The 54285-nt window shown below is 62.3% G+C and carries 60 protein-coding genes, 2 tRNA genes and 1 pseudogene (1 of these 63 cut by a window edge); 28 read left to right on the top strand and 35 right to left on the bottom strand.

The features are described 5' to 3' along the window. From F3J44_RS11605 to F3J44_RS11555, 11 genes are all read right to left on the bottom strand, one after another. Positions 1-329: the 5' portion of a proline racemase family protein gene (locus F3J44_RS11605; RefSeq protein ID WP_167272449.1), read on the bottom strand. 691 nt of this gene lie to the left of the window's left edge; only the first 329 of its 1020 coding nucleotides appear in the window; it begins with the start codon at positions 327-329; its stop codon lies off the left edge, out of view. Positions 330-339: 10 nt separating this feature from the next. After that, positions 340-1821 carry an aldehyde dehydrogenase family protein gene (locus tag F3J44_RS11600; RefSeq protein ID WP_167272446.1) on the bottom strand — a complete coding sequence of 494 codons (1482 nt, stop codon included), beginning with the start codon at positions 1819-1821 and terminating at the stop codon, positions 340-342. After that, positions 1818-3098: an FAD-binding oxidoreductase gene (locus F3J44_RS11595; protein WP_167272444.1), complete on the bottom strand. Its 1281-nt coding sequence runs from the start codon at positions 3096-3098 to the stop codon at positions 1818-1820. Before F3J44_RS11595 ends, F3J44_RS11600 begins: the two co-directional genes overlap by 4 nt. A 57-nt stretch (positions 3099-3155) precedes the next feature. Beyond that, the gene (locus tag F3J44_RS11590) at positions 3156-4031 is read right to left on the bottom strand and encodes a dihydrodipicolinate synthase family protein (RefSeq protein ID WP_167065153.1); all 876 of its coding nucleotides are present in this window, start codon (positions 4029-4031) and stop codon (positions 3156-3158) included. A gap of 49 nt (positions 4032-4080) precedes the next feature. Then, positions 4081-4746, bottom strand: a complete 666-nt coding sequence (locus F3J44_RS11585) for an amino acid ABC transporter permease (protein WP_167272441.1) — start codon at positions 4744-4746, stop codon at positions 4081-4083. 10 nt (positions 4747-4756) lie between these two features. Beyond that, entirely contained in the window at positions 4757-5428 is a 672-nt protein-coding gene (locus tag F3J44_RS11580; RefSeq protein WP_167272439.1) for an amino acid ABC transporter permease, read from the bottom strand. Positions 5429-5438: 10 nt separating this feature from the next. Next, positions 5439-6137 carry an amino acid ABC transporter ATP-binding protein gene (locus tag F3J44_RS11575; RefSeq protein WP_240158339.1) on the bottom strand — a complete coding sequence of 233 codons (699 nt, stop codon included), beginning with the start codon at positions 6135-6137 and terminating at the stop codon, positions 5439-5441. 176 nt (positions 6138-6313) lie between these two features. Beyond that, positions 6314-7144, bottom strand: coding sequence for a transporter substrate-binding domain-containing protein (locus F3J44_RS11570; protein WP_167272433.1), 831 nt, complete (start codon positions 7142-7144; stop codon positions 6314-6316). 222 nt (positions 7145-7366) lie between these two features. After that, a complete protein-coding gene (locus F3J44_RS11565) occupies positions 7367-8275 on the bottom strand; it encodes a LysR family transcriptional regulator (protein WP_240158328.1) in 909 nt (302 codons plus the stop codon). A gap of 255 nt (positions 8276-8530) precedes the next feature. Then, positions 8531-9685, bottom strand: a complete 1155-nt coding sequence (locus tag F3J44_RS11560) for a cysteine desulfurase family protein (protein WP_167272431.1) — start codon at positions 9683-9685, stop codon at positions 8531-8533. A 165-nt stretch (positions 9686-9850) separates the two neighbouring features. Further along, positions 9851-10777 carry a LysR family transcriptional regulator gene (locus tag F3J44_RS11555; RefSeq protein WP_167272429.1) on the bottom strand — a complete coding sequence of 309 codons (927 nt, stop codon included), beginning with the start codon at positions 10775-10777 and terminating at the stop codon, positions 9851-9853. A 139-nt stretch (positions 10778-10916) separates the two neighbouring features. On the opposite strand from F3J44_RS11555, the gene F3J44_RS11550 reads away from it, so the two are divergent. Further along, positions 10917-12146: an acyl-CoA dehydrogenase gene (locus F3J44_RS11550; protein ID WP_167065129.1), complete on the top strand. Its 1230-nt coding sequence runs from the start codon at positions 10917-10919 to the stop codon at positions 12144-12146. 101 nt (positions 12147-12247) lie between these two features. On the opposite strand, the gene F3J44_RS11545 is transcribed toward F3J44_RS11550, so the two are convergent. The 3 genes from F3J44_RS11545 to F3J44_RS11535 all read right to left on the bottom strand — a co-directional run bounded on the left by F3J44_RS11545 (position 12248) and on the right by F3J44_RS11535 (position 14065). Beyond that, positions 12248-13249: a TerC family protein gene (locus F3J44_RS11545; RefSeq protein ID WP_167272427.1), complete on the bottom strand. Its 1002-nt coding sequence runs from the start codon at positions 13247-13249 to the stop codon at positions 12248-12250. A 209-nt stretch (positions 13250-13458) separates the two neighbouring features. After that, complete coding sequence (locus F3J44_RS11540; protein ID WP_167065123.1) at positions 13459-13851, bottom strand: glycine zipper domain-containing protein; 393 nt, start codon at positions 13849-13851, stop codon at positions 13459-13461. Between the two features lie 73 nt (positions 13852-13924). Next, complete coding sequence (locus F3J44_RS11535) at positions 13925-14065, bottom strand: hypothetical protein (RefSeq protein WP_240158327.1); 141 nt, start codon at positions 14063-14065, stop codon at positions 13925-13927. Between the two features lie 178 nt (positions 14066-14243). On the opposite strand from F3J44_RS11535, the gene F3J44_RS11530 reads away from it, so the two are divergent. Continuing rightward, positions 14244-14594, top strand: a complete 351-nt coding sequence (locus tag F3J44_RS11530) for a hypothetical protein (protein ID WP_167272423.1) — start codon at positions 14244-14246, stop codon at positions 14592-14594. Between the two features lie 152 nt (positions 14595-14746). Here the strand turns inward: F3J44_RS11530 and F3J44_RS11525 are convergent, their stop codons facing one another. The 4 genes from F3J44_RS11525 to F3J44_RS11510 all read right to left on the bottom strand — a co-directional run bounded on the left by F3J44_RS11525 (position 14747) and on the right by F3J44_RS11510 (position 17873). Continuing rightward, positions 14747-15514: an SDR family oxidoreductase gene (locus tag F3J44_RS11525; protein WP_167065117.1), complete on the bottom strand. Its 768-nt coding sequence runs from the start codon at positions 15512-15514 to the stop codon at positions 14747-14749. 23 nt (positions 15515-15537) lie between these two features. Next, positions 15538-16605, bottom strand: a complete 1068-nt coding sequence (locus F3J44_RS11520) for a phosphotransferase family protein (protein WP_167272421.1) — start codon at positions 16603-16605, stop codon at positions 15538-15540. Positions 16606-16788: 183 nt separating this feature from the next. Further along, positions 16789-17106, bottom strand: coding sequence for an SCP2 sterol-binding domain-containing protein (locus F3J44_RS11515; protein WP_167065111.1), 318 nt, complete (start codon positions 17104-17106; stop codon positions 16789-16791). A gap of 56 nt (positions 17107-17162) precedes the next feature. Beyond that, on the bottom strand, positions 17163-17873 hold the full coding sequence (locus F3J44_RS11510) for a histidine phosphatase family protein (protein ID WP_167272419.1): 711 nt from the start codon (positions 17871-17873) through the stop codon (positions 17163-17165). A gap of 195 nt (positions 17874-18068) precedes the next feature. Here F3J44_RS11510 and sohB point away from each other — a divergent pair, with 195 nt between their 5' ends. The 4 genes from sohB (at position 18069) to F3J44_RS11490 (ending at position 21194) form a co-directional block, all read left to right on the top strand. Further along, positions 18069-19088, top strand: a complete 1020-nt coding sequence (gene sohB / locus F3J44_RS11505) for a protease SohB (RefSeq protein ID WP_167065105.1) — start codon at positions 18069-18071, stop codon at positions 19086-19088. A 154-nt stretch (positions 19089-19242) separates the two neighbouring features. Continuing rightward, positions 19243-19316 (top strand) — tRNA-Cys (locus F3J44_RS11500). 390 nt (positions 19317-19706) lie between these two features. Continuing rightward, positions 19707-20549, top strand: a complete 843-nt coding sequence (locus F3J44_RS11495) for a S24 family peptidase (protein WP_167272417.1) — start codon at positions 19707-19709, stop codon at positions 20547-20549. Positions 20550-20648: 99 nt separating this feature from the next. Next, complete coding sequence (locus tag F3J44_RS11490; protein WP_167272416.1) at positions 20649-21194, top strand: DUF4410 domain-containing protein; 546 nt, start codon at positions 20649-20651, stop codon at positions 21192-21194. Between the two features lie 45 nt (positions 21195-21239). On the opposite strand, the gene F3J44_RS11485 is transcribed toward F3J44_RS11490, so the two are convergent. Further along, a complete protein-coding gene (locus F3J44_RS11485; RefSeq protein WP_167272414.1) occupies positions 21240-21563 on the bottom strand; it encodes a DUF1654 domain-containing protein in 324 nt (107 codons plus the stop codon). 802 nt (positions 21564-22365) lie between these two features. On the opposite strand from F3J44_RS11485, the gene F3J44_RS30360 reads away from it, so the two are divergent. The 3 genes from F3J44_RS30360 (at position 22366) to F3J44_RS11465 (ending at position 24990) form a co-directional block, all read left to right on the top strand. Continuing rightward, complete coding sequence (locus tag F3J44_RS30360) at positions 22366-22533, top strand: Com family DNA-binding transcriptional regulator (protein WP_167272412.1); 168 nt, start codon at positions 22366-22368, stop codon at positions 22531-22533. Between the two features lie 112 nt (positions 22534-22645). Next, positions 22646-23791: a hypothetical protein gene (locus tag F3J44_RS11475; RefSeq protein WP_167272411.1), complete on the top strand. Its 1146-nt coding sequence runs from the start codon at positions 22646-22648 to the stop codon at positions 23789-23791. Positions 23792-24519: 728 nt separating this feature from the next. Further along, positions 24520-24990 carry a lysozyme inhibitor LprI family protein gene (locus F3J44_RS11465; RefSeq protein ID WP_167272409.1) on the top strand — a complete coding sequence of 157 codons (471 nt, stop codon included), beginning with the start codon at positions 24520-24522 and terminating at the stop codon, positions 24988-24990. Here F3J44_RS11465 and F3J44_RS11460 read toward each other — a convergent pair. Next, positions 24987-25211, bottom strand: a pseudogene (locus F3J44_RS11460) (transposase); the annotation flags it as partial. The gene F3J44_RS11465 and the pseudogene F3J44_RS11460 overlap by 4 nt on opposite strands. Positions 25212-26002: 791 nt before the next feature. Between F3J44_RS11460 and F3J44_RS11455 the strand changes: the two are divergent. Then, entirely contained in the window at positions 26003-26197 is a 195-nt protein-coding gene (locus F3J44_RS11455) for a hypothetical protein (protein ID WP_167065102.1), read from the top strand. A gap of 1 nt (position 26198) precedes the next feature. Here the strand turns inward: F3J44_RS11455 and F3J44_RS11450 are convergent, their stop codons facing one another. Together F3J44_RS11450 and F3J44_RS11445 are read right to left on the bottom strand one after the other, a co-directional pair. Further along, entirely contained in the window at positions 26199-26639 is a 441-nt protein-coding gene (locus F3J44_RS11450; RefSeq protein ID WP_370526397.1) for a DoxX family protein, read from the bottom strand. A 112-nt stretch (positions 26640-26751) separates the two neighbouring features. Beyond that, a tRNA-Leu gene (locus F3J44_RS11445) sits at positions 26752-26836 on the bottom strand. A gap of 253 nt (positions 26837-27089) precedes the next feature. Between F3J44_RS11445 and F3J44_RS11440 the strand changes: the two genes are divergently transcribed. The 4 genes from F3J44_RS11440 (at position 27090) to F3J44_RS11425 (ending at position 30433) form a co-directional block, all read left to right on the top strand. Beyond that, complete coding sequence (locus tag F3J44_RS11440) at positions 27090-27377, top strand: hypothetical protein (protein WP_167272406.1); 288 nt, start codon at positions 27090-27092, stop codon at positions 27375-27377. 79 nt (positions 27378-27456) lie between these two features. Beyond that, on the top strand, positions 27457-28617 hold the full coding sequence (locus tag F3J44_RS11435) for a nitrogen regulation protein NR(II) (RefSeq protein WP_167272403.1): 1161 nt from the start codon (positions 27457-27459) through the stop codon (positions 28615-28617). A gap of 5 nt (positions 28618-28622) precedes the next feature. Next, entirely contained in the window at positions 28623-30068 is a 1446-nt protein-coding gene (locus F3J44_RS11430) for an ATPase domain-containing protein (RefSeq protein ID WP_167272401.1), read from the top strand. Positions 30069-30079: 11 nt separating this feature from the next. Next, positions 30080-30433 carry a response regulator gene (locus tag F3J44_RS11425; RefSeq protein WP_167272400.1) on the top strand — a complete coding sequence of 118 codons (354 nt, stop codon included), beginning with the start codon at positions 30080-30082 and terminating at the stop codon, positions 30431-30433. A 65-nt stretch (positions 30434-30498) separates the two neighbouring features. On the opposite strand, the gene csrA is transcribed toward F3J44_RS11425, so the two are convergent. The 8 genes from csrA to F3J44_RS11385 all read right to left on the bottom strand — a co-directional run bounded on the left by csrA (position 30499) and on the right by F3J44_RS11385 (position 36480). Next, positions 30499-30696 (bottom strand): carbon storage regulator CsrA, encoded by a 198-nt coding sequence (csrA, locus tag F3J44_RS11420; protein ID WP_012315047.1) that lies wholly within the window; start codon positions 30694-30696, stop codon positions 30499-30501. A 254-nt stretch (positions 30697-30950) separates the two neighbouring features. Further along, the gene (locus tag F3J44_RS11415; protein ID WP_167272398.1) at positions 30951-31973 is read right to left on the bottom strand and encodes a DNA topoisomerase IB; all 1023 of its coding nucleotides are present in this window, start codon (positions 31971-31973) and stop codon (positions 30951-30953) included. A gap of 57 nt (positions 31974-32030) precedes the next feature. Then, positions 32031-33122 carry a molybdenum ABC transporter ATP-binding protein gene (gene modC / locus F3J44_RS11410; RefSeq protein WP_167272396.1) on the bottom strand — a complete coding sequence of 364 codons (1092 nt, stop codon included), beginning with the start codon at positions 33120-33122 and terminating at the stop codon, positions 32031-32033. Position 33123: 1 nt separating this feature from the next. Continuing rightward, positions 33124-33804, bottom strand: a complete 681-nt coding sequence (gene modB / locus F3J44_RS11405) for a molybdate ABC transporter permease subunit (protein ID WP_167065082.1) — start codon at positions 33802-33804, stop codon at positions 33124-33126. Continuing rightward, on the bottom strand, positions 33804-34562 hold the full coding sequence (gene modA, locus F3J44_RS11400; protein ID WP_167065079.1) for a molybdate ABC transporter substrate-binding protein: 759 nt from the start codon (positions 34560-34562) through the stop codon (positions 33804-33806). Before modA ends, modB begins: the two co-directional genes overlap by 1 nt. Before the next feature lie 334 nt (positions 34563-34896). Further along, positions 34897-35973 carry a nitronate monooxygenase family protein gene (locus tag F3J44_RS11395; protein ID WP_167272394.1) on the bottom strand — a complete coding sequence of 359 codons (1077 nt, stop codon included), beginning with the start codon at positions 35971-35973 and terminating at the stop codon, positions 34897-34899. A gap of 25 nt (positions 35974-35998) precedes the next feature. Next, a complete protein-coding gene (locus F3J44_RS11390; protein WP_167065073.1) occupies positions 35999-36169 on the bottom strand; it encodes a hypothetical protein in 171 nt (56 codons plus the stop codon). 8 nt (positions 36170-36177) lie between these two features. Further along, the gene (locus F3J44_RS11385) at positions 36178-36480 is read right to left on the bottom strand and encodes a DUF1883 domain-containing protein (RefSeq protein WP_167065070.1); all 303 of its coding nucleotides are present in this window, start codon (positions 36478-36480) and stop codon (positions 36178-36180) included. Between the two features lie 160 nt (positions 36481-36640). Here F3J44_RS11385 and F3J44_RS11380 point away from each other — a divergent pair, with 160 nt between their 5' ends. The 8 genes from F3J44_RS11380 (at position 36641) to F3J44_RS11345 (ending at position 44070) form a co-directional block, all read left to right on the top strand. Next, a complete protein-coding gene (locus tag F3J44_RS11380; RefSeq protein ID WP_167065067.1) occupies positions 36641-37000 on the top strand; it encodes a hypothetical protein in 360 nt (119 codons plus the stop codon). A 145-nt stretch (positions 37001-37145) separates the two neighbouring features. Next, positions 37146-37796, top strand: coding sequence for a cytochrome c (locus F3J44_RS11375; RefSeq protein ID WP_167272392.1), 651 nt, complete (start codon positions 37146-37148; stop codon positions 37794-37796). Continuing rightward, entirely contained in the window at positions 37793-38707 is a 915-nt protein-coding gene (locus tag F3J44_RS11370) for a c-type cytochrome (RefSeq protein ID WP_167065061.1), read from the top strand. Before F3J44_RS11375 ends, F3J44_RS11370 begins: the two co-directional genes overlap by 4 nt. Positions 38708-38902: 195 nt before the next feature. After that, positions 38903-39742: a UTP--glucose-1-phosphate uridylyltransferase GalU gene (gene galU / locus F3J44_RS11365; protein ID WP_167065058.1), complete on the top strand. Its 840-nt coding sequence runs from the start codon at positions 38903-38905 to the stop codon at positions 39740-39742. Positions 39743-39922: 180 nt separating this feature from the next. Beyond that, the gene (gene gorA / locus F3J44_RS11360; RefSeq protein WP_167272390.1) at positions 39923-41278 is read left to right on the top strand and encodes a glutathione-disulfide reductase; all 1356 of its coding nucleotides are present in this window, start codon (positions 39923-39925) and stop codon (positions 41276-41278) included. Between the two features lie 198 nt (positions 41279-41476). Next, the gene (gene ahpC, locus F3J44_RS11355) at positions 41477-42040 is read left to right on the top strand and encodes an alkyl hydroperoxide reductase subunit C (RefSeq protein ID WP_054884952.1); all 564 of its coding nucleotides are present in this window, start codon (positions 41477-41479) and stop codon (positions 42038-42040) included. Positions 42041-42165: 125 nt separating this feature from the next. After that, a complete protein-coding gene (gene ahpF, locus F3J44_RS11350; RefSeq protein WP_167272388.1) occupies positions 42166-43728 on the top strand; it encodes an alkyl hydroperoxide reductase subunit F in 1563 nt (520 codons plus the stop codon). A 153-nt stretch (positions 43729-43881) separates the two neighbouring features. Further along, positions 43882-44070: a hypothetical protein gene (locus F3J44_RS11345; protein WP_167065049.1), complete on the top strand. Its 189-nt coding sequence runs from the start codon at positions 43882-43884 to the stop codon at positions 44068-44070. Positions 44071-44075: 5 nt separating this feature from the next. Here the strand turns inward: F3J44_RS11345 and F3J44_RS11340 are convergent, their stop codons facing one another. Both F3J44_RS11340 and F3J44_RS30355 read right to left on the bottom strand, forming a co-directional pair. Beyond that, entirely contained in the window at positions 44076-44723 is a 648-nt protein-coding gene (locus F3J44_RS11340) for a YceH family protein (protein ID WP_167272386.1), read from the bottom strand. A 77-nt stretch (positions 44724-44800) separates the two neighbouring features. Then, the gene (locus tag F3J44_RS30355) at positions 44801-45343 is read right to left on the bottom strand and encodes a WYL domain-containing protein (protein WP_167272385.1); all 543 of its coding nucleotides are present in this window, start codon (positions 45341-45343) and stop codon (positions 44801-44803) included. A gap of 169 nt (positions 45344-45512) precedes the next feature. On the opposite strand from F3J44_RS30355, the gene F3J44_RS11330 reads away from it, so the two are divergent. Further along, on the top strand, positions 45513-45758 hold the full coding sequence (locus F3J44_RS11330; protein WP_167065041.1) for a type II toxin-antitoxin system Phd/YefM family antitoxin: 246 nt from the start codon (positions 45513-45515) through the stop codon (positions 45756-45758). A gap of 77 nt (positions 45759-45835) precedes the next feature. Here F3J44_RS11330 and F3J44_RS11325 read toward each other — a convergent pair whose 3' ends face one another. Continuing rightward, positions 45836-46744 (bottom strand): LysR family transcriptional regulator, encoded by a 909-nt coding sequence (locus F3J44_RS11325; protein WP_167065035.1) that lies wholly within the window; start codon positions 46742-46744, stop codon positions 45836-45838. Positions 46745-47018: 274 nt separating this feature from the next. Here F3J44_RS11325 and F3J44_RS11320 point away from each other — a divergent pair, with 274 nt between their 5' ends. Together F3J44_RS11320 and F3J44_RS11315 are read left to right on the top strand one after the other, a co-directional pair. Continuing rightward, positions 47019-48323 carry an MFS transporter gene (locus F3J44_RS11320; protein ID WP_167065032.1) on the top strand — a complete coding sequence of 435 codons (1305 nt, stop codon included), beginning with the start codon at positions 47019-47021 and terminating at the stop codon, positions 48321-48323. A gap of 30 nt (positions 48324-48353) precedes the next feature. Then, positions 48354-49574 carry a Zn-dependent hydrolase gene (locus F3J44_RS11315; RefSeq protein ID WP_167272384.1) on the top strand — a complete coding sequence of 407 codons (1221 nt, stop codon included), beginning with the start codon at positions 48354-48356 and terminating at the stop codon, positions 49572-49574. A gap of 289 nt (positions 49575-49863) precedes the next feature. Here F3J44_RS11315 and F3J44_RS11310 read toward each other — a convergent pair whose 3' ends face one another. Further along, on the bottom strand, positions 49864-51288 hold the full coding sequence (locus F3J44_RS11310; RefSeq protein WP_167272383.1) for a PLP-dependent aminotransferase family protein: 1425 nt from the start codon (positions 51286-51288) through the stop codon (positions 49864-49866). A 327-nt stretch (positions 51289-51615) separates the two neighbouring features. On the opposite strand from F3J44_RS11310, the gene F3J44_RS11305 reads away from it, so the two are divergent. Further along, complete coding sequence (locus tag F3J44_RS11305; RefSeq protein ID WP_167065023.1) at positions 51616-53028, top strand: amino acid permease; 1413 nt, start codon at positions 51616-51618, stop codon at positions 53026-53028. Positions 53029-53031: 3 nt separating this feature from the next. Here F3J44_RS11305 and F3J44_RS11300 read toward each other — a convergent pair whose 3' ends face one another. Next, entirely contained in the window at positions 53032-53199 is a 168-nt protein-coding gene (locus F3J44_RS11300) for a hypothetical protein (RefSeq protein ID WP_205299832.1), read from the bottom strand. Between the two features lie 118 nt (positions 53200-53317). On the opposite strand from F3J44_RS11300, the gene F3J44_RS11295 reads away from it, so the two are divergent. Both F3J44_RS11295 and F3J44_RS11290 read left to right on the top strand, forming a co-directional pair. Next, entirely contained in the window at positions 53318-53869 is a 552-nt protein-coding gene (locus tag F3J44_RS11295) for an RNA polymerase sigma factor (RefSeq protein WP_240158326.1), read from the top strand. Continuing rightward, a complete protein-coding gene (locus tag F3J44_RS11290) occupies positions 53760-54260 on the top strand; it encodes a FecR domain-containing protein (RefSeq protein ID WP_167272381.1) in 501 nt (166 codons plus the stop codon). The genes F3J44_RS11295 and F3J44_RS11290 overlap by 110 nt, the downstream gene beginning before the upstream one ends. Positions 54261-54285: the final 25 nt, after the last annotated feature.

Here is a 54285-nt window from a genome sequence, read left to right as displayed (position 1 = left end):
ATCGGCACCATGCCCAACTCCAGCAGCGCGGTGACCACGCAGATGCAGTTGCTGCCGGACATTGGGTGGGCCTTGTCGGCCTGCAGTACGATGAAACCGGCATGGGCTTCAGGGCGGGTTGGCGGCAGCAACAGGTTGACCGACATCTGCAGGCAGCCGCGCGGCTCCAGGGTCACCAGGCGACGCAGGCTGTCGTCGACCTCGTTGATGTAGTTCATCTTGTCGAGCATGGTGGCACCGGGAACGCCAAGAACGCCCCCGGTGATGACCTTGCCGATCTCGCCTTCGCAGTGCACTTCAGCCAGCTGAAGCGTCTGTTTCCAACGCATGGGTATTACCTCACTTGATGTACCAGCCCCAAGGCTGTTCGCTGTCGTAGCGGGTGATCTGCTTGGTTTCCAGGTAGTTGTTCAGGCCCCATTCGCCCAGCTCGCGGCCAATGCCGCTGGTTTTGTAGCCGCCCCACGGCGCTTCGGTGAAGGTTGGCTGGGAGCAGTTGATCCAGACGATACCCGCGCGGAACTTGCGCGCGACGCGCTCGCAGCGTTCCAGGTCCCTGGACATGACCGCTGCGCCCAGGCCGAAGCGCGAGTTGTTGGCGGACTTGATGGCCTCTTCCTCGGTATCGAACGGGCGGATGCACACCACTGGGCCGAAGATTTCCTCGTTCCAGATCCAGCTGTCTTCGGGTACGTCGGCGAACACGGTGGGTTGCAGGTAGAAGCCTTTGTCCAGGTGCGCCGGGCGCTCGCCGCCGCACACCAGCCGTGCGCCGGCTTCCAGGCCACGGGAGATGGCCTGCAGGGTGCCGTCGTACTGGCTGCGGTTGACCAGCGGGCCGAGCAGCACGCCTTCTTCCATGCCGTTGCCGATCTTGATCTTACGGGTTTCCTCGGCCAGGCGCTTGAGCAGCGGCTCATAGGCCGAACGCTCGACCAGCACGCGGGAGGTGGCCGAGCACACTTCACCTTTGTTCCAGAAGATGCCGAACATGATCCACTCGACGGCCTGCTCGATGTCGCTGTCGGCGAAGATCACGAAGGGCGACTTGCCGCCCAGCTCCAGCGTGACGTTCTTGATGTCCTGGGCGGCGGCTTGCATGATGCGGCTGCCCACCGGCACGCTGCCGGTGAAGGCCAGCTTGTCCACGCCAGGGTGCGCGGTCAGCGCTGCGCCGACCTTGGAGCCTGGGCCGGTGACGATGTTCAGCACCCCGGCAGGCAGGCCGGCTTCGTCGGCAATGCGTGCCAGTTCCAGGGCGGTCAGCGAGGTTTGCTCGGCGGGCTTGAGGATGATGCTGCAACCTGCCGCCAATGCCGGGGCGATCTTCCACGAAGCCATCAGCATCGGGAAGTTCCACGGCACGATGGCCCCGGCAACGCCAATCGGCTCCTTGCGGGCGATGGAGCTGAAACGGTCATCGGACAGGGTTACATCCTTCTCGCGATTGCGGTCCAGTTCCTCGGCCAGGTAGGCGTAGTATTCGAAGCAGCCAGCGGTATCACCGATGTCCCACATGGCTTCCGGGAACGGCTTGCCATTGTCGCGCACTTCAATCTCAGCCAGTTCTTCCTGGCGGGCACGGATGCCGTCGGCAATCTTGCGCAGGTAGGCGCCACGTTCAGCGCCACTCAGGCGTGGCCAAGGGCCCTCGTCGAAGGCGGCGCGGGCCGCTTTGACTGCTACGTCGACGTCTTCGGCGCAACCTGATGCCACTGTGGCAATCAGGCGCTCGTCGCTGGGGTCGAAGGACTCGAAGCTGCCGCCATTGATCGGGCTGACCCATTGGCCGTTGATATAGAACTGGTCGTAGCGGTTCATGCTGTACCTCCAATAAGGGCGAAGCGACGGGCGCTGAATGCGGTCAGGCTTTGTGCGGGTGCGCGCTGTGCGACCAGGTCAGTCACCAGGCGGCCGGTGGTGGCGCCCAGGGTCAAGCCGAGCTGGCCGTGGCCGAAGGCCATGATTACGTTGTTCAGGCGGGGCGAGCGGTCGATGACCGGCTTGGTGTCCGGCAGGAACGGCCGGTAACCGACGCCGAACGTCATCCCCTGGGTGTTGAGTTGGGGCAGCACGCGGCGGGCCTTTTCCATGATGATTTCGGCGCGCTTGAAATTCGGCTCGGCGCCCGGGGCGGCGAACTCGATGGTGCCGCCGATCTGCAGGCCGCGGGTCATCGGGGCGAAGCAGAAGCCGCCGTCGGCGTAGATCACCGAATGGCGGATTTCCACGCCGGGCTGTGGCAATACCGCCTGGTAGCCGGCAATGCCCGCCAGCGGGATGCTCACCCCGAGGCTGTCGAAGAACGAACGTGCACCGGTGCCTGCAGCGACTACCACGTGGTCGGCTGGCAGCCGGGTGCCGTCGGCCAGGGTTACACCGCTGGCACGGTCATGGTTCTCGTCGATCTTCACGGCGCTTTGGCGCAGGCGAGTGCCGCCTAGGTGGACGAAGCTCTCGGTGAGCGCCGCGATAAAGCCTTCGGTGTCGCTGACGGCGCGCCAGTCAGGGAACATCAGGCCATGCTGGAATTTGCCGGCCAGTGCGGGTTCGAGGTCGCCAATGGCGGCGCCGTCGAGTTCTTCGGACTTGAAGCCCAGCTGCTTGCGCAGTTCCAGGTGCGGGCGCTCGTGGGCCAGCCCTGCTGGCGAGTCGAACACTTCGAGGATAGGGCGGTCGCCCAACAAGGTTTTGTCCGGGCAGGCATCCAGCAGCGGGGCGTAGTCGGTGTAGACGTGTTGGGTCAGGCGGGCCATGTCCTCGGCGATCTCATGGATCTTCGACGAACGTGCGCAGGCCAGAAAGCGCAGGAACCACGGCAGGATGCCTGGCAGCGCGCTCGGGCGCAGGGCCAGGGGGCCTTTCTGGTCCAGCAACCAGCCTGGGATCTTCATCAGAATGCCGGGCTTGGACAGCGGGATGACTTCACTGACCGCCATCTGGCCGCAACTCCACTTGGCGGTACTGTCGCCCGGTGCGGCGGGGTCGATCAGCGTGACCTTGTGGCCTTCGCGCTGCAGGTACAGCGCGCAGCACACACCGACGATACCGCCGCCGATGACTACGGCGTTCTGCGATGACGATTGTGGGGTGTTCATGGGTCTATCTCGTATCGATAAAGGTGCGAGGGGGCCGCCTGGCGGCCCCGTGGAGCATTACTGCTGGGTTGCTTCGAACGCCTTGCGGAACTCGGTTTTTTCTTCATCGGTCAGTGGCAGCAGCGGGGCGCGGGCATTGCCGACCTTGAAGCCGGCCAGCTCGGCGCCGTACTTGACCTTTTGCACGAACTTGCCGCTTTCCAGGTTGGCCATGGCCGGGAACAGGCTGCGCATGATCTGCTGGGCGCCACGGATGTCGCCGCTGGTGAAGGCCTTGTGGAAGGCCACGACCTTCTCCGGGAAGATGTTGGCCGGGCCGCAGATCCAGCTGTCGGCGCCCCACAGGTAGAAGTCCAGGGCCTGGTCGTCGGAACCGCAGGACAGCTGGATGCCTTTGTATTTTTCACCGATTTCGATGGCGCGCAACAGGTTGCCGCTGCTTTCCTTGATGCCGATCACCCGTGGGTGCTGGTGCAGAGCGGCGATCACATCCATGCCCACTTCGACGTTGGTACGGATAGGGTAGTTGTAGAGCACCACGTTGATTTCGGGGAAGGTTTCGAGAATGGTGTTGTAGTGGGCCAGCAACTCTTCCTGGGACGGCAGGGCGTAGTAAGGCGGGGCGATCAGCAGGTTGGTGTAGCCGGCATCGACGGTTTGCTTGATTTGCTCCAGCACTTCGCGGGTGCACGAGCCGTTGGCGCCGGCGATCAGGGTGCCGCGATCGCCCACCACTTCTTTCACGGTGGCGAGGATCTGGCGGCGTTCGTCGTTGGCCAGGGCGTAGTACTCACCGGTGGAACCCAGGGGTACGAAGCCGCTTACACCGGCTTTGAGTTGATGCTCCAGGATCGCGGCCAGGGTGTCGTGGTCGACCTTGCCAGCGGCGTCGAATGGGGTAACCAGAGCAGGCAGGATGCCGTTCAGTTTCATGATGATTCTCCGAGTGGTTTTTTCAGTGATTAAGACCGGTCAGGTCGTTTCAATAGGCGTAGCGGCGCAGCAAGCGCCCTTCGACCACACCGACCAAGCGGGTCAGTGGGAAGGCCACGAGGAAATAAATCACCGCGACTGCCGAGAGGAACTCGACCGGGCGCGCGGTGCTGTTGGAAATGTTTTGTCCGACAAACATCAGGTCGGCGACACCGACTGAAGAGATCAGCGCGCTCTCTTTGAACAAACTGACTATGTTCGACAGCAGCGGTGGTACAGCACGCAGAAGGGCCTGGGGGAAGATCACGTAGAGCACCTTGACCTTCGACGTCAGGCCCAGCGCCGTGCACGCATCGTGCTGTTCACTGGCAATCGATTTCAGCGCGCCGCGGAAGGTTTCGCTGGTGATCGCGCCCATGAACAGGGTCAGGGCGATCAACACCGACACATAAGGTGGGATGTCCAGCCCGAACACCACCGGGAAGCAGAAGAACACCCAGAAAAGCTGAATCAGCAGCGGCGTGCCGCGGAAAAACTCTACGTAGAGGGTCAGCGGCAGGCGCAGCAGCGGGGTCTTCACTTGGCGCAGCATGCTGACCACGAAGCCCAGCAGGCTGCCCAGCAGGGCACAGGCGCCGGTGAACGCCAAGGTCAGCAGCAGGCCTTTGAGCAGCACTGGCCAGTACGCCAGAACAACCGAGAAATCGAGTGGCATGGTGGGCTCCTCAGCGCTGGCCGGCCAATTCCTGGCGCCGCTCGAACCACTGCACCAGCTGCGCAACCGGCAGCGACAGGGCGAAGTAGACCAGGGCGATCAGGGTGTAGGTTTCAAGGGGGCGGTAGGCTTCGGTGGCCAGGCTTTTGCCGACGTACATCAGGTCGGCCACCGCCACGATGGCCACCAGCGCGCTCTGTTGCAGGGTGCCGATGCCGTTGGTAATCAGCACGGGCAGGGCACTGCGCAGCGATTGCGGCAAAATCACGTACAGCGTGCGCTGCCAGCTTTTCAGGCCCAGGGCGATCGAGGCATCCAGGTGCTCGCGCGGAACCGCCTGAACACCGGCTCGGTAGGCCTCGGCGTTGAACGCCGTCAGGTTCAGCCCCAAGGCCAGGAAGCCCATGGCGATGGGGTCGATGAACACGTCGAACAGCATCGGCACGCAATAGAAGAACCAGATGATTTGCAGCAGCGCCGGGGTGCAGCGGAAGAACTCGATGAACAGCTGCGCCGGCCAGCGCACGAAGAACCAGCGGTTCAAGGTCATCAGGCACAGCACAAAGCCGCAGACCAGGCCGATCAGGTTCGCGACCAGCGCCAGCTCAAGGGTGACCTTCAGCCCGTCGAGCAGCGCCGGCAGGGTGCCGCTTAGAAAGTGGAAGTCGAATTGGTACGTCATGGCCAAGCCCTCAATCGAACTGCACGACCTTTTCGAGAAACTCGCGGGTGCGGGCTTCGCGAGGCTGGGTGAAGAGCTGTTCGGGTGGGCCTTGCTCGACCACCTTGCCGTTGGCGCAGAACACCACGCGGGTGGCGATATGGCGGGCGAAGTGCATGTCGTGGGTGACGATGATCATGGCCATCTTCTGCTCGGCCAACTGCAGCATCACGTTCTGCACCTCGATGACCATTTCCGGGTCCAGTGCCGAGGTCACTTCGTCGAACAGCATCAGGCGTGGCTCCAGCATCAGCGCCCGGGCAATCGCCACGCGCTGCTTCTGGCCACCGGAGAGTTGGCTGGGGTAAGCGTTGAGCTTGCTTTCCAGGCCCAGGCGGGCGAGGTAGGCCCGGGCTTTTTCGGTGGCCTGGGCCTTGCTCAGGCCGTGCACCTTGACCGGTGCCAGGATCAGGTTGCCGAGCACCGACAGGTGGGGAAACAGGGTGTAGTGCTGGAACACCATGCCGATCTGCTTGTGCAGGTGTTCATCCAGGGGCTTGCCTTGCTTGCGCGCCCCGTCGATGTACGCCTTGCCCTGGAACTGGATGCTGCCGCCCTGGATGCCCTCAAGGCCCATCAGCACGCGCAGCAGTGAACTCTTGCCGCTGCCGGACGGGCCGATGATCACCAGGCGGTCGTCGGCGCACATGTCCAGGCTCATGCCGTCCATCACCACCAGCTGTTCCGAGTAAGCCTTGCGCACGTTTTGAAGCTGGATGAAGCCGCCGCCCTGGCCAATGTTCGGGATGAGCGAAGCCTGTGGCTGGGAAGCCACCCGTTGGGGAGTCGTCATAGCAGTTCTCTCCGCGAGGGCGCCCTGGCTGGGGCCCTCGCCGCGTCAAGGAATTACGGGGCCTTGTTGCCCGCAAGGATCTGGGCGGAGGCTTTGTCCACCAACTTGTCGATCTCACCGCTTTCGCGTTGCTGCGTCAGGTAGGCGTCGAGTTCGGCCATGTCGTCGGCGGGCGTTTGCAGGGGCAGGGCGAAGGACACGCCTTGTTTGGCCAGGGCCGGCACCGGCAGCACCTCGTTGGCCCAGGCATTGGCCATGGCGAACAGGTGGTTGGTGTCGTTGGCGTCGGCGAGGATGTCGGCGCGTTTGGACATCAGCGCCATGCGCGTTTCATCCGAGCCTGGCAGGCGCATGAGGGTGGCGTTCTTCACCGCTGCGGTCACCGCCTTGTCGGCGGCCGTGCCGGAGATCACGGCGATGGTCACGCCGGGCTTGTCGTAGTCACCCAGGTTGTTGCCGGCAGCGCTGAACTTGGGGTTCTTGCGGTTGACCAGCAACGAGATCTGGTAGTCGGTGGCGGGGACCGAGAAGGCCACTGCCTTGGCCCGCTCCGGGGTGTTGTTCAGCGCCATTGCCATGTCCCATTTACCGCTCTGCAGCCCGGCTACCTGGTTGTCCCAACTGGTGTCGACGAACTGTGCCTTGACCTTCAGCACGTGCTCGGCGAAGTCGCGGCACAGGTCGACGAAGAACCCGCTGTACTGGCCACTGGCGGGGTCGCGCATCACGTAGGGCGCCGCGACCGCTGCGCCGCAGCGCAGCACGCCAGCCTGCTGCACAGCCTGCCAGTGGGCGGTGTCGGCCTGGGCGAGCGGCTGCATGAGCCAGAGCGCCGCGCCAAGGCCGGCGAGGCGGCCGATATTGCGTGAAGTAAGCCGTGCCATTTCCAAATCTCTCCGGTGAGTTGTTCTTGTAGACAGAAGAGCAAGCGAAAAACGAACGCTGTGTTTTTTATGAGTGCTGCATTGTGTGCAGAGATGCATTCAGGCTATTTCGATTTCCCGCCAGCTGTCAACACGGCCTCAATAATTTTTTGAAGCAAAAACGCCCTCGATCACATTGCCGGTGATCGAGGGCGTTGGCGGGGGTGTGGTGGGGAAATGGGGCTACGCGGCGGTGCCGGTCAACTGCAACGCCTCGATGAAGCGTTCGAGAATCAGGTTCTGCCGGCGGCCCTTGCGGGTGGCGACAGCCAGCTTCGAGTCGAAATACAGGCGGCTGGGGTCCAGGGGTGCCATCAAGCCCTTATCGACCCAGGTGGCGGCGTAATGGTCGGGCAAGAAGCCGATGTAACTGCCGGTGAGAATCAGAAACGCAATGCCTTCGCGGTCGGTGGCGGAGGCGGCGAAGTTCAGCAACTGGTGCAGGCCAATCGCTTCGGCGGTCATGCGGTACACGGGGATGACCGCGTCCGCCTGGGCCAGTTGCGCGTCGGTGACCGTAGCGGCGCTGGCGAAAAGCGGGTGGTCGTGGCTGCAGTAGAGGTTGGAGCGTTCCTCGTACAGCAGGCTGTAGTCCAGGCCTGACAGGGGCGTGATCAACGGCACGGCGCCGACGTGCAGGCGGCCGTCGAGCAGGCCGCGCTCGATCTCGCCGGGGGTGCTCATGCTGAGGTTGATACGCACGCCGCTGCCCTCGGCGCGCACCGCCTTGAGCGCGTGGGTGATGCGCATTTTCGGCTGGGTGACCAGGTTGTTGACGATGGCCACGTTGAGGTCGCCGCGCAGTTGCTGGTGCATCTGGTTCACTTCACTGCGAAAGCCTTCGATGGCCACCAGCACGGTTTCGCTGGCGCGCAGCACTTCGCGGCCCTCATCGGTCAGGGCAAAGCCGGCCCGGCCCCGTTGGCACAGGCGCATGCCCAAGCGCTTTTCCAGGTCGCCCATGTGCAGGCTGATGGCCGAGCGGGTAATGCCAAGCACACTCTCGGCCCCGGAAAAACTGCCGCATTCGGCCACGGTCTTGAAGACGCGCAGCAGCCTCAGGTCGAAATCACTGACTTGGTGCAAGGGCATTTTTTTTATCATGCGTGAGTAATCCGATAACTTAGCTAAAGAAAATTCAGATTTAACGCACATTATGGATGGGTTCAAGCTAGCCAGGCAGCGTCAGATTTCACGAGCACCTTGTAGGAGCGGGCTCGCCCCGCGAACACCGGCGAAGCCGGTGCCCTATACCGCGGTGCCTGCTTCGCGGGTCAAGCCCGCTCCTACAGGAATATGGGTTGATCAGATATCTACGGTTCGTTCCATGGCGCGAGCGCGGCGCGCTTACCACAACGCCGGCGATGCAGAGGCCAGGGTGCGGCGGAACACTTCGATGGCGTGGTCGATTTCCGCCTCGTTGGTGAAGCGCCCGATGCTCACCCGTACGCTCTTGCGCGCTTGCTGATCATCCAGGCCCAGGGCCAGCAGCACGTGGGAGGCTGCATTGCTTGCCGAATTGCACGCCGAGGTGGTGGACAGCGCCAACTCACTGGCCAGTGCCGCGCTGTTGAACCCGGGCGTGTCGACCCGCAGGTTCAAGGTGTGGGGAATGCGTTGCTCGGCGCAACCATTGAGGCTCACCCCAGGCAGTGCCAGCAACCCGTTGCGCAGCCGTTCGGCAAGCTGCTGCAGGCGCTGGTGTTCGTGGTCGCCGGGTTCGCCGGCCAAGGCAAAGGCACTGCCCATGCCGACGATCTGATGGCTGGGCAAGGTGCCCGAGCGCAGCCCACGCTCATGGCCGCCACCGTGAATCTGCGCACGCATCAGTGCCCGGGCGCGTGGGCCTACGTACAAGGCGCCGATCCCCTTGGGGCCATACACCTTGTGCGCCGAGAACGACATCAGGTCCACTGCCAGGGCGCGCAGGTCAATGGCCAGCTTGCCCACTGCCTGGGCGGCATCCACGTGCAGCAGGGCGCCATGGGCACGCACCCGTTCGCCAATGGCGGCGAAGTCGGTGACCGTGCCCAGCTCGTTGTTGACTGCCATCAGCGATACCAGGCGGGTGTCGACGCGCAGGGCGGCTTGCACGGCATAGGGCTGGATCAGGCCCGCGGCATCCGGCGCCAGCCGGGTGATGGCCCAGCCTTGGCGCTCCAGTTCGTTGACGGTGTCGAGCACGGCCTTGTGCTCCAGCTGGCTGGTAATCAGGTGGCCCGGTTGGCCGAAGCCCTGGGCGATGCCCTTGAGGGCGAGGTTGTTGGATTCGGTGGCGCCCGAGGTCCAGACGATGTCATCGGCGCTTGCACCCACGCGGTCGGCAACTTGCTGGCGGGCCAGCTCGACCACTTCGCGCGCGGCCTGGCCATAGGCATGGCCACTGGAGGCGGGGTTGCCGAAATTCACCTGGCGGCCAAGGCAGGTGAGCATCGTTTCGATCACCCGGTCATCGACCGGGGTGGTGGCGGCGTAGTCGAAGTAGAGCGGGGCGCTAGGCATGCGGCAAGTCCGTGCAGTGTTGCCGTGGAATCGGCAATCATTGCACCCAGCCTACCCGTTCAGGCGAAAATGGATTTTCCTTTTATGCTGTAGTCAGCGGCCTTTTCGAGAATATTTTTCTATAAGGTTAGGTTGTCAGGGAATAGAAATCTTCGCCCGGACGGGTCAAGCGGGCTCCAGTGCCCGTTCCTCTTCGGCAACCACCCGTTGGCACAGCTCGATGATCTGCTCGCGCATCCAGCGGTTGGCCGGGTCTTGGTCCGTGCTCTCATGCCAGTAGAGGTGGGTTTCCAATGGCGGTACATCCACCGGCAGGGGCTGGAAACGCAATTGGTGGCGGCGGGCAAAGCGCTCGGGCACGGTCATCGCCATGTCGGTCTGCTGCAGCACCTGCGAAGCCATCAGGTAGTGCTGGGAGCGCAAGGCAACCTTGCGCTGCACGCCCATCTTGCCCAGCGCCAGGTCGACATAGCCCAGGCCATTGCGGCGGCTGGAAATATGGATGTGGGTCATGCCCAGGTAGTTGTCGAGGGTCAGCTTGGTATCGGCCAGGGGGTGGCCCTGGCGCAGGGCGCAGACGTAGCGGTCCTGCATCAGCTTCACGTGGCGAACCTGCGGGTCGGTGTTCAGCGGGGCGTCGACGGCGAAGTCCAGGCGCCCGGCGGCAAGTTCCTTGGTGGTTTCGCGGCGCTTGCACAGAAAGCTCTCGATCAGCACGGCCGGGGCCAGGCGGCGCAGGCGCTGGAACAGGGGCGGAAGGATCACCGCCTCGGTGAGGTCGGTCATGCTGATGCGGAAGGTTTTGTTCGCCTGTTGCGGGTTGAAGATGCGGCTTTCCTGCACCGAGGTACGCAGCAGGGCCAGGGCGTTGCGTACCGGGCCGATGATGTTCTGCGCCATGGGCGTGGGCACCATGCCTTGGGCAGTGCGCACGAACAGCGGGTCGTTGAAGGTTTCGCGCAGGCGCGACAGGGCATTGGAGACGGCCGGCTGGGTGATGCCGACGATCTGCCCGGCGCGGGTCAGGTTGGCTTCGGTGTAGATCGCGTCAAACACGATGAACAGGTTGAGGTCGACCTTGCTGAGGTTCATGGGCGCCGCTCTTTGTTGGAGTTATGGGCCGATCATATATCGGTTATGAATGTTTATACACGCGGAAAATAGACTAGGTAGATCGGGGTGGGCTGCTCTAGGCTCTGCCCATCTATTCCGAACCATGAAGGTAGCCCCAATGGATTTCGCCTATTCACCCAAGGTCCAGGCGCTGCGCGAGCGCGTCACCGCGTTCATGGACGCCCACGTCTACCCCGCCGAGCCGGTGTTCGAACGCCAGGTGGCCGAGGGCGACCGCTGGCAGCCCACCGCGATCATGGAAGAACTCAAGGCCAAGGCCCGCGCCGAAGGCCTGTGGAACCTGTTTCTGCCCGAGTCGGAATACGGCGCTGGCCTGAACAACATGGAGTACGCGCCGCTGGCCGAGATCATGGGCCGTTCGCTGCTGGGGCCGGAACCGTTCAACTGCTCGGCGCCGGACACCGGCAACATGGAGGTGCTGGTGCGCTACGGTAGCGAGGCGCAGAAGCGCCAGTGGCTGGAGCCGCTGCTGCGTGGCGAAATCCGTTCGGCGTTCGCCATGACCGAGCCGGACGTGGCCTCTTCGGACGCCACCAACATGGCGGCCACCGCCATGCGCGACGGCGACCAGTGGGTGATCAACGGCCGCAAGTGGTGGACCTCCGGCGCCTGCGACCCGCGCTGCAAGGTGATGATCTTCATGGGCCTGTCCAACCCCGATGCGCCGCGCCACCAGCAGCATTCGATGGTGCTGGTGCCCACCGATGCACCCGGTGTGAAGATCGTTCGCCCATTGCCCGTGTTCGGCTATGACGATGCTCCCCACGGCCATGCCGAAGTGCTGTTCGAGAACGTGCGGGTGCCCTATGAGAATGTGTTGCTCGGCGAGGGCCGTGGCTTCGAGATTGCCCAGGGGCGCCTGGGGCCTGGCCGTATTCACCATTGCATGCGCTCGGTCGGCATGGCCGAGCGGGCGCTGGAATTGATGTGCAGGCGCTCAGTAGCGCGCACCGCCTTTGGCCGGCCCCTGGCGCGGCTGGGCGGCAACGTTGACAAGATTGCCGACTCGCGCATGGAAATCGACATGGCGCGCCTGCTGACCTTGAAAGCGGCCTACATGATGGACACGGTGGGTAACAAGGTGGCGCGCAGCGAGATTGCGCAGATCAAGGTGGTGGCGCCGAACGTGGCGTTGAAGGTGATCGACCGGGCGATCCAGATTCATGGTGGGGCAGGGGTCAGTGGCGATTTCCCGCTGGCCTACATGTACGCCATGCAGCGAACCCTGCGCCTGGCCGATGGGCCGGACGAGGTACACCGGGCGGCGATTGGCAAGTACGAGATTGGCAAGTATGTGCCGGCGGAAATGTTGCGCAGCGGGCGGTGATTTAATTAACCCTGTGCTGGCCTATTCGCGGGGCAAGCCCGCTCCTACAGGGATTGGTGTAGGAGCGGGCTTGCCCCGCGAAGAGGCCAGTACAGGCAACCTCAAACCTTCAACTGCGGCTCGTCCTTTTTCTGCCCACGCGTCCTGATCAGCGACACCACCACCCCACCCAGCAACAACCCGAACGTCACCCCCAGCGACAGCAACGCCGGCACCTTGCCGACCATGCCGTGGTAGAAGATCTTGCAGCCAATGAAGATCAGCACCAACGCCAGCGCATACTTCAGGTACACGAAGCGGTGCATCAGCGCCGACAGGGCGAAGTACAGCGAGCGCAGGCCGAGGATGGCGAAGATATTCGAGGTATAAACGATGAACGGGTCCTGGGTAATGGCGAAGATCGCCGGCACGCTGTCGACGGCAAACACCAGGTCGGCCAGTTCGATCAGTACCAGGGCCAGGAACAGCGGGGTGGCATAGCGCAGGGCCTTGCTCTGCCCTGGCGGGGTAAGGCGCACGAAGAAGTGCGAGCCATGGAGCTGGTCGGTGACCCGCAGGTGCCGGCGGACGAATTTGAGGATCGGGTTGTTGGCAAGGTCCGGCTGGCTGTCTTCCTTGGACAGGGCCATTTTCACCCCGGTGAACAGCAGGAACGCGCCGAAGATATACAGTACCCATTCAAAGTTCTGCACCAACGCCGCGCCCACGCCAATCATGATCGCCCGCAGGATCACCACGCCGAGGATGCCCCAGAACAGCACGCGGTGCTGGTAGCGGCGGGGAATGGCGAAGAAGCCGAAAATCATTGCCATCACGAACACGTTGTCCATCGACAACGACTGCTCGACCAGGAAACCGGTATAGAACTCCAGCGCCGACTGCGCGCCCAGCTGATACCAGACCCATACGCCGAACAGCACGCCAACGCTGAAATAGCCCGAGTACAACAGCAGGCTTTCGCGCATTTCGATCTCGCGGTCCTGGCGGTGCAGTATGCCCAGGTCCAGTACCAGCAAGCCGATGACGACCGCCATGAAAACCAGCCACAACCAAGTGCTGGTGCCGAGAAACGGTGTGGTGAGAAATGCTTGCAGAGCTGTCATGAGCCCCTCCTGATCGATCGACGTGGCTGCCCGTGATGTGGCAGCAGTGATCCGACATCACGGCGTGGCAGCCGTCAGAGGGGCCCGGTATCACATGGGCTGAGACTAGCCCCGTTTGCCTGTGATGCCGAGGATTGAGCTGTTACATTTCTTTGCCCGAATGCAACAAGCCGGCCCACGAGGGGGCCGGCCTGGCCGTACGCAATCGGTCAGCGGTGACGGTGGCGGCGGTGCTTCTTGCTGCTGTTGCTGTCACCCAGGTGGTTGCCGATGGCGCCACCTGCTGCACCGCCGAGGCCGGCGCCGATGGTCGAGCCGGCCTTGCCGCCGACGCTGCCGCCCAGCAGCGAACCGCCGGCCGAGCCCAGGCCACCGCCGATGGCGGCTTCGGTGCGGTTGCCCTTGCGCGCGCCTACGGCGCTGCCGGCTGCACCGCCGACACCGGCACCGATGGCGGCGCCGGTGCGGCCACCGAGTTGCTGGCCGACCACGTTGCCCAGAACACCACCCAGGCCACCACCGATGGCGGCGGTACCGTCACCGGCGAAAGCGCCTTGGCACAGCAGCAGGCCAAGGGCGAGGGAAGGTAGAGTCAGACGCATGTTAGAAACCTCGAAGGAGTCATCAGGTTGAATGCCGCACGGTCGGGCGGCGGGTCAGGGGGGTAAAGACGCCTCAGCGCCCGTAACGGTCACCGCGCCACTGACGATCATCGTCATCGCGCCAGCCGCCGTCATCACGGTAATGATGGTGATAGCAGCCCGACAGGAGCAGCACGGTGGCCGTCAGCGCAAGGCCGGCAAAGCGAGTCTTCACAATATAGGTCCTTGATCCGCAAAGGTTTACGGGACACATCCTGAGACTGGAAACGATCCATTTGGTTTCCTAGCCGCGCAATATTTTGTCGGGCCAAGGATGAATGGCGCTCTGGCAGCTGCGCGCTGTGCCTGGCCAATGCTAGAGTCGCGTTCTTTTTTTGCCCCGAGGATGGAACATGCGAGCAATTCTGCCGATGGCTGCGGCGCTGGTGTTGGTTGGTTGCGCGAGCGCGGCCATGGACACGGCGCGCGCCGGCAAACCGACCGCGCAGCTCGATTCGCGCAAGGCGCCGGAGCTGGTTGCCCAGTGCATTCAGTTCAGCTGGCAGAAGGAGGACGTGTTCGGCGATGACGCCAGTGGCTACCTGAAGCCGCGCAAGCAGGGCGGGTTGACGGTGTATACCCGCGAGGCCGAGTCGTTCGTCGACGTGTACCCACAGGCGGGCGGAACCCACGTGGATTACTACGCGCAGAAGAACGATGGCGTGGCCTTGCAGCGCCGGGCTGCAGCGGCGACCTGCCTGTAACGGCGGCCAGCAATTATAGATAACCCTGTAGGAGCGGGCTTGACCCGCGAAGCAGGCGGCGCGGTGCGTGGCACCGGCTTCGCCGGTGTTCGCGGGGCAAGCCCGCTCCTACAAGGGGATGGCGGCGCGGCTGCTGGCCTGCGCCACCTCGCTCAGGACAGGTAGCCACCGTCCACGTTGAGCGCCGTGCCGGTGGTATAGCTGGACGCATCACTGGCCAGGTACAGCACCGCCCCGGCCATTTCCGAAGGGTCTGCCACGCGCTTTAGTGGAATCTGCTGCAGCGCGGTTTTGAGGATCGCTTCGTTCTTCACCAGCGCCGAGGCGAACTTGGTGTCGGTCAGGCCCGGCAGCAGGGCGTTGCAGCGAATGCCAAACGCTGCGCACTCCTTGGCGAACACCTTGGTCATGTTGATCACCGCCGCCTTGGTCACCGAATAGATGCCCTGGAAGTGCCCCGGCGACACGCCATTGATCGAAGCCACGTTGATGATGCTGCCGCCACCCCCTTCGCGCATCAGCTTGCCGGCTTCCACCGACATGAAGAAGTAACCGCGGATGTTGACGTCGACGGTCTTCTGGAACGCCCCCGGGTCGGTGTCCAGCACGTTGCAGAACTGCGGGTTGGTGGCGGCGTTGTTGACCAGGATGTCCAGGCGCCCGAACTGTTCGCGGATGCCGGCGAACACCTGCTGGATCTGTTCCAGCTCACCGATGTGGCAGGCAACCGGGGTTGCCTTGCCGCCGGCGGCGATGATTGCCTCGGCCACGTGCTGGCAGCCGTCGAGCTTGCGGCTGGAGACGATCACATGGGCCCCCTGCTGGGCCAGCAGGTGGGCGATGGCTTCACCGATACCGCGGCTGGCGCCGGAGACGAAGGCGATCTTGCCGTCGAGGTCGAACAGGTGGGTCTTGGACATGCTGTTTTCCTTGTTGTCTGGCATCAAAGGGGAGATCTGCCGATGACCTGCAGGCTCATCTGCTCCAGCAAGCGGTTCATGTGGATGAACTGGGCGAAGCGTTTGTCCTGGGTCTGGCCGTGGTAGAAGCGGTAGTAGATCTGCTGCACGATGCCGGCCAGGCGGAACAGGCCATAGCAATAGTAGTAATCGAAGTTTTCCAGTTCGATACCTGCGCGCTCGGCGTAATAGGCGACGAACTCGGCACGGGTGAGCATGCCCGGGGCGTTGCTCGGTTGGCGCCGCATCAATTGCACCGGGGCCGGGTCGCTGGCCTCGATCCAGTACGCCAGGCTGTTGCCCAGGTCCATCAGCGGGTCGCCAAGGGTGGCCATCTCCCAGTCCAGTACACCGATGATGCGCATGGGGTTGTTGGCATCGAGAATCACGTTATCGAAGCGGTAGTCGTTGTGCACGATGCCTGGGCGCGGGTGGTCGGCGGGCATTTTCGCGTGGAGCCAGGCCACTACCTGCTCCCAGCGCGGTGCATCGGGGGTCAGGGCCTTTTCGTAGCGGCTGGCCCAGCCTTCGACCTGGCGCTGCACATAGCCTTGTGGCTTGCCCAGGTCGGCCAGGCCGCAGGCCTCGTAGTCGACCTGGTGCAGTTCAACCAGCCGGTCGATGAAGCTTTTGCACAGGGCCTCGGTGCGTGCAGGGTCCAGGCCCAGCTCGGCAGGAATGTCCGAGCGCAGGATGATGCCATTCACCCGTTCCATCACATAGAACTCGCCGCCGATCAGCGAGGTGTTGGTGCAATGGGCATAGGCCTTGGGGCAGTAAGGGAAGCCATGGTTGAGCTGGTTGAGGATGCGAAATTCGCGGCCCATGTCGTGGGCCGACTTGGCCTTCTGGCCGAACGGTGGCCGGCGCAGCACGAACTCGCGCTCCGGGTAGCTCACCAGATACGTGAGGTTGGAGGCGCCACCTGGAAACTGGCTGATGCGCGGCTGGCCGCTCAGGCCGGCGATGGTGGCCTTGAGGTAAGGATCGATGACGGCCGCGTCGAGTTCTTCGCCGGGGCGTACCTGGGTGGACTGGTCGGTGAGCGTCATGCGTTTTCCTTATTTTCTGTCGCAACGACTATTGGCTAATCTAATGGCCTTGCCTGCTTGGAACAAGCGTGCCAGGGCCATATAGGCAAGGGTGTTGCCGGTCGATCACTGCCCCGAATGCCGGGCAAAAAAAACCGAAGCCACTCAGGCTTCGGTTTTTCGTGCTCGCGTGCTGCCCGCCACTCAGGAAGGGAACAGCTCGCTGAGTTTCATCGACAGCATCATGTCGCCTTCGACGCGCAGCTTGCCGCCCATGAAGGCCTGCATGCCGTCGGTTTCACCGCTGACGATACCCTTGAGGGTTTCGCTGTCCATTACCAGGGTGCAGTTGGCATCCGGGTTTTCGCCTTCCTGCAGGTCGCAGGTGCCGTCCTTGACGATCAGCGCGTAGTGCTTGTTTTCGTCGGTGATGTTGAAGCCGAACACCAGGTCCAGGCCAGCGGCTGCGGATGGGTTGAACTTCTCTTGCATCTTTTTCACGGCATCAGCTACGGAGGTCATGGTGCATTCCTTATAGAGTGGTATTCATATCCCCGCAGGGACAAAACAGGCCGGGCTCAACGGTAGGTGATGAGCTCCGGCGCCCTCAACAGTTGCACGTGGGCTTGGCTGTTGAAGGAAGCCAGGGCCACGTCGCGGCCGCGGAACTTCAGCTGGCTGAGCGACGTGTTGATGATTTGCCAGTTCAGCGCAAAGGCCTGACTGGGGGTGATGCCGGTGACCAGGTGGAGCAGGGCGGCAATGGTGCCACCGGAGGTAAAGACGGCGATGTTGTCGCCACTGCCGGCGGCGTCCAGCAGCCGCTGCAAGCCGGCCTGTACCCGGGCGGTGAATACCTGCCAGGTTTCCAGGCCATCGCCTGGGTGCTCGCCGGCATGCCAGCGCTGCACCATCAAGGCGAACAGGCGCTGGAACTCGCCACGGTTCTGTGCGCCGTTGCGCAGGATGTCGCGGGCCTGGGGCTCATCCTCAAGCAAGGCCGGCAACAGGGCGCGGATCACGCCGTCGGCATCGAACTCGTTGAAGGCTGCGTCAGTCTCAATGGGCGGAATCGCGCAGCCTTCGTGCTGCAGGGCTTGCAGGGCCAGCAGCGCGGTATCCTGCTGACGACGCAGGTCACCCGCCACGCAGCGGTCCAGTTGCAGGCCAAGCCGGGCCAGGTGTTCGCCCAGTGCCTGGCTCTGGCGCACGCCCACTGGCGACAGGACGTCGTAGTCGTCAGCGCCGAAAGAGGCTTGGCCATGGCGGATCAGGTAGAGGTTGCCCACGGAGGTATCCGGCTTTGGAGGTTGCTGCGAGGTTAGGATGCCCCACACAGGCTGTCAACGAAAAAACATACAAGCGTTTGAAAAGGTTGTTTGAACTGTGTTGCCAGCGTTTACCTCGGCTGGCGAGGGCACGGGCGCACCGGTATGCTTGGTTCAGTTTCGCGCCGAACGGGCGCAGGTTATTAAGGAGTCAACGTGGAGTTTCTTGCCGAATACGCAAGCTTTCTCGCTAAAACCGCCACTTTGGTGATTGCCATTCTGGTGGTGTTGTCGGCCATTGCCGGGCTGCGCGGCAAGGGCCGACGCAAGGCCGGTGGCCAATTGCAGGTCACGCGCTTGAATACGTTCTATAAAGAGCTGCGCGAGCGCCTGGAAAGCGGCCTGTTCGACAAGGCCGAGCTCAAGGCCCTGCGCAAGCAGCAGGCCAAGGAGCAAAAGCAGCAGAAAAAGGCCAAGGCCGACGAAAAGAGCCGGGTGTTCGTGCTCGACTTCGATGGCGATATCAAGGCATCGGCCACCGAGAGCCTGCGCAACGAAATCACCGCGTTGCTCACCCTTGCCACGCCGCGTGATGAAGTGGTGCTGCGCCTGGAGAGCGGGGGAGGCCTGGTGCACAGCTATGGCCTGGCTGCTTCCCAGCTTGCGCGTATTCGCCAGGCCGGTATTCCGTTGACGGTGTGCATCGACAAGGTTGCCGCCAGCGGTGGTTACATGATGGCCTGTATCGGCGAGAAGATCGTCAGTGCGCCGTTCGCCGTCCTCGGCTCGATTGGCGTGGTGGCCCAGTTGCCCAACGTCAACCGCCTGCTGAAAAAGCACGACATCGATTTCGAGGTGCTGACGGCCGGAGAATACAAGCGCACCCTGACCGTGTTCGGCGAGAACACCGAGAAGGGCCGGGAGAAATTCCAGGAAGACCTGGACATCACCCACCAGCTGTTCAAGGATTTCGTTTCCCGCTACCGCCCGCAGTTGCACATCGACGAAGTGGCCACCGGTGAAGTCTGGCTCGGCGTCGCTGCGCTGAACCGCAAGCTGGTGGACGCGCTGCAGACCAGCGACGAATACCTCAGCGACCGCGCCCGCACGGCCAACCTGTTCCACCTGCACTATGCCGAGCGCAAGAGTTTGCAGGAGCGCATCGGCATGGCGGCCAGCGGTACGCTGGAGAACACCGTGGTCGGTTTGTGGAGTAAACTCAGCCGCTGGCGCTAACACCTTGAGCCCGTTGAAATTTTTTTTCATTCAGGGGGTTGCAAGGTGAAACGAATGCGGACATAATGGCGCCCATCGAAACGCAGCAAACTTTGAAAAAGGTTCAGCGTTTCAAGGAGATAGCAAAGCGCAAGCAGCTAGATCCAACCTTTGAGGCCGAGTAGCAAAGTGGTTATGCTCCGGATTGCAAATCCGTCTACGCCGGTTCGATTCCGACCTCGGCCTCCACCATTCGAAAGCCCCGCAGATTAACGTCTGCGGGGTTTTTCTTTGGGCCATAGAAAACCTGATCGTTTCCGCATCAGCCCCCCACTTGGTCGGAATGACCACTGCCTCCACCTGGTGATCGCGCTGGCCATCGCCGGCTCACGAATTGCGCTTTGGTCGAAGTAGTAGCGTGGGCTCGTGCTCAGCAGGAACAGATACTCATTTTATATGGATTCTGGACATCACACCGACGCTCATTGGTCGCGCTCGCCAACCATTCGCGGAGGTGATCATTCATGTGGGTTCTCCTTGCATATATGGAGAGATTTAGCTTATGGCTAATTTTCGAGCGGAAATGATTTAGCTTTGCGCACATTTAGCATCGAGCTAAACGCTGGCATTCTTCGCGCCATGGATATCTACGAGATTCGCAAGCACAACCTGGTCAAGCTGATCGGCAGCCAGAGAAAGGGATCCTGCGCAGAGCGCTGGGGGATGGCACCTGCGCACCTCAGCCAGATCCTGTCCGACAAGACGGCGAAGAATCTGGGCGACGACGTAGCGCGCCGGATTGAGGAAGTTGAGGGATTGCCGAGAGGCTGGTTCGACTCAATCCCTTCTGGTGTCGAAGCGCAGCTGCAGAGCGAAGCCGCGGACAGCAAGCTGTCGGCTGCTGACCTGGTAAAACAGATGCTCGCGAAAAGCGGAAAAGGAATCCCTGAGGAGACCCGTCAGCGACTGCTGGCCGCGGCCGAGGAGCCAGCCTCTGTGATCAATCCGGTCGACAGCGGCGTCGTAAAGGCGGATTTCAACCGACCAGGCCTGGTTGGTGATGAGGTGTGGATCGCTCACTACGACGTGCGCGGCGCAATGGGTGGCGGGGAGCAGACCCATGACTTCCCCGAGATGCTTCAGGATGTGCGGGTCAGCCCGCGGCACCTGCGCGAACTGGGCGTCGAGTTCAAAGAGCACTACCACCTGAAGCTGGTAACTGGCTGGGGCCAGTCGATGGCGCCCACGATCAAGAACCGCGACCCTCTCATCGTCGACGTCAGCATCCGCGGCTTTGCCGGCGACGGGATCTACTACTTCTCCTGGGGGGGGCACGAGTACATCAAACGGCTGCAGATCGCTGACGAAGAGTACTTCGAGATGATCTCGGACAACCCGAAGCACAAGGATCGGATGATTCGTCGGGAGGAGACGTACATCCAGGCCAAGGTGCTATTGGTTTGGAATGCTCACCTTGTGTAATGGCTCAGCCATGATCAACGCCCACTTCATACTCGAAACAGCCTGAACGACTGTGATGGACGGCAGGCCACAACTCAACACTAGGGATACGGAAATTCAATGAAAGGCCTCAAACTCGCTGCTCTGCTCGCCTGCGCAACTGCTGTATCAATGCTCACCGGCTGCGCGGCATCGGTCAAAAGCGGCGGAACCGATAAGCTGGTCATTCAAGAAGGCGCCAAGAAGAATCTGGTTGTCACGCTTGAAGGGACTGAGAAGGTCCAGCAGAACGAGGACTGGCTGCGCCTCAAGCAGGAGTGGAATGAGGCCCTGCGAGTCGAGGCCAGCCGGGCAGGCTTCAACCTGGCTGCGGAGAAAGCAGCCCAAGACGACATCAACGAGGCCGTCTGCGTCAGAATCAACGTCACAAACTTCCGATACTTGACGCCTGGCGCGCGCTACGGAGCGGGTGTGATGGTCGGCAATGCTTGGATCAATTCGAGCGCCGAGTACTCATACCTCAAATCCCAAAAACTGATTGGCACTCGAACTTACGATACTTCTTCCTCTGCCTGGGAGGGCGTGATGTCCGCCATGACCAAAGAGCAGGCCGAGGCTATTTCCCAGAAAATTATCAGTGACATTAAGACCGCTAAATCGAACTGACACTGCCTGAGGAAAGCCCGCACATTGCGGGCTTTTTTCTGCCCGTCAGAATGGCGCCTCCTCCTCCACTTCTACCTCACTATCCTCCTCAACGATGAAGTCGTCCCGCTCCTGAAGCGCGCTTCGCTCCCAGCGAACGGTCACCGTGCCGTCGTCATTGAACGTCAGGTCGAGCTCCGGTGTTTCAGCCAGGAGGCCTATGACCTCCTCCCATTCTGCCTCCCCGTCCGTGTCCAGGCGATGGATCGTCACCCAACGCTGCGTCTGCGCGATCGGGTGATTGATCATCGAGGATATGCGCAGCCCCAGCCGCTCTAGTCCAGTCATTTCCTGGCGCTGATTGGGCGCTGCTTTGTTCTGCTTGGACATAGATCACTTCCTTGTTGCTGTATATTCGTACAGTATTTTGGGAAAGCATAGCTCAGTGCTAAATCCGGCGTAAAGGGGGCCGGAAAGAAATCTTCTGCCAAGCGGGGGTTTTGCGCTCAGCGAAAATAATTTAGCTACTAGCTATTGACTAATTTTTAGCGCTTGGCTAAATTTCACCTCAAGCAGTCACCAACCAGGGACTGCCCAGGCCCTCACAGGCCGCCGCTCTTTAACAACTGAGTAGGTTTTCGCAGCTGAGATGCTGCGGGCCGCCTGTCCGGCAAGGACAGGGAGGGCCGATACAAAGGCTCTGTCTAAACCTAACCATCAAGCCGCTACGCCTTTACTGGGGACCGGCGATCTGATCTGACCTACCGCCTTGGGAGTGACTTGGGTGCTGGAAGGAAACGCAGGGAGAACCTGCGGCGGGTCGAGGGATACCGAACTGGCGAATGATCCAGAAATGCGTAACGAGATAGCAGCACAGAACGATTCACTGAAGCACCTGGGCGACCGAGTGCTTTGGGAATCCACTGGAGGAACACAAAATGCAACTGACTTTTGAATCCGCAGTGCAAGCCATCGCCCAGGCGCCGGTTTTGTAGTACCCGCAGAAAAGCAAAAGCCCCGAACTAATCGGGCCTTGTCATTTGTGCGGCGAGAAAAAGAGAGGGCGACTCCAGAGGGTGCTGTAACACCCAAGGGAGACGCCAGATCGCAGATCGTGCCTGCAAGCCAGCCAAGGCCCTCACTGCTCGCGCGAGCGGGGCGGAGCCTAGCAGAAAAACTTAAGGCTTTGCAGATGCTTAGAGATATTCGTTGCGGAAAATGCAACCGACTCCTCGCCCGTGCAGCAGGGGTTAACCAGCTCCAGATCAAGTGCTCCCGGTGTAGGACGATGAACCAAGTGACAGCAACAGACCGATATCAATCGCTCATAGTTGCTGGCGAGAAGTCTTCGCAGGCGTAATCCCGCCAAGATCAGTTATATCCAGAAAGCCTAGAGCTTCGAACTCATCGCCCATGAGCGATGAAAGAGCGACGTTGATCGCCTTTCATATTACTCATGAAAGGAAAAAACCATGGCGTTTAGTATTGTTCCCCTGAAAAATGAAGACGAAAACTTTTCGGGCGCACAAATTTCTTCTTCGAAACAAGGCTCGGGCTTTGTGGCCGAAAGTGGATTTCAGAAGCTGACTTTTAATGCATTTGGTAACGAGGATTACCCCAGTACGGTGACAGGCTATACGGTACTCAATGATGGTAGTGGCACTGCATCAGTATCAGTTGGCAGCGGTTTGTCGATTAACTACGTTGTACGTGAATTTCTCGAATTGCAAAACCCGTCACATAGGAATGCCCAAGTATCAGTCGTGGTAATGAGTAACAGCGGTGTTATGTTTACGAAGTCCTATTTTCTTAGGGCTTATGATGCTTTCGGGAATTGGACGGATACGCCTGAAACCGGCGTATATGTCGGTACTGGATTTTCAATTAGCCTGCCAAACCGTATGAATGGCCCCTATTTGGCTACCTTTCAGCAAACCGATGTTCATACTGTGAAGATTCAGGCATCAATTTCGCTAGCTCCAGATGGGTCCGCTCAGGTAGATGCTACTGCCAAAGTTAACTTCCCGGAGGAAGACAAAGCTGCTGACTTTACTACTCGAGAACGTCAGGCGATTGAGTCTGCGATGAGACAGCACGAAGGCAATACAAATCATATGTATCTTGATAGGGGTGGTAACGTCACAGTTGGTGTGGGGTTCATGCTGCCAAATGAAAGTGCGGCTGCTGAGTATCCGTTCCTTACTTCCGCTAATGGTCCTGCTACTGTTGAGCAGAAACGAGCCGAGTGGCGGAGTATTCATTCTTTGCCAACTAATTATGTGGCTGACTGGTATGAAAGTTACACGGATCTTTACCTGGCCAGCGAATTTATCGATTCTGAACTTGGGCATCTAATCGATGCAAGCTTTGTCAAGCTGGCTCGACTGTTTCCTGACATTGGGAAATATCCAGGTGCTGCACGCGTCGCTTTGCAAGATATGGTCTACAACGTGGGTGAGACCGGGCTGTCAACCGGTTTCCCTCGGCTCATGCAAGCCGTTAGCAACCAGGATTGGGCAACTGCAGCGGCCGAATCTCATCGAGCTATCCCAGACGAGAGTCGCAATGATGCTATTCGTAATCTATTCCTGAACGCGGCCGGGACAGGGGATTTCTGAGTCTTATTTTTTTGTTGGCAGCGTGGCTGTCATCTAATGAATGGCCACCAGTCTGGTGGCCATTCCTGTCCCAGAGTGACTATTGGATCCGACCGACTTTGGTTCTGGCACAGCGCGTAACGGCTACCGTATTTCTAGGTGGCTTCTTGTGGCTTCTTGTGGCTGCGCAAGTGGCTGTCTCGGGATGCTACTGACATGGCCATGGACACTGCTGACATCGGCGTCGTCCGACGCCTAAATGAATTACTCGACATTGAGCGCGAGACCCGGAAAGAAGCCGAGGCCCGCGCCGACCAATTCGCCAAGGAGCAAAACGACCTCGCAGCCACAGTTGGTCGCATGGAAGGTAAAATCGAGGCACTCAAGTGGCCAGCCTCACAGAGCGGGTTACGCTGCAGAGCGATGAGATAGCCCGCCTACGCATCAAGCTTGAAGGGACAACCTGATGGACCGATGCGCATTTGAATTCATCGCCCGCCGCTGGTGGCGCCGGGCAGAGGTAGCGAGTAAGGCGTCGAAGGCCGTGACCACCGGAACCCAGGCAGCTGATAAGGCTGGTGAGGCCTTAAGTCGGGTCATCCCATGATCATTGCACAGATCTTGATGCCGAAACTGATGAGCAGAAGCAAGTGTAGCTTGACGAAGAAATTGGCGTAACAGATGGGAATTGCGCTTTGCCTATATCTCGGCCACCATACCCTGATTGCTTACCTCAAGGATTGAGATCTATGAAAGGCGTATTAAAAGCGACTCTTCTCGGTGCTACTCTTGCTACGGGAGTTGCTCATGCTGATGTAGGCCGGGAAGAGGCTCTTGATGACGCGGTTCGTCAGTTCGCTGCGAAAATCGAAGCCGATTGGCAAAAGTGTTTGAGAGATCCGAACACTCGTACGACAGGGGATAGCGACGGTTGTCTGGCTGTAATGCTGCAGGCAGCCAATGAGGGCGTCAATCAGAAATATCAGAAAAAAATGGTCACCGCTAGGATCATGGCCGAACGTCCTGACGGGTTTGTGACCTATGATTTGGTTCCGACAATGCTCCAGGACTCTCAAGCGCAGTGGGAGAAATATGTTGAAACCGACTGCAAAGGAATAGGCGCAGAGAGTGCGTCTGGTACTGCTCGTGCGTCGTATGCCCTATTATGCAAATACAAGCACGCGCTCCACCGCCTTCGTGCGCTTGATGGGTGGTACTAGGCTCTGTCTGAAAAAAGCCGTCGCATACACCTACACCGTATGACACAAGCCAGCGAGACCATCGCAGCATAACTTTTTGCGAGCTTGTCGAAGCGCGTGACGATTCGGCGATTCTCTTTCAGCCAGCCAAACATGCGTTCAATGATGTTGCGCTGTCGGTATTTGGGCCGGTCGAACAGTCTGGGCAAGCCAGGCTTGGGCTTGCGCTTTATCGAGCGCAGCGACATTTGCAGTATGTGGCCTGTAGCCGCGCCGTTTCGCCGTTGTTTTGGAATCGATTTCGCCGCTGGCGTTGCACGGATAGGGCGCTTATGCAACGGTCTTGAAAACCGCTGACGACGGGTCAAAATCTGTTCCGCAACTCGATGCATACCCCTTGATTTTAAAGGGCTGCAGACGCTCTAGAATCAGGTTGGCGCGGAAACTAAAAGCTTGTAAGCTATTGAAATTAAAGAAAATTAATCGCGGATTGCAAATCCGTCTACGCCGGTTCGATTCCGACCTCGGCCTCCACCATTCGAAAGCCCCGCAACCCTTAAGGTTGCGGGGCTTTTTTAATGCCTGCGAATTGACCGCCAATGGTCAGTCCGGGCCCTGAAAAGAAAAACCCGCCAACCAGTGGCGGGTTCAAAAGAACGAGAGAAGCAGGGTTAGTGTGCCAAGGCCCTTGTCATCATTTCGTGAAAGGGCGTATCGCGAATTGCGCTCCTAGGGAGCGAATCGTAACTATCTGATTCGACTTATATTTTTGTAGGAGCGGGCTTGCCCCGCGAACACCGGCGAAGCCGGTGCCACGCACTGCGTCGCCTGCTTCGCGGGGCAAGCCCGCTCCTACAGGGGAATGCGGCGCTTGTAAACCAGGCAAAAAAAGCCCGCCATGAAGGCGGGCAACAAGCGTTTTGAAGGGAGAGCTTTCAGCCTGGGCCCGCCCGGTTAACCCAACATTAACGCCACCCATTGACCCCGCCCGCCGATCCGCCTATACAGGCGTGCCACGATTCCAGGAGCCACCATGCGCGACGAAGACGACCTGCACGAGCCCGAGCATGATCACCTGCTCGACCACGAATTCCTCGATGACGACTTCGAGCCAGAGGCCGACGCCCAGGGTGCCGAAGACGACGTCGAAGAGGACGAGGCGCTGTTCGATGACCTGGACGACGACGAGCCTGGTCACCCCGCCTGGCACGACGACCCGGACGACTGACTCAGCGCCCGTCGATCGAGTAGCGGCCCGGGCCGCTGACCGCCAGCACCAGCAGGCCGCCGAGGATGCTCATGTTTTTCAGGAACTGCGTCATGTTGGCGGCACGCTCAGGTTCGACCATGTTCCAGAAAGGGTGGCCAAGCAAGGCTGTGCCGAGCACGAACAAGGCGAACAGCAGCGCCAGCGGGCGGGTATAGAAACCCAGGATCAAGGCAATGGCGACGAAAAACTCCATGACAACCGCCACCGCCGCCGCCAGCATCGGTGCCGGTGCGCCCAGCGAGGTCATATAGCCCACCGTGCCCTCGAACCCGGTCAGCTTGGCCCAGCCGGAAATCAGGAAAAGGATCATCAGCAGCACGCGAGCAATCAGCAGAATGAAGTCGCGTTGACCATCGAGCAGGGAATAGCGCATGGCGGCGTTCCAGATGAGCGGTGACATGCTCAACTCTAGCAGTTGCGTTGGGGCTTGCAGGGAGCAGCTTGAAAGCGCCGCCCGCCAGGGGCGATGGGCTTTTGCAGGAGGGAGTCGTCAGGTGCCCACGGGGTGGACATGGTGCCCCGACCCGGACTCGAACCGGGACGTCTCGCGACGGCGCATTTTAAGTGCGATGTGTCTACCAATTTCACCATCGGGGCACGACGGCAAGTCGCGCATTAGACACCAAAAGCTTGCACAATTCAACGGTTTAGACGCTGTTCAGCGCTGCCGGGAAACCCCATGCTAGGCGCAGGCACCCGGCCATGGTGGGCTGTTTATAATCCATTGGTATAGCCCTGCAAGCTGTGGCGCCTATCCTCTACTCACTGAAGAGCAACCCCCAGTAATTGACACGCTGCTGTCATTACGCCACTGTTGCTCTTCTTGAATGGATCCAATGAGTGTGATGCCATGCCCCAGGCCGCTCCCCCTGCCGAAACCGGGCGCGTCGTTCGCCCGCGGCTGCGCTGGCGTCTGCTGTTGACCCTGGTACTGCTGCTGGGTGGGTTTCTGTATCTGACGCTGATGGCCCTGGGTGGCTACCTGCTGATGCTCGGCCTCGATGCCGCGAGCCCGCAGCCCCAGCGTTTGATGGCGCTGGGGGCAGGGGCGGGGGTGATGCTGGTGTGCCTGTGGCTGCTCAAGGTGGCCATGCCCCGGCGCTTGAGCCCCGCGCTGGTAGAGCCTGGAAACACATGATCCGGCGTTGGGCACACCCCTTCATGCGTGGGCTCGGCTAAGCTCAACTCGTCCCTTCCGCTGTGCCTGTGGAGCTTGCATGGTTTCAGCCGACCGCACCGAACACCCAAACATGCCCGCCAGCCGCTACGAGCAACTGGTGCAGTCGGTGGTGGATTACGCCATCTACATGCTCGACCCCAGCGGCCGAGTGGTGTCGTGGAACCCTGGCGCCGAACGGATCAAGGGCTACCGCGCCGAGGAGATCATCGGCCAGCACTTTTCCATGTTCTTCACCCCGCAGGATTGCGCCGACGGGCGCCCCGAGCGCCTGGTTCGCCAGGCCCTGGAGCAGGGCGTGGCGCAGGACGAAGGCTGGCGCGTGCGCAAGGATGGCACGCAGTTCTGGGCGCTGGCCGCGCTGGATGTGATTCGCGATGAACAAGGCCAGATCATCGGCCTGGCCAAGGTTACCCGTGACATTACCGACCGGCGCGAGTCGGCGCTGCAACTCGATGCCGTTCGTGCCCAGCTGTTCCAGGCACAGAAGCTCGAAGCCCTGGGGCAGCTCACCGGTGGCCTGGCGCACGACTTCAACAACATGCTCACCATCATCATCAGCTCGGCGCGCCTGGCCTTGGCCAGCCCAGACCCTGCTCGCGTGCGACGCATGATCGAGCATATTCTCGATGCCAGCCAACGTGGTACCGAGCTGACCCAGCAGTTGCTCACTTTCGCTCGCCACCGGCAGTTCGATGTTTCCCTGGTTGCACCCGCCGAGCTGGTTGCAGCCACGCGCAGCTTGCTCGAACACGCCCTGCCGCGTGATATCGCCTTGCTTGACGAGGTCCAGCCCGACCTGCCGCCAATCGAGGTGGATGCCGGGCAGTTGCAGATGGGCCTGCTGAACCTGTTGTTCAACGCCCGCGATGCCATTGGTGAACGCGGCACCATCCGTTTGGCGGCCGAGGCCGTGGAGCTGGCAGGCGAGGTGGACGGGCTCTGTGGCGCCTATGTGTGCTTCGAAGTGCGCGACAGCGGTGAAGGCATCGACCCGCAAGTGCTGCCGCGTATCTTCGAGCCGTTCTTCACCACCAAGGCCTTTGGCAAGGGCACAGGGCTTGGGCTGAGCCAGGTGTATGGTTTCGCCAAGCAAAGCAATGGCTCGATCAGCGTCGACAGCACGCCCGGCCAGGGCACCTGCATGCGCCTGTACCTGCCGACCCACCAGCCTGGCGCGCGAGCGCAACTCAACAGGTAGCCATCATGGTGCAAACACTCAAGCGGCTGGTCACGGGAATTGACGGGCTCGATGCGCTGCTCAAGGGCGGGCTGGTGGCGGGTGCTTCCTACATCGTTCAGGGGCCGCCGGGCGCCGGCAAGACCATCCTGGCCAACCAGCTGGCCTGCGGCCATGTGCGCCGCGGCGGCAGGGTGCTGGTGGCGACCTTGCTCAGCGAGTCCCATGAGCGGTTGTTCCAGTACCTGGCCACCCTCGAATTCTTCGACCCGGCCCTGGTGGGTGACCCGATCCAGTTCGTCAGCGCGTTCGACACCCTGGAGCAGGAAGGCCTGGAGGCCGTGGTGCGCTTGCTCCGCCAGGAAATCGCCCGGCAGCAGGCCAGCCTGCTGATTGTCGACGGCGTGCTCAATGCCCGGGTGCGGGCGGAAACGGCGCTGGACACCAAGAAATTCGTCTCCGAACTGCAAGGCCACGCGGCCTTCGCCGGTTGTACCGTGTTGCTGCTGACCAGCGCCCGGCTGGACGAAGGCAGCCCCGAACACACCATGGTCGATGGCGTGATCGAACTGGGCGAGCAACTAATCGGTAGCCGCGCCGTGCGCCATGTGCAGCTGCGCAAGACCCGTGGCAGCAGTGCGTTGTCCGGCCGCCACGAGTGCCTGATCGACGAGGCCGGGATGCACGTGTTTCCGCGCCTTGAGGCGCTGTACAGTCACCCCAGCCAGCTCGGTGGCGAGTCGTTGAACCGGGTCACCACTGGCGTGCAAACCCTGGATGAAATGCTCGACGGCGGCTTGGCCCAAGGCTCGGTCACGCTGCTGATGGGGCCCTCCGGCATTGGCAAGACCTCCCTGGGCCTGGCCTTTCTCGGCGCCGCCAGTGCCCAGGCGCCGGCCCTGCATTTCGGCTTCTATGAAACCCCCGGCAGGCTGCGCCTGAAGGCCGCCTCACTGGGTTACGATTTCGCAGCCCTGGAGCGCGAAGGCAGCCTGCAGCTGGCATGGCAACCCACCACCGAAGGGTTGCTCGACCAGGTTGGTGCGCGCTTGCTGGCCCAGGTCGAACAGCACGGCAGCAAGCGCGTACTCATCGACAGCCTCGGCGCTTTCAGCCGCCTGGCAGCGGACCCGGCGCGGCTCAATGCGTTCTTCCGCGCCTTGACCGGCGAATTGCGTGCGCGCCACGTCAGCGTGATGCTCACCTGGGAGATGCGGGACATTTTCGGCTCGGAAATCAGCGCGCCAGCCCCGGACCTGTCGAGCATCGTCGACAACCTCATGCTGATGCGTTTTGTAGAGCTCGATTCGCAATTGCGGCGCATGCTGTCGATTCTCAAGGTGCGCGACAGCCACCACGACCCGGCCCTTCATGAATTGCACATCGGGCCGCAAGGCATCAGCCTGCGCAAGGCATTCGAGGGTGCCTGCGGCGTGCTTTCCGGAACACCGGTGCCGCAAGGGGGTGGGTGACGGGGCGAACGATGAACACCATCCTGATCGTCGATGACGAATACCTGATTGTCGACATCCTCGGTTTTGCCTTGGAGGATGAAGGTTTTCTGGTCGAAAAAGCCAGCAACGGGCGCAGGGCGCTGGAAGCCCTCAGGGAAAAGCGCGTGGAGTTGGTGATCACTGACTACATGATGCCCATGCTCAATGGCGAAGAGTTGGTGATGGCGATTCGTGAGGAATTGCAACTGCACGACCTGCCGGTAATCCTCATGAGCGGCGCACAGGCCAGCCAAGGACGCCCGGAGCTATTCGCCGCGGTGTTCGACAAACCATTCGACATGGACAGCATGATCGCCAAGGTGCGTGAGTTGATCGGCACCTGAGCTTTAGCTTGCGGCGTGCGCCGGCCAGTGGATCAAGCGCGTCCGTGCGGCTTGAAGCAGGAAGCTCAGTGTTGATCGTCGTGCTTTTCCGGCGCCGGGCTGCCGGCCTGGATGCGCTTGAAGATCTCTTCACGGTGCACCTGAACATCCTTTGGTGCATCGATGCCAATCCTCACCTGCATCCCTTTTACGCCCAGAATGGTGACTTTGATGTCATCGTTGATGACGATGCTTTCGCCAACCTTACGGGTGAGTATCAGCATGTAGTTCTCCTTGGTGATATAGAAATCCGCCTGGCCAAGTGCCGCAGCGGTGGGAGCTTGTCCCTCTTCCTTCTCATTAAAGACGCTTTCACGGGTTAGTAATTCCCTTGAAGGTAAATTCTGTTGCGCCTCTTTAAGTGGCAGGTGCCGAGGTAAAGCGCCAACCGGGTGTTGGCGGTGGTGCTCGATGGCAAGAATAGGGGGGTTCGGCCTTTATGGGAAATTTCTCTGCATGATGGGGTAAATAGCGCGGCTCAATGATCGTCCTTTTCCTCCAGGGCCTGGAGAAACAACAGCAGTGTCACTTCCTCCTGGTCCAGGCCTTTGCGTACCCGGCGCCCTGGCAGTCCGGCCAGGCGCCCGAGGGCGTAGTGCTCCAGTACTGCTGGGTGGATGTAGCAGCGCCGGCACACCGCCGGGGTGTTGCCCAGGCGCGTGGCAACCTGCTTGACGATGGCGGCGACCTGGCGCTTGGCTTCGCTTTCCGGTTCCCATTGCAACGGCCTGAGCAGGCTCAACGCCAGGCTGCTGCCGGCCCAGGTGCGGTAGTCCTTGGCGGTGAAGTCGGCACCGGTGAGCTGCTGCAGGAACTGGTTCACCTCGCTGGAGCCGATGCTGTGGCGCTGGCCGTCTGCATCCAGGTACTGGAACAGCGTCTGCCCGGGCAGCTCCATGCAGCGCTTGAGCAGGTTGGCCAGGCGTCGGTCGCGCAGGGTGACATTGTGTTCGACGCCGCGTTTGCCACGGAACTGGAAGCGGATGGTGCTGCCTTGGACCGTGACGTGGCGGTTGCGCAAGGTGGTCAGGCCATAGGACTTGTTATCGCGCAGGTAACGTTGGTTGCCAACCCGGATCAGGGTGTGGTCGAGCAGGCTGACCACCAGCGCCATCACCTTCTCCCGGTCAAGCCCCGGGCGGGCCAGGTGCGTTTGCAGCTGCGCACGCAATTTCGGCAAGGCCTGGGCGAAGGCGAGCATGCGCCCGTACTTGTGCTGGTCGCGCAATTCGCGCCATTGCACGTGGTAGCGGTACTGCTTGCGCCCGCGTGCGTCACGCCCAGTGGCTTGCAAATGGCCCTGGGGGTCTGCGCAGATCCACACATCGGTGTAGGCCGGCGGGATCACCAGGGCGGCGATGCGCGCCAGCGTGTCGCGGTCGCGTACCCGCTGGCCTTGGGCATCGAGGTAGATGAAGCGGTCGCGCCAGCGCCGGCGACTCAGGCCTGGCTGGTTGTCGTCCACATAATGCAGGCTGGGGGGCAGCGGGCAGTCGAGCATCGGCGGCGGGCCTCGATCAGGTGACTGATCAGTGGACCGCAGCCAGGGGGATCTTGCTCAGCCGAGCAGCGCCACCGACTTGATCTGGGCGATCAGGGGCTGGCCCGGCTGCAGTGCGAGCTGGTCGGCCGAATAGCGCGTGATGCGCGCCAGCAGCGCATTGCCGCCGGCCTCAAGGCTTACCAGCACATGGGCCGGGTTGTCGGCCGGGCGTACTTCGCGCACCCGCACTGGCAGGCGGTTGAGGATGCTCGACGCACAGCCGGCGTCGAGCGCCAGGCTGACATCGCGGGCCTGCACCTTGACCCGCAAGGTGCTGCCCATGCTGTGCGCCGGGTGGGCGATGCGCAACTGCAGCCCGTCGCTGCCGGGCAGGCGCAGGTCGAGCAGGTCGTACTGCGGGTCGTGGCCAACCACCAGGCCTTCGAACACCACGCCGGCATCCTCGCCCTGGGCCAGCGACAGGTCCAGGCGGGCCAGGGTTTCGCCGATCGGCCCGCTGGCCATGGCCCGGCCTTGCTCCAGCAGCACCAGGTGGTCGGCCAGCCGCGCCACCTCGTCCTGGGCATGGCTGACATACACCAGCGGAATGTCCAGTTCGTCGTGCAGGCGTTCCAGGTAGGGCAGGATCTCGCGCTTGCGCGGCCCATCCAGGGCCGCCAGTGGCTCGTCCATCAACAGCAGCCGTGGGCTGCTGAGCAATGCCCGGGCGATACCCACGCGCTGCGCCTCGCCACCGGACAAGGTCGATGGCTTGCGCGCCAGCAGGTGGCTGATGCCCAGCAGCTCACTGGCCTGGTCGAGGCTGACCTTGCGCTCGGTTGGCGCAATCCGCCGCCAACCGAACTCCAGGTTGCCGCGCACCGAAAGGTGCGGGAACAGGCTGGCCTCCTGGAACACATAGCCCACTGGGCGCAGGTGGGGTGCCTGGAAGTAGCCGCGGGTGCTGTCTTCCCACACCTCGCCATTGACCTCGACGTAGGCACTGGCTGCGCGCTCCAGGCCGGCCAGGCAGCGCAGGCACGAGGTCTTGCCGGAACCGGAATGGCCGAACAGCGCGCTGATGCCGCGCCCGGGCAGTTGCAGGTCGACGTCCAGGGTGAAGTCGTCACGCGCCAGTTTCAGGCGCGCCACAATGGATCCGCTCATTTCAGCTCCAGCCAGCCTTGCTACGGCGCCCGGCATACAGCAGGAGCAGCACCAGGAACGAGAACACCAGCATGGCACCGGCCAGCCAGTGGGCTTGTGAATAGGCCATGGCCTCGACGTGATCGAAGATCTGCACCGAAACCACGCGGGTCTTGTCGGGAATGTTGCCACCAATCATCAGCACCACGCCGAACTCGCCCACGGTGTGGGCAAAGCCCAGGATGCTGGCGGTGACGAAGCCGGGCCGGGCCAGTGGCAGCACCACATGGACGAAGGTGTCCCAGGGGCTGGCGCGCAGGGTCGCGGCGACTTCCAGCGGGCGCTGGCCAATGGCGGCAAAGGCGTTCTGCAGTGGCTGTACCACGAAGGGCATCGAATACACGGTAGAGCCGATGACCAGGCCGGTGAAGCTGAACACCACGGTGCCCAGGCCCAGGGCCTGGGTTGCCTGGCCGAGCCAGCCGTGCGGGCCAAGGGCGATCAGCAGGTAAAAGCCGATCACCGTTGGCGGCAGCACCAGCGGCAGGGCCACCACCGCGCCCACCGGCCCGCGCAGCCACGAGCGCGTGCGCGCCAGCCACCAGGCGATGGGCGTACCGACCAGCAGCAGGATCAAGGTGGTCAGGCTGGCCAACTTCAGGGTCAGCCAGATCGCACCCAGGTCACTGGCGTCCAGTGGCATCAGATTTCATAACCGTAGGACTTGATCACCGCAGCGGCTTTCGGGCCCTTGAGGTAGTCGACCAGGGCCTTGGCCGCTGGGTTGTCCTTGCCCTTGTTGAGAATCACGGCGTCCTGGCGGATCGGGTCGTGCAGGTTGGACGGTACGATCCAGGCCGAGCCGTTTTCGACCTTGCCGTCCTTGTAGATCTGCGAGAGGGCAACGAAGCCCAGCTCGGCATTGCCGGTGGACACGAACTGGAAGGCCTGGGTGATGTTCTGGCCTTCGACGATCTTGCCCTTGGTGGCCTCGGTCAGCTTGAGTTTATCCAGTACCTGGGTGGCGGCCAGGCCGTAAGGCGCGGCTTTCGGGTTGGCGATGGACAGGTGCTGGAACTGGTTCTTCTTCAGCACTTCACCCTTGTTGTCCACATAGCCGGGCTTGGCCGACCACAGCGCCAGGGTGCCGATGGCGTAGGTGAAACGCGAACCTGGGACAATTTCCTTTTCCTGCTCAAGCTTGGCCGGGGTGCTGTCATCGGCGGCGAGGAACACTTCGAACGGGGCGCCGTTCTTGATCTGTGCGTAGAACTGCCCGGTGGCGCCATAGGCGGCGACCAGTTTGTGGCCGGTGTCTTTCTCGAAGTCCTTGGCGATCGCCTGGATCGGCGCGGTGAAGTTCGCGGCGACGGCAACCTGAACCTCGTCAGCCCAGGCGCTGTTGAGGGAAATCAGGCTGGCCAGGGCGGTGGCGGCCAGGTGGGACAGGCGAATACGCATGAAGACTGCTCCTTGGGGTGGTTATCGTTATGGTGGTGACTATATAGCGATAGGCCATTTGTCGGGAAGGGGGCTTCAGTTGATGTTGGCCGCGCCGCAACGATACCTCTAGGAGATCCCCCAGCACTGCGGGCTACGTTGTCGCGCAGGGAATATTGCACGTAGGCGCGCCGCCATCCTTTGTAGGAGCGGGCTTGCCCCGCGAACACCGGCGCAGCCGGTGCCATGCACCGCGGTGCTTGCTTCGCGGGTCAAGCCCGCTCCTACACGAATCGCGCTCCCACAGAGTTCTGAACCAGATAGCCGGTGTAGGCGGGCGGCAGCGGTTCGATGGCTATCGCGCTATCTGCGCCAAGGCTTTCTCGGCAATCTCCCGCGTCAACGCCTCGGCGCCCATAGGCCTGCCCAGGCGCAAGGCCTGGCCTGCCCACAGGTTGCTGAAATCGCTGTTGCCCTGGGGCTCGGTGATCGCCCGCAAGGGCATCAGCGCGCCCCCTGCCAGCGGAAAGCGCGGGGCCAGTGCGCTCATCGGCCCCAGCTCACGCATGATGCGGTTGTTGATGCCCCGCGCCGGGCGCCCGGTGAACAGGTTGGTCAGCGCCGTGTCGCTGGCCGCTGCGGTGTCCAGGGCATGGCGGTGGGCTGGCGACACCTTGGCCTCGGGGCAGAACAGGTAGGCGGTGCCGATCTGCACGGCGCTGGCACCCAGTGCCAGTGCCACCACCAGGCCACGATGGTCGGCGATGCCGCCGGCGGCGATCACCGGCAGTTGCACGGCGTCGGCAATCTGCGGCACCAGGGCCAGGGTGCCGATCTGGCTGGTGATGTCGTTGCTCAGGAACATGCCCCGATGGCCACCGGCCTCATAGCCCATGGCGATGATTGCATCGCAGCCGTGGGCCTGCAGCCACAGCGCTTCCTGCACCGTGGTGGCACTGGACAGCACCTTGGCCCCGGTGGCCTTGACCCGCTCCAGCAACCCCGCCTCGGGCAGGCCGAAGTGAAAACTCACTACCTCCGGGCGCAACTGCTCCACCCACTGGCAGCTCTGTTCGTCGAAGGGCGCGCGGTTGGACACGGGCGAGGGCGCCTCGTGGTCGGCGCCGACTTCCGTGTAGTACGGCTTGAGCGCCTGCTTCCAGCGGGCATCGCGCTCTGGGTCGGGCGCAGGTGGCTGGTGGCAGAAGAAATTGAGGTTCAGCGGGCGCCCCGGGCAGGCGGTGCGGAACGCCTGAACCTCGGCGTACACCTGCTCGCCGGTGAGCATGGCGCAGGGCAGGGCGCCGAGCCCGCCGGCCTTGGCCACGGCAATGGCCAGGGGTGAACCGCTGGCACCGGCCATCGGCGCTTGCAGCATGGGCAACTCGATGCCCAGCAGATCGAGGATACGACGGTCGGGCCAGTTGCTCATGCGCTACTCCTTGAATGCGGTGGCCTTACAGTGCCTTGCTCACCTGGATGTCGCTGATCTTCTCGGCGTCATCGCCGTGGATCTTGCGCAGGGCTTCCAGCGCCTGCTCGTGGGAGGCATCGGCCATCACGGCGAAGTCCCAGCGGCGCTGGCCGTCGAGCTTGTACTTGATGACGTACTTGATGTTCTGGGTCATGGCGGGCCTTATCCGAGTTTCGACGACGAGCGACGGATGATCTTGATCTTGTGGGTGAGGGTCGGCTTGCGGGTCACCGAGATCGGGCGCGTGGTCACGGTATCGATGGTGATGTTCCAGAACCCGGTGCTGGGTACGGTGATTCTGGCCGGGAAGCGTTCGAAGTGGCCGCCGTGGTAGGTGTGCCGGCCGCCGTTCTTGAAGCTGCGGAAGTTGGCGTCGTTCATCAGGCGGATGTTGCAGCGCTGGGAGCATTCGATGACGACGATGTCGTCCTCGTTCAGGTGCTCGCGCTGGTGTACGAATTTCATGGGGTGCTCCGCAAAGTCTGGTTCTGCAAAGGCGAACGATACCACGATGTGAACCTGCCCTGCCGCGCTTGGCCGCCGCGCCGTAGATAAATCTGCCAAAGCACGGAGCAAATGCGCCTTGCCGTTGTCGTACACATTCTTGATAGCAGAGGTGCTGCAAATGAAGTGGATGGTGGCGGCGTTGTGCCTGGCGCTTGGCGGTTGTGCCAGCGTCTCGGAATTGGAGCAATCGCGGGAAACCCTGGAAGTGATCTCTGGCAAGACGCCGCGTGAATTCGCCGATTGTGTGAAGCAGCGCCTGGCCGAGTCCCGCGGCCCACTGGAAGAGGAAAAACACGGCGAGGGCCTGCGCCTGATCGTGCCGCAGAAGCTCACCCCCGGCACGGGGCCGGCAGCGTTGGTGGACATCGGCAAGCGCGGCAGTGGCAGCAGCATCAAGCTGCACGAACGGCTCAACAACTTCCCACTTCGCCCTGGGGATGTGCGCACGCAAGTGACCGAATGCATCTCCGGTAGTTGATCTGGCGCAAGTGATGCGCGGTTAAAAGGCCATTTGCCATCCCTTGGTCGGCCCAGGCGTTGTTGCGGCTTTCCCTACGGGGCTAGTATCCATTTGCTTATGTTTTTTAAGCCTAAGCTTATAACAAAAGAAATGGAGATTCGTGATGACCCCGTTGAGTCGCGTCGTGATCGGCAGCTTGCTGATCTTGGCCTGGCCCGCGGCGCATGGCGCCGATGGCCAGAACGTATTCACCCAGGGTGGTGCCAACCCCGCCGCCATGGCTTGCCTGGGCTGCCATGGGCCTGACGGCAAGGGCATGCCGGCTGCAGGCTTTCCCCGCCTGGCCGGCTTGCCGGCCGGCTACCTGAGCAAGCAATTGCATGACTGGCGCAGCGGCAGCCGCCAGCAGCCGGTGATGGCGCCCCTGGCCAAGGCCCTGACGGACGATGAAATAGATGCCGTCAGCGCTTACCTGGCCAGCCTGCCCGCCGACCCAGCCCCGCCCCTGCGGCGCCAGCAGATCGCGGCCAATGCCACCGAGCGCCTGGCCCTGTACGGCGACTGGCTGCGGCAGATTCCCGGTTGCGTGCAATGCCATGGCCCTGGCGGCAGCGGTGTGGGCGAGCATTTCCCACCCCTGGCCGGGCAGCCTGCGGCCTACCTGGTGGCGCAACTCAATAGCTGGCGCGATGGCAGCCGGCGCAACGACCCCAATCAGTTGATGGTCGGCGTGGCCAAGGCCATGACCGATGCCGAAGTCCAGGCGATTGCCGAGTTCTTCGCCCAGCCCGCCCGCCAGGAGGCCCAGCCATGAAGCGCCTGATGCCAACCCTGCTACTGCTGGCCATGGGCAATGCCTTGGCCGTGCCCATTGCCATGCCAGACCAGTCCCAACTGCAGGTGCCGGCTGGCGATGCCACGCCGCGCTTCATGCCCCCAGGCGAGGGCGAACTGCCGGACAACGCCTTTGGCAAGATGGTCCGTGAAGGCCACGCGCTGTTCGTCGACACCCGGCGCCTGATGCCCGAGGCCGTGGGCAACGGCATGAACTGCAGCAACTGCCACCTCGACCAGGGGCGCCTGGCGCATTCTGCGCCGCTGTGGGGTGCCTACCCGATGTACCCGGCGTATCGCAAGAAGAACGACAAGGTCAACACCTATGCCGAGCGCGTGCAGGGCTGTTTCCAGTTCAGCATGAATGGCAAGCCGCCGGCGGCGGACAGCCCGCAGATGACGGCGTTGTCGGTGTATGCCTATTGGTTGTCTACCCGCGCGCCCACTGGCGTGGAAATTGCCGGCCGCGGCTACCCCGACGTGCCGCAGCCCAAGGGCGGCTACGACTTCGCCCGTGGCCAGCAGGTGTACCGCGCGCAATGCGCTATTTGCCACGGTGACGATGGCCAGGGGCAAAAGGTGGCGGGCGAGTACGTGATGCCGCCGCTGTGGGGCAAGGACGCCTACAACTGGGGGGCCGGCATGCACCGGATCAACACCGCGGCTTCGTTCATCAAGTACAACATGCCCCTGGGCAAGCCGGGTACCTTGAGCGACCAGCAGGCCTGGGACGTGGCCGCCTGGGTCAACCGCCACGAGCGCCCGCAGGACCCGCGCCTGGTGGAAGGTTCCATCGAGAAAACGCGGCTGAAGTTCCATGCCAATGATGGCGTCAACCTGTATGGCCAGCAGGTCGATGGGGTGTTGCTGGGGCAGGGCAGCGGCCATTGAGCATGGCGCCCGGCCCCTGCGCGGCGTGCCCGTGCAGGGGCCGGATGACGTGATTTTCACGAACGGTTTGGAACTATCTACACTGAGATTTCTCTATGATGGCAGCGGTCGCCACAGGCAGGGCATTGTAAGCTGCATGCCGCCTGATTAGACTGCGCCGAATTCCACAGGCCTCGCCTTTGTTTAAGGATGTTTATGATCAAGAAATGCTTGTTCCCCGCAGCCGGCTACGGCACGCGCTTCCTGCCTGCTACCAAAGCCATGCCCAAGGAAATGCTGCCGGTGGTCAACAAGCCGCTGATCCAGTATGGCGTTGAAGAGGCACTGGATGCCGGCCTGAACGAGATTTCCATCGTCACCGGCCGCGGCAAGCGCGCCCTGGAAGACCACTTCGACATCAGCTACGAGCTGGAAACCCAGATCAAAGGCACCGACAAGGAAAAATACCTGGTCGGTATCCGCCGCCTGCTCGACGAGTGCTCGTTCTCCTACACCCGTCAGACCGAAATGAAAGGCCTGGGCCACGCGATTCTGACCGGCCGCCCACTGATCGGTGACGAACCGTTCGCTGTGGTGCTGGCCGATGACCTGTGCGTCAACCTCGACGGCGACGGCGTGCTCGCGCAAATGGTTGCGCTGTACAAGAAGTACCGCTGCTCGATCGTCGCCATCCAGGAAGTCGACCCGCAGGAAACCAACAAGTACGGCGTTATCGCCGGTGAAGAGATCAAGGACGGCATCTTCCGTGTCGACGCCATGGTCGAGAAGCCCAAGCCTGAAGACGCACCGTCGAACCTGGCGATCATCGGCCGTTACATCCTGACCCCGGACATCTTCGAGAAGATCGAACAAACCGAGCCGGGCAAGGGTGGCGAGATCCAGATCACCGACGCGCTGATGAAGCAGGCCGCTGAAGGCAACGTGATTGCCTACAAGTTCAAGGGCAAGCGTTTCGACTGCGGTGGCGCTGAAGGCTACATCGAAGCGACCAACTTCTGCTTCGAGCACTTCTACAAGGCTGGCAAGGCTTACTGATTCACGCTGTTGCTGATGGCTGGGGCCGCTTTGCGGCCCTTCGCGGGGCAAGCCCGCTCCTACACGGCCGGTGCAAATCCCAAGATTTGCACACAACCTGTAGGAGCGGGCTTGCCCCGCGAAGGGGCGCAAAGCGGCCCCAGTGCGTTATGCTGGGCGCCTGCCAAGGAGACTGAATACATGGCCTACGATTTTGATCTGTTCGTGATTGGCGCCGGTTCCGGCGGCGTGCGCGCGGCGCGCTTCGCTGCAGGCTTCGATGCGAAAGTGGCAGTGGCCGAAAGCCGCTACCTGGGCGGCACCTGTGTCAACGTTGGCTGCGTGCCGAAAAAACTGCTGGTGTACGGCGCCCACGTTGCCGACGAACTGGAACAAGCTGCCGGCTTCGGCTGGACCCTGGAAGAAGGCCACTTCGACTGGGGCACGCTGATTGCCAACAAGAACCGCGAGATCGAACGCCTCAACGGCATCTACCGCAACTTGCTGGTGAACAGCGGCGTGACCTTGCTGCAAGGCCATGCGCGCATCACTGGCGCCAACGAAGTGGAAGTGCACGGCCAGCGCTACAGCGCCGAGCATATCCTCATCGCCACCGGCGGCTGGCCGCAGGTTCCGGACATCCCGGGCAAGGAACTGGCGATCACCTCCAACGAGGCCTTCTACCTCAAGGACCTGCCACGCCGGGTGCTGGTGGTCGGGGGCGGTTATATCGCCGTCGAGTTCGCGGGCATCTTCCAGGGCCTGGGCGCCGATACCACCTTGCTGTACCGCGGCGACCTGTTCCTGCGCGGCTTTGACGGCTCGGTGCGCACCCACCTCAAGGAAGAACTGGAAAAACGCGGCCTGAACCTGCAATTCAACGCCGATATCCAGCGCATCGACAAGCTTGAAGATGGCACCTTGAAGGCCACCCTCAAGGATGGCCGCGAACTGTTGGCCGATTGCGTGTTCTACGCCACTGGCCGGCGGCCGATGCTCGACAACCTGGGCCTGGAGAACACCGGCGTGGAGCTGGACGCGCGTGGCTATATCCGCGTCGACGACCAATACCAGACCACTGCCCCTTCGGTGCTGGCCATCGGTGATGTGATTGGCCGTGTCCAGCTCACCCCGGTGGCCCTGGCCGAGGGCATGGCCGTGGCGCGGCGCCTGTTCAAGCCCGAGCAGTACCGCCCGGTGGACTACCAGAACATCCCGACCGCCGTGTTCAGCCAGCCGCCGATCGGCACCGTGGGCCTGACCGAAGAGCAGGCGCTGGAAGCTGGGCACAAGGTGCAGGTCTTCGAAAGCCGCTTCCGCGCCATGAAGCTGACCCTCACCGACATTCAGGAAAAAACCCTGATGAAGCTGGTGGTCGATGCCGAAACCGACAAGGTGCTGGGGTGCCACATGGTCGGGCCGGATGCCGGCGAGATCATCCAGGGCCTGGGCGTGGCCTTGAAGGCTGGTGCCACCAAGCAGCAGTTCGACGAAACCATCGGCGTGCACCCCACGGCCGCCGAAGAATTCGTCACCATGCGCACCGCCACCCGCTGATCTTTTCGGGCTGACAGCGCGCCAACCGGCGCGTTGCCAGCCCGCAATCCTTTGCTCAGCCCATTCCCTTCTATTAATTATCGCCGGTTATAGCCAAAACCAATCACCAGCATGAGCTTTGCCAATGAGCCTTTGTCGGGAGCAGCGGTTAGGATTCTCTCCATCAACTGATTCCAACCCCATGAAGGAGCGTCTCTCATGCCAATCATCAACAGCCAGGTCAAACCGTTCAACGCCACTGCCTACCACAAGGGCGAGTTCGTGCAGGTCAGCGAAGCCGACCTGAAAGGCAAGTGGTCCGTCGTGTTCTTCTACCCAGCCGACTTCACCTTCGTCTGCCCGACCGAACTGGGTGACCTCGCCGACAACTACGCCGAATTCCAGAAACTGGGCGTGGAAATCTACGGCGTGTCCACCGACACCCACTTCACCCACAAAGCCTGGCACGACACCTCGGAAACCATCGGCAAGATCCAGTACCCACTGATCGGTGACCCGACCCACGTCATCTCGCGCAACTTCGACGTGCTGATCGAAGAAGCCGGCCTGGCCGATCGCGGTACCTTCGTGATCAACCCGGAAGGCCAGATCAAAATAGTTGAACTGAACGACGGTGGTGTAGGCCGCGATGCTGCCGAGCTGCTGCGTAAAGTGAAAGCTGCCCAGTACGTTGCCGCTCACCCAGGCGAAGTGTGCCCAGCCAAGTGGAAAGAAGGCGAAGCGACCCTCGCGCCATCGCTGGACCTGGTCGGCAAGATCTAAGCCGATGCGCACCCCGCGGGCGGTGGACAGCCGCCAAAGCTGAAGTACCTACCGCCCCGTAAAAGCGCCCGGGCGACCTCGCCTGGGCGTTTTTGTATCCGAGTTTTGAAAAAGGAATCGCCCGTATGTTGGACGCCACGCTTAAATCGCAACTGAAAACCTACCTGGAGCGGGTCACCCAGCCGATCGAGATCGTTGCCTCCCTCGACGACGGCGCGAAGTCCCGCGAATTGCACGACCTGCTGGTGGAAATCGCCGGCCTGTCGAACCTTATTACCTTCAGCGCGGACGGCACCGACGCCCGTCGCCCTTCGTTCTCGCTGAACCGCCCGGGTGCCGACATTAGCCTGCGCTTCGCCGGCATCCCCATGGGCCACGAATTCACCTCGCTGGTACTGGCGCTGTTGCAAGTCGGCGGCCACCCATCGAAGGCCAGCACCGAGGTGATCGAGCAGATCCAGGCCCTGGAAGGTGAATTCACCTTTGAAACCTACTTCTCGCTGTCCTGCCAGAACTGCCCGGACGTGGTTCAGGCGCTGAACCTGATGGCCGTGCTCAATCCCAATGTGCGCCACGTGGCCATTGACGGCGCGCTGTTCCAGGACGAAGTGGAATCGCGCAAGATCATGGCGGTGCCGAGCATCTACCTCAACGGTGAACTGTTCGGCCAGGGCCGCATGGGCCTGGAGGAAATCCTCGGCAAGATCGACACCAATGCCGGTAGTCGCCAGGCCGAGAAGATCAACGCCAAGGACGCCTTCGACGTGCTGGTGGTTGGCGGCGGCCCCGCCGGCGCTGCAGCGGCCATCTACGCCGCCCGTAAAGGCATCCGCACTGGCGTTGCCGCCGAGCGTTTCGGCGGCCAGGTGCTCGACACCCTGGCCATCGAGAACTTCATCTCGGTGCAGGAAACCGAAGGGCCGAAACTGGCCACGGCGCTGGAAGAACACGTCAAGCAGTACGACGTGGACATCATGAACCTGCAGCGCGGCGAAGCGTTGATCCCGGCAACCGATGGCGGCCTGCACGAAGTGCGCCTGGCCAGCGGCGCCTCGCTCAAGGCCAAGACCGTGATCCTGGCCACCGGTGCCCGCTGGCGCGAGATGAACGTGCCGGGCGAGCAACAATACCGCGCCCGTGGCGTGGCCTACTGCCCGCACTGTGACGGCCCGCTGTTCAAGGGCAAGCGCGTGGCGGTGATTGGTGGCGGCAACTCCGGCGTGGAAGCGGCCATCGACCTGGCCGGTATCGTCGCCCAGGTGACGCTGATCGAGTTCGACAGTCAACTGCGCGCCGACGCGGTGCTGCAGCGCAAGCTGCACAGCCTGGCGAACGTCAAGGTCATCACCAGCGCGCTGACCACCGAGGTGGTGGGCGATGGCGAGAAGGTCACCGGCCTGCGCTACAAGGACCGCAACACCGAGCAGGTGCATGACCTGGCTCTGGAAGGCATCTTCGTGCAGATCGGCCTGCTGCCGAACACTGATTGGCTCAAGGGCACCGTCGAGCTGTCGCCACGTGGCGAAATCATCGTCGATGCCAAGGGCCAGACCAGCCTACCGGGCGTGTTCGCTGCGGGTGACGTGACCACCGTGCCGTACAAGCAGATCGTGATTGCGGTGGGTGAGGGCGCCAAGGCTTCGCTGGCGGCATTCGACCACCTGATCCGCACCTCGGCACCGGCGTAAGCCTGGGCTGGCCTCTTCGCGGGGCAAGCCCGCTCCTACAGGCGATCTGAGGATTACCTGTAGGAGCGGGCTTGCCCCGCGAAAGGGCCGGCACTGCCAAAGCAAATCCCGAGGGTGTCTATGCTTACGGCAGACACCCTCAGGAATCTCACCATGACCCTGATCAGCCGCGAACCCTGGTGGCTAGTCCCTCCCAAACCCGGGCAGCAGGAGCAGGACCTGCACTGGGGCTACCTGGAAATCTACGCCGACGGCCGCACCGTGTTCGTCGACCAGCGCCCCAGTGACCGGGAGTTGGCCGAGCGCAAGAGTTGCCGCAATTTCCCCAAGCCTGAACCCTAAGCGGCTCAGCCCTCCAGCTCGGCCAGGCGGGCTTCCAGTGCCGCAATCCGCGCTTCAAGCGCTTCGATCCGCTCCTCCGAAACACTGCCGCCTGCGCTGCGGGTCGTGCCTTCCTGCTGGCGGGCTGCCAGAATCGCTTCGATTTCCGCCGGGTCGCCCAGTGCATGGGTGTAACGGTCCTCGCGTTGCCCGGCCTGGCGCGGCAGGTGCAAGGCCAGGTCGCGCGAAATCAGCCGCTCCAGCTGGTGCTGGATCTGCTCGGTGTCATCGAATTCGTGCAGGCGGTTGCTGCGCGTCAGCAGCTCGTTGAGGGTTTGCGGGCCGCGCAGGAACATCAGGCCCATCAGTACCAGCTGTGCCGGCACCAGCTCCAGGGCCTTGTCCACCCGCTGCTCCCAGCGGTCGGCCCGGCTGCCCATCTGCAGGCGGGTCATGTCCTGGCTTTCCAGGGCGCGCAGCGCTTGGCCAACCTGGCCCTGGGTGAGGTTCATCACCGGTTCCCGGCTGGTCTTCTGGTTACAGGCCAGCACCAGGGCGTTGAGGGTCAGTGGGTAGCTTTCCGGGCTGGTGGCCTGCTTTTCAATCAGAGCACCGAGAATGCGGATTTCAGTGCTGTTGAAGCGGCCTTCGCCTGCGGTTTGGTGTTCTGACATGGCCCTGTCTCATGGCTGAGGAAAGGCCCCTAGCGTAGGTAAAGCGCCAGGCTTAAGCAATCGTGCCCTGTGCCGGCTCAGAAACCGTCGTCGTTCAGCGCCAGGCTCTGACGCAGTTGCTCGACCATCGACATGCGCAAGGTTTCCGGCGCCTTCACCCGAATGGACCCCGCCTGGGACAACAGCCAGCCCATCAGTGCGCGGCTGTCCTCCACCGTGGCCGCCAGCATCGAGCCGCCGTTGTCGTGGGGGGCCAAGTGCATGTCTTCGGACAGGGGCTGGTCTTCCAGGCGCCGGGCCAGGCCATCGTCGACCCAGGCACGCAGTTCGATCCATTGCGAAGGCGAAAGGACGTCGGGTTGCAACTGCTGGGCCTGGTCCAGGCTCAGGCCCGGTTGCCAGTACCAGCCGTAGGGCATGCCCTTGCTGTTGCAATGCAGCGGGAACAAGGTCGCCAGTTCATTGAGGTCGCGCTCGACCGTGCGCTTGCTGGTCTTGTGCCCTGACAGCGACAACGCGGCCTGCAGCTGCGTCGAACTCATCCCCGGGTGGCGGTCGGGCAGGAGCTTGAGCAATTGCCATTGGCGGGCGATGGTATGGCGGGTCGGATGGCTAGGCACGGGCGTCGTCCTTGTACAACAGGCGATATCATAGCGCCACGAATGATGGCACATGGCTATACATCTGAGCATACTCCTTTAGGGGGGCGGATCCAAGTTTTGAGAGATCGACGGTTGTTAACGGTCTTAAAAAAGACCAAAATATCGGTCTTAATTGAGGGGTGTGATCATGCAGAACATCTTCGCTGATGTAACTGTGAGCGTGTCGGAGCTCAAGAAGAACCCAACAGCCGTGATGTCTGATGCGGCAGGCATGCCCGTTGCGGTGTTGAACCACAATCGCGTGATGGGCTACATGGTGCCTGCCGAGTTGTATGAGGCAATGATGGAGCGACTTGATGATTTGGAATTGAGCGAATTGGCCAAGGCGCGTGCGGGTGAACAAGGCGTTCCGGTGAATCTGGATGACTTATAAGCTCGAATTTCTTCCATCTGCGTTGAAGGAATGAAAGAAGCTTGGGCATACGGTGCGTGAATTTACGTAGTGCCTTCTCAGTCCAAACTGGCCTGCAACGCCTCGATAAACACCTCTTCAGCCCGGCTCAGCCGTTGCTCCCGGTTCCACAGCAGGTGGATGTCCACATCGGCGAACCCCTCCGCCGGCGGCAGCTTCCACAGCAGCCCCGCTGCCACGTCTGGCGCCACGACGTGTTCTGGCAGGCAGCCGATGCCGAACCCGGCGATCACCAGCCGGCGCACTTCTTCAAGGCTCGGTGAAGACGCGACGATCCTTCCTGAAAATCCTTGTTGATCGCGGAAAATGGTCAGGGGCGAGAGCATGCCGCCAATCTGGTCACTGGCGAAACTGACGAAGTTTTCCCGCTGCAGATCGCCCTGGGCCTGGCCAAACAAGGCGTGGTGCTTGCCGCAGAAAAACGCATAGCGCTGGCGCAGGAACAGGCGCTGTTCCAGCCGGGGCTGGGGCCGGCGGTTCAGGCTCAGCCCGGCCGTGGCGGTTTTTTCCTGCAAGGCTGCAACGATGTCGGAGCTGCGCATCACGTCGATTTCCACATCCACCCGGGGGTGCAGGCGGTGAAAGCTGGCCAGGAAGTCGTCGAACCGCTCGCAGACGATGCGGCTGATCATCAGCAGGCGCACCTTGCCCACCAGCTCGTCGGCCGGTTGTTCCAGCAGGCCGCCGATCTGCGACATCTGCCCGTACACCTCGCCCGCCAGCAGGAACAGTTGCTCGCCCATGTCGGTGAGTACGAAGCGTGGGCCGCGGCGGGCGATCAGCTGGCGCCCTAGCTGCTCTTCCAGGCGCTTGAGTGCCTGGCTCACGGCTGGCTGGGTGAGGTGCAAGCGGGCAGCGGCGCGGCTGATGGACAATTCCTGGCCGATCACCCGGAAGGTGCGCAGCAGGTTCCAGTCCAGGCGGTCGTTGAGCAGGCGTTCGGGCATGGGGCAGGCTCGATGATAAGCAGGGTTAATAGTCTGAATAATAAATAGAAAATTGACTAATCATAGCCCCGGGACGATAAATCGCAGGCATTGAGGCCTGCTGCAGTGGTGTTGGCTGCTTCGCGGGGCAAGCCCGCTCCTACAGAGGCGATGCGGTCCTTGTAGGAGCGGGCTTGCCCCGCGAAGCAGCCAACGCCCAGGCAACAGGCCACGCGCCGCCAGAGCGCCACCGTGACCTTCAACTCCTGCCAGAAAAACAAGCAAAGGAGCCCCCATGCAGCCCTCCGCTTCGCCCCAGCCGCGCCGTGCCGCCGCCGCCGCGTTCATCGGTACCATGATCGAATGGTACGACTTCTACATCTACGCCACCGCCGCTGCCCTGGTGTTCGGCGCCTTGTTCTTCCCGTCCGACAACAGCCTGTTCAGCACCATGGCCGCATTTGCCACCTTCGCCGTGGGCTTTTTCGCGCGGCCCTTGGGCGGCATCGTGTTCGGCCATGTGGGCGACCGCATCGGCCGCAAGAAATCGCTGGTGATCACCTTGCTGATGATGGGCATTGTCACCGTGTGTATCGGCCTGCTGCCAACCTACGGGCAAATCGGCGCCCTGGCGCCGGTGCTGCTGATCGTCCTGCGCGTGGTCCAGGGCATTGCAGTAGGGGGCGAGTGGGGCGGGGCGGTGCTGATGGCCGGCGAACATGCGCCCAAGGGCCGGCGCAACTTCTTCGCCTCGTTCGCCCAGCTGGGCAGCCCTGCTGGGCTGATACTCTCGCTGCTGGCCTTTGGCGCGGTTACCCGCCTGCCCGAGGAGGCCTTGATGAGCTGGGGCTGGCGCGTACCGTTCCTGGCCAGCGCCCTGTTGCTGCTGGTAGGCCTGGCCATTCGCCTGGGGGTGAATGAGTCGCCGGAATTCATCGCCAGCCGCGAGCAGGCGGCCAAGGCCAAGCGCAAGGAGCAGGCGCCGGTGCTGGAGGTGCTGCGCACCGCCTGGCGCCCGCTGCTGCTGTGCATCGGCGCCAATACCCTGGGCATTGCCGGGGTCTATTTCACCAACACCTTCATGATCAGCTACACCACCCAGCAGTTGCACCTGGAGCGCTCGCTGATTCTTGAATGCCTGTTCTTCGTGGCGATCATTCAGTTCTGTGTGCAGCCGCTGGCCGCCTGGCTGTCGGAAAAACTCGGTGCCACCCGCTTCCTGGCCTTGGTCGCGTTGCTGGCCATGGCCTCGCCTTACCCGATGTTCGTGCTGGTGAGCTCTGCCGAAGGCCCGCTGATCGTGCTTGGCATCGCCCTGGCCGCCGCCTGCATGGCCTCGTTCTACGCAGTGATCGCAGGTTACGTCAGCGGCATGTTCGACACCCGGGTGCGCTACACCGCCATTTCCATGGCTTACCAGGTGTGCGGCGCCATCGCCGGCGGGCTCACCCCGCTGATCGGCACGTGGCTGGCCCACACCTTCACCGGCCAGTGGTGGCCGATGGCGGTGTTCTACACCCTGATTGCCACTGTTTCGCTGGTGTGCGTGCTTGCCCTTTCGCGCCATTACGCCCGTAGCCAGCACCTGGAACTGGCCTGACCCATCCGCATGATTCTGGAGTATCCGCATATGTTGAAAAGCAATGGCGAGCGCCTGTGGGCGAGCCTGATGGCCATGGCCGAAGTCGGCGCCACCGCCCGCGGCGGCAGCTGCCGGCTGGCCCTGAGCGACGAGGACAAGGCTGGCCGCGAGCTGTTCAGCCACTGGTGCCGCGAAGCCGGCCTGACCCTGAGCGTGGACGCCATTGGCAACCTGTTCGCCCGCCGAGCCGGCAGCGACCCTGGCGCCGCCCCGGTGATGATGGGCAGCCACCTGGACACCCAGCCTGAAGGCGGCCGGTTCGATGGTGTATACGGCGTGCTGGCCGGCCTTGAGGTGGTGCGCCGCCTCAACGACCTGAACATCCAGACCCGCAAGCCGCTGGAAATCGCCGTATGGACCAACGAGGAGGGGGCCCGTTTCACCCCGGCCATGTTCGGCTCGGCGGTGTTCACCGGCACCCTGGCGCTGGACCAGGCCCTGGCCATTCGCGATGCCGACGGCATCAGCGTGGCCGATGAACTGCAGCGCGCGGGCTATGCTGGCCAGCGCCCCTTGGGCGGTGCGGTGGATGCCTATTTCGAGGCCCATATCGAGCAAGGCCCGATCCTTGAAGACAACGCCAAGGCCATTGGCGTGGTCAGTGGCGGGCAGGCCATTCGTTGGCTGGACGTAACGGTTGAAGGCATGGCGGCCCACGCTGGCACCACGCCGATGCCGCTGCGCAAGGATGCCTTGTACGGCGCGGCGCAGATGATCCAGGCGGTCGAGCAACTGGCGGCGGACTTTGCCCCACAGGGCCTGACCACCGTGGGCGAGCTGTCGATTGCCAAGTCGTCGCGCAACACCATTCCCGGCGTGCTGCGCTTTACCGTCGACCTGCGCCATCACCGCGACGAAGCCATCGAAGCCATGGAGCGCGACCTTACCTCGAACCTGCAAGCCATCGCTGAGCAGCGCGGCCTGCAGGTACGCATCGAGCGCCACTGGGTGAGCCCGGCCACGCCGTTCGATGCCGACTGCGTGGCGGCTGTGCAGCAGGCGGTGGACGGGCTGGGTTATGCCCAGCAGCCCATCGTCAGCGGCGCCGGCCACGACGCCATCTTGCTGGCGCGTTACTGCCCGACGGCGATGGTGTTCATTCCTTGCGTGGGTGGGCTGAGCCACAACGAGGCTGAGGATGTGCTGCCTGAGGATGCTCGGCAGGGCGTGGATGTGCTGCTCAATGCCGTATTGGCGCGTGCTGAGTGAGCGCTTTTCGCCGGTAGATGTGTAGCGCCTTCTAGACCGAGCGCCGCCCGCGCGGCGCTTCGCGAGCTGCGCTCGCTCCTACGTTTGTTTCGGGCCAGTAACGCCTGTGGCAGACGCGCGCGACCGCCTTGTTGGTACGACGCGATAGCGCGACATGCGCCAAAGCGTTCGCGCGCAAATTTCCCAGGATCCACTGGCCCGAAACAAACGTAGGAGCGAGCATAGCTCGCGAAGCGCCGCGCGGGCGGCGCTGGGTTTCACAGGCGCCGCAGATGCCATGGCGACCCCCCTAAATCCCACCCCGGCGCACATGCTTGACCAATACCTTCTCCAACAACTCCCACATCGCCGGGTCCGTGCTGAACGCCACGTTGAAGCGCATCCACCCGGTTGCCTTGGCATCCACCATGAACAATTGCCCAGGCCCGAGCATGATGCCTTTCTCCAGCGCGTCGTCCAGCAGCGCCGCGCTGTCGGGAATGGCCGGGTGGCGGGTCCAGATGTACATGCCTTCATCCGACTCGATGAACAGCTCGAAGCCCAGCCGGTGCAAATGCCGGCCCACTTCCTGGTGCGCCTCGGCCAGGCGCTGGCGCAGGCGCTTGAGGTGCTTGCGCCAGCGCCCGTCGATGATCGCCGCATAAACCACGCGCTCCATCACCTGCGAGGTGGTCAGGCCCGAGCGCATCTTCAGGTGCAGCAGCTTTTGCATCAGCTCCGGGTTGGCCAGCAGGTAACCGACCCGCACATTGGGCGAAATGCTTTTCGAGTAACTGCCCACGTACACCACCTGCTGCAAGTGGTCGAGGCTGGCCAGGCACGGCTGTGGCTCGGCCACCATGTCGGCGTACAGGTTGTTCTCCACCAGGCGGAAACCGTGCTGGCTGGCCAGCTGCAACAGGCGGTGCAGCTGTGGCAGCGGGGTGCGCGAGCAGGTTGGGCTGTGCAGGTGCGGCTGGGTGAAGAACGCCGTGGGGCGGTGGTGCGCCAGCAGCTGCTCCAGGTGGTTGAGGTCGTAACCATTTGGCGTGCGCGGCACGCCGATCAGCGTCGCGCCCTGGGTGCGCAGAATGCTCATCAGGTTCGGGTAGCCCGGGTCGTCCACCAGCACCACGTCGCCTGGGCGCACCAAGGTGCGTACCGCCAGGTCCAGTGCCTGGCTGGCGCCGTGGGTCAGCATCAGCTGCGCCGGGTTGGCCACGATCGACAGCTCCTGCTGCAGGTTCTGCGCCGTCAGCGCGCGCAGCTCCGGCAGGCCCATCGGGTCGCCATAGCCGGACAATTCCAGCGGGCTGCCGGCCACCTGGCGCAGGCCGCGGCGCAGCCCGTCCTCGTACATCCAGTCGTTGGGCAGCCAGCCGCAGCCGGGCTTGAACGGCAGTTGGCGGATTTCGAAAATCTGCTGCAGGTACCACTCGGAGTTGAACGTCGGGCGCCCCGTCTCAGCTTCGCCGCTCTGGCTATCCAGTAGCTCGTTCGCTGCACGATTGACGAAGAACCCCGCATTTCCCTTGCTCACCAGCAGGCCTTGGGCGACCAGGCGGTCGTAGGCCTCGACCACGGTGAAGGTGCTCACCGAATAGGTCGCGGCGAAGGCGCGAATGGACGGAACCTTGGCGCCGGGCTTGAGGGTTTGGTTGTCGATCAGCTCGCGCAGGCCGTCGATGATCTGATTGACCAACGGCGTTGAGGAGTCTGGATGTAATTCAAGCATTCGGGGCCTTCAGGAGTGCGTAACGCCAAGCGCCAGCGGGGTGTATTGCATCGGCGGCCTGTACAGTGCAGTGCGAGATTCATGCCACTGTGCATGGCTCTCTACGTCGGACATTTTTACATTAGGTGTCAGATATCGCCACATAAAGCATGTTCAGTTCGTTCCAGGTGCCAACCCTGGGGCGCGTCAGCAGGCCGCCACGGAAGGCCTGCGTGTGTTTTTTGCACACCATCCTGCCCGCATTAGCACTGATGTACAGGTGAGGCCGAGGACCATCGCGGCTTCACAGTTTTCCTTGGATAAAAAGAAGCACGGGGTACACAACTGATGGACGCAACATCCACAACCACCACCGCGAAAAGCGGGCACGAGAGCAAGCTCAGTGCCTCGCTCAAGTCGCGCCACCTGACGATGATGTCGATCGCCGGGGTTATCGGCGGCGCCTTGTTCGTCGGCTCCGGCAGCGTAATCCACAGCGCCGGCCCGGCTGCGGTCCTGGCCTACCTGGCCGGCGGCATCCTGGTGGTCCTGATCATGCGCATGCTCGGTGAAATGGCGACCTCTTCGCCCGACACCGGCTCGTTCTCCACCTACGCCGACCGCGCCATCGGCCGTTGGGCCGGTTTCACCATCGGTTGGCTGTACTGGTGGTACTGGGTCATCCTGATGGCCTGGGAAGCCTATGTGGCCGGCAAGATTCTGCACGGCTTCTTCCCCGACGTGAGCGTCAACGTGTTCGTGCTGGCCACGACCTTGCTGCTGATCACCGTCAACTTCTTCAACGTCAAGCACTACGGCGAGTTCGAATTCTGGTTCGCACTGATCAAGGTGGTGGCGATCGTCTGCTTCCTGGTGGTGTGTACCGCCGCGGTGATGAACGTCTGGCAGTTCGGTGAAGTGCGTGGTATTACCCACCTGACCGCCGAGGGCTTCATGCCCAATGGCATCACCACGGTGATCGGTGCGCTGCTTGGGGTGATGTTCGCCTTCCTCGGCGCTGAAATCGTCACCATTGCCGCTTCCGAAGCGAAAGACCCGGCCACCCAGATCGTCAAGGCCACCAACTCGGTGGTATGGCGTGTGTGCCTGTTCTACGTGGGCTCGATCTTCCTGATCGTCTGCCTGGTGCCGTGGAACGACCCGCAACTGGGCGTATCCGGCTACGGCGCCTACCGCCGCACCCTGGAACTGCTGGGTGTGCCGCACGCCGAGCTGCTGATGAACTTCGTGGTGTTGACCTCGGTGAGCAGCTGCCTGATCTCCGGCCACTACACCGCTTCGCGCATGCTGTTCTCCCTGGCCCAGCGTGGCGACGCGCCGTCGTTCTTCAAGATCACCCGCGCCGGCACCGGCGTACCGGTGTACGCGATCATCGGTTCCTGCGCCGTGGCCGTGGTGTGCGCGCTGATCAACTTCAGCGAAACCCTGCGCCCGAAAGACGTGCTGGAAACCCTGATGAACACCACCGGCATGATCGCCCTGCTGGTGTACCTGGTGATCGCCTTCTCGCAGCTGCGCATGCGCCGCAAGCTGATCGCCGAAGGCAAGGAAGTGCGCCTGCAGATGTGGCTGTTCCCATGGCTGACCTACCTGGTGATCGGCTTCATCATCGCCGCCCTGGTAACCATGGCCTTCATGCCTGACTACCAGATCCTGGTGATTTCCACCGGTATCGCCGCGGCCATCGTGGTGGCCATGGGTGTGGTGCACCAGATCCGCATGGGCAAGCAGCAGCACTAAGCGTTACTCGCTGTTGGAAGCGGCCGGCTCCCTTGGGGACCCGGCCGTTTCGCGTTGTTGGGCCTGGGATTTTTCCACGGGCATGTGAAAGCGCTGGTTCATCCAGGGCGAGCCGAGCAGGGCGGCGGCGGCGATCAGGGCCGCGATGGCAACGGCCAGGGACAGTTTCATCGGTATGCGCATACAGGGGATGACCTGTAGCTTAGGCCAGCGGTTCAGTGGCGTATGGCCAAATGCCGACGGCTCACTTTACAATGCGAAGCATTATCAATTGACAGCCTGGAACGTCATGAGCAACCCACCGCACAACAAGGCCCTGCTTGACGCGCTGGCGTTGCACTACGACGACCTGGTCAGCTACATCCGCCTGCGCTTTCGCGACCGCCACTTCGCCCGCGACCTGGTCCACGACGTGTACCTGCAGATTCTCGACAAGCCACCGCGTGAGCGGGTGTCGCTGCCCCTGGCCTTTCTGCGCAAGGTGACCTTCAACCGCGCCATCGACCGGGTGCGTGCCGAATCGCTGCGCGCTGCCCATTTGGCTGCCGCCAGCAGCGACGAACCGGCCCTGGACAGCTGGGACGGCGCGCAGGCACTGGACTTCGAACAGCAGTTGCTGGCGTTGCTGGCGATAATCGAAGCGTTGCCGGCGCGCCAGCGCCAGGTATTCCTGCTGCACCGCATTCACGGCATGGCCCAGCGTGAAATCGCCAGCGAACCAGATCGAGCTGGTGAACGGCCAGGCGCGATTCAACGTGGTGCACGGTGCCAAGCCATTCATCGTCCGCAGCCAAGGTGTAGCGGTGCGGGATATTGGCACGGTATTCGATGTGCGCAGTGACGTGCGCGGTGTGCAGGTCGGCGTGCTGGAAGGCGCGGTCGAGGTCGGCAACGGTCACGGCCCTGTGCAACCACTGCGCGCAGGCCAGCAGATGCTGGCCTCGGCCAGCGGCCTGGGCGCCGTGCAGTCGGTGCCACGCGAGGCGCTGGAAGCCTGGCCTGCCGCCCTGCTGCGCTTCGACGGCACACCGCTGCGTGAGGCCATCGTCGACCTGCAGCGCTACAGCGAACAGCCCCTGCACTTGGCTGACGCACGCACGGGCGAACTGCGCTTGTCGGGCGAGTTCGACAGCCGGCAGGTGCCGGCGCTGCTGGAGCGCTTGCCGGCAGTGCTGCCGGTGAACGTGGTGCGTGGCGCCGAGGGCGGGCTGACCATCGGGCGCAAGGATTGACCGCCCGCACGCGCCGTCGAAGATT

This window comes from Pantoea sp. Tr-811, assembly GCF_011752535.1.
Lineage (GTDB): Bacteria > Pseudomonadota > Gammaproteobacteria > Pseudomonadales > Pseudomonadaceae > Aquipseudomonas.
This window is presented reverse-complemented; position numbering and strand designations above follow the sequence as displayed.

What these genes read in the sequence shown, in the direction of transcription:
- F3J44_RS11415 (WP_167272398.1), bottom strand. Translation starts at nt 31,973, where the DNA reads ATGCTCGACTGCCCGCTGCCCCCCAGCCTGCATTATGTGGACGACAAC.
- F3J44_RS11345 (WP_167065049.1), top strand. Translation starts at nt 43,882, where the DNA reads ATGACCCTGATCAGCCGCGAACCCTGGTGGCTAGTCCCTCCCAAACCC.
- F3J44_RS11545 (WP_167272427.1), bottom strand. Translation starts at nt 13,249, where the DNA reads ATGACAGCTCTGCAAGCATTTCTCACCACACCGTTTCTCGGCACCAGC.
- F3J44_RS11380 (WP_167065067.1), top strand. Translation starts at nt 36,641, where the DNA reads ATGAAGTGGATGGTGGCGGCGTTGTGCCTGGCGCTTGGCGGTTGTGCC.
- modC (WP_167272396.1), bottom strand. Translation starts at nt 33,122, where the DNA reads ATGAGCGGATCCATTGTGGCGCGCCTGAAACTGGCGCGTGACGACTTC.
- F3J44_RS11465 (WP_167272409.1), top strand. Translation starts at nt 24,520, where the DNA reads ATGAAAGGCGTATTAAAAGCGACTCTTCTCGGTGCTACTCTTGCTACG.
- F3J44_RS30360 (WP_167272412.1), top strand. Translation starts at nt 22,366, where the DNA reads ATGCTTAGAGATATTCGTTGCGGAAAATGCAACCGACTCCTCGCCCGT.
- F3J44_RS11455 (WP_167065102.1), top strand. Translation starts at nt 26,003, where the DNA reads ATGCGCGACGAAGACGACCTGCACGAGCCCGAGCATGATCACCTGCTC.
- F3J44_RS11580 (WP_167272439.1), bottom strand. Translation starts at nt 5,428, where the DNA reads ATGACGTACCAATTCGACTTCCACTTTCTAAGCGGCACCCTGCCGGCG.
- F3J44_RS11340 (WP_167272386.1), bottom strand. Translation starts at nt 44,723, where the DNA reads ATGTCAGAACACCAAACCGCAGGCGAAGGCCGCTTCAACAGCACTGAA.
- modA (WP_167065079.1), bottom strand. Translation starts at nt 34,562, where the DNA reads ATGCGTATTCGCCTGTCCCACCTGGCCGCCACCGCCCTGGCCAGCCTG.
- F3J44_RS11425 (WP_167272400.1), top strand. Translation starts at nt 30,080, where the DNA reads ATGAACACCATCCTGATCGTCGATGACGAATACCTGATTGTCGACATC.
- F3J44_RS11550 (WP_167065129.1), top strand. Translation starts at nt 10,917, where the DNA reads ATGGATTTCGCCTATTCACCCAAGGTCCAGGCGCTGCGCGAGCGCGTC.
- F3J44_RS11370 (WP_167065061.1), top strand. Translation starts at nt 37,793, where the DNA reads ATGAAGCGCCTGATGCCAACCCTGCTACTGCTGGCCATGGGCAATGCC.
- F3J44_RS11330 (WP_167065041.1), top strand. Translation starts at nt 45,513, where the DNA reads ATGCAGAACATCTTCGCTGATGTAACTGTGAGCGTGTCGGAGCTCAAG.
- F3J44_RS11540 (WP_167065123.1), bottom strand. Translation starts at nt 13,851, where the DNA reads ATGCGTCTGACTCTACCTTCCCTCGCCCTTGGCCTGCTGCTGTGCCAA.
- F3J44_RS11295 (WP_240158326.1), top strand. Translation starts at nt 53,318, where the DNA reads ATGAGCAACCCACCGCACAACAAGGCCCTGCTTGACGCGCTGGCGTTG.
- modB (WP_167065082.1), bottom strand. Translation starts at nt 33,804, where the DNA reads ATGCCACTGGACGCCAGTGACCTGGGTGCGATCTGGCTGACCCTGAAG.
- F3J44_RS11320 (WP_167065032.1), top strand. Translation starts at nt 47,019, where the DNA reads ATGCAGCCCTCCGCTTCGCCCCAGCCGCGCCGTGCCGCCGCCGCCGCG.
- F3J44_RS11485 (WP_167272414.1), bottom strand. Translation starts at nt 21,563, where the DNA reads ATGTCCAAGCAGAACAAAGCAGCGCCCAATCAGCGCCAGGAAATGACT.
- F3J44_RS11525 (WP_167065117.1), bottom strand. Translation starts at nt 15,514, where the DNA reads ATGTCCAAGACCCACCTGTTCGACCTCGACGGCAAGATCGCCTTCGTC.
- F3J44_RS11325 (WP_167065035.1), bottom strand. Translation starts at nt 46,744, where the DNA reads ATGCCCGAACGCCTGCTCAACGACCGCCTGGACTGGAACCTGCTGCGC.
- F3J44_RS11435 (WP_167272403.1), top strand. Translation starts at nt 27,457, where the DNA reads ATGGTTTCAGCCGACCGCACCGAACACCCAAACATGCCCGCCAGCCGC.
- F3J44_RS11315 (WP_167272384.1), top strand. Translation starts at nt 48,354, where the DNA reads ATGTTGAAAAGCAATGGCGAGCGCCTGTGGGCGAGCCTGATGGCCATG.
- F3J44_RS11600 (WP_167272446.1), bottom strand. Translation starts at nt 1,821, where the DNA reads ATGAACCGCTACGACCAGTTCTATATCAACGGCCAATGGGTCAGCCCG.
- F3J44_RS11390 (WP_167065073.1), bottom strand. Translation starts at nt 36,169, where the DNA reads ATGACCCAGAACATCAAGTACGTCATCAAGTACAAGCTCGACGGCCAG.
- F3J44_RS11585 (WP_167272441.1), bottom strand. Translation starts at nt 4,746, where the DNA reads ATGCCACTCGATTTCTCGGTTGTTCTGGCGTACTGGCCAGTGCTGCTC.
- F3J44_RS11375 (WP_167272392.1), top strand. Translation starts at nt 37,146, where the DNA reads ATGACCCCGTTGAGTCGCGTCGTGATCGGCAGCTTGCTGATCTTGGCC.
- F3J44_RS11560 (WP_167272431.1), bottom strand. Translation starts at nt 9,685, where the DNA reads ATGCCTAGCGCCCCGCTCTACTTCGACTACGCCGCCACCACCCCGGTC.
- F3J44_RS11570 (WP_167272433.1), bottom strand. Translation starts at nt 7,144, where the DNA reads ATGGCACGGCTTACTTCACGCAATATCGGCCGCCTCGCCGGCCTTGGC.
- F3J44_RS11495 (WP_167272417.1), top strand. Translation starts at nt 19,707, where the DNA reads ATGGATATCTACGAGATTCGCAAGCACAACCTGGTCAAGCTGATCGGC.
- F3J44_RS11475 (WP_167272411.1), top strand. Translation starts at nt 22,646, where the DNA reads ATGGCGTTTAGTATTGTTCCCCTGAAAAATGAAGACGAAAACTTTTCG.
- F3J44_RS11310 (WP_167272383.1), bottom strand. Translation starts at nt 51,288, where the DNA reads ATGCTTGAATTACATCCAGACTCCTCAACGCCGTTGGTCAATCAGATC.
- F3J44_RS11490 (WP_167272416.1), top strand. Translation starts at nt 20,649, where the DNA reads ATGAAAGGCCTCAAACTCGCTGCTCTGCTCGCCTGCGCAACTGCTGTA.
- F3J44_RS11575 (WP_240158339.1), bottom strand. Translation starts at nt 6,137, where the DNA reads ATGGACGGCATGAGCCTGGACATGTGCGCCGACGACCGCCTGGTGATC.
- gorA (WP_167272390.1), top strand. Translation starts at nt 39,923, where the DNA reads ATGGCCTACGATTTTGATCTGTTCGTGATTGGCGCCGGTTCCGGCGGC.
- F3J44_RS11515 (WP_167065111.1), bottom strand. Translation starts at nt 17,106, where the DNA reads ATGACCTCCGTAGCTGATGCCGTGAAAAAGATGCAAGAGAAGTTCAAC.
- F3J44_RS11555 (WP_167272429.1), bottom strand. Translation starts at nt 10,777, where the DNA reads ATGAACCTCAGCAAGGTCGACCTCAACCTGTTCATCGTGTTTGACGCG.
- F3J44_RS11385 (WP_167065070.1), bottom strand. Translation starts at nt 36,480, where the DNA reads ATGAAATTCGTACACCAGCGCGAGCACCTGAACGAGGACGACATCGTC.
- ahpC (WP_054884952.1), top strand. Translation starts at nt 41,477, where the DNA reads ATGCCAATCATCAACAGCCAGGTCAAACCGTTCAACGCCACTGCCTAC.
- F3J44_RS11530 (WP_167272423.1), top strand. Translation starts at nt 14,244, where the DNA reads ATGCGAGCAATTCTGCCGATGGCTGCGGCGCTGGTGTTGGTTGGTTGC.
- F3J44_RS11520 (WP_167272421.1), bottom strand. Translation starts at nt 16,605, where the DNA reads ATGACGCTCACCGACCAGTCCACCCAGGTACGCCCCGGCGAAGAACTC.
- F3J44_RS11440 (WP_167272406.1), top strand. Translation starts at nt 27,090, where the DNA reads ATGCCCCAGGCCGCTCCCCCTGCCGAAACCGGGCGCGTCGTTCGCCCG.
- F3J44_RS11450 (WP_370526397.1), bottom strand. Translation starts at nt 26,639, where the DNA reads ATGTCACCGCTCATCTGGAACGCCGCCATGCGCTATTCCCTGCTCGAT.
- ahpF (WP_167272388.1), top strand. Translation starts at nt 42,166, where the DNA reads ATGTTGGACGCCACGCTTAAATCGCAACTGAAAACCTACCTGGAGCGG.
- F3J44_RS11590 (WP_167065153.1), bottom strand. Translation starts at nt 4,031, where the DNA reads ATGAAACTGAACGGCATCCTGCCTGCTCTGGTTACCCCATTCGACGCC.
- csrA (WP_012315047.1), bottom strand. Translation starts at nt 30,696, where the DNA reads ATGCTGATACTCACCCGTAAGGTTGGCGAAAGCATCGTCATCAACGAT.
- F3J44_RS11395 (WP_167272394.1), bottom strand. Translation starts at nt 35,973, where the DNA reads ATGAGCAACTGGCCCGACCGTCGTATCCTCGATCTGCTGGGCATCGAG.
- F3J44_RS11565 (WP_240158328.1), bottom strand. Translation starts at nt 8,275, where the DNA reads ATGCCCTTGCACCAAGTCAGTGATTTCGACCTGAGGCTGCTGCGCGTC.
- F3J44_RS11305 (WP_167065023.1), top strand. Translation starts at nt 51,616, where the DNA reads ATGGACGCAACATCCACAACCACCACCGCGAAAAGCGGGCACGAGAGC.
- F3J44_RS11300 (WP_205299832.1), bottom strand. Translation starts at nt 53,199, where the DNA reads ATGAAACTGTCCCTGGCCGTTGCCATCGCGGCCCTGATCGCCGCCGCC.
- F3J44_RS11595 (WP_167272444.1), bottom strand. Translation starts at nt 3,098, where the DNA reads ATGAACACCCCACAATCGTCATCGCAGAACGCCGTAGTCATCGGCGGC.
- F3J44_RS11430 (WP_167272401.1), top strand. Translation starts at nt 28,623, where the DNA reads ATGGTGCAAACACTCAAGCGGCTGGTCACGGGAATTGACGGGCTCGAT.
- galU (WP_167065058.1), top strand. Translation starts at nt 38,903, where the DNA reads ATGATCAAGAAATGCTTGTTCCCCGCAGCCGGCTACGGCACGCGCTTC.